Annotated in this window: 41 protein-coding genes, 1 rRNA gene, 1 pseudogene and 1 riboswitch; of the genes and pseudogenes, 25 read left to right on the forward strand and 18 right to left on the reverse strand. The window is 70.1% G+C overall.

Features of this window, described 5'->3' with window-relative positions:
• The 11 genes from rrf to AB0I10_RS27740 form a co-directional block, all read left to right on the forward strand.
• A 5S ribosomal RNA gene (gene rrf / locus AB0I10_RS27690) occupies positions 1 to 92 on the forward strand; the annotation flags it as partial.
• 158 nt (positions 93 to 250) lie between these two features.
• Entirely contained in the window at positions 251 to 859 is a 609-nt protein-coding gene (locus AB0I10_RS27695) for a CDP-alcohol phosphatidyltransferase family protein (protein ID WP_363155357.1), read from the forward strand.
• 116 nt (positions 860 to 975) lie between these two features.
• Positions 976 to 3,471, forward strand: a complete 2,496-nt coding sequence (locus AB0I10_RS27700) for a mannose-1-phosphate guanyltransferase (protein WP_363155358.1) — start codon at positions 976 to 978, stop codon at positions 3,469 to 3,471.
• 75 nt (positions 3,472 to 3,546) lie between these two features.
• Entirely contained in the window at positions 3,547 to 4,479 is a 933-nt protein-coding gene (locus AB0I10_RS27705; protein ID WP_363155359.1) for a DUF881 domain-containing protein, read from the forward strand.
• Entirely contained in the window at positions 4,476 to 4,808 is a 333-nt protein-coding gene (locus AB0I10_RS27710; RefSeq protein WP_003984969.1) for a small basic family protein, read from the forward strand. Before AB0I10_RS27705 ends, AB0I10_RS27710 begins: the two co-directional genes overlap by 4 nt.
• Before the next feature lie 5 nt (positions 4,809 to 4,813).
• Positions 4,814 to 5,758: a DUF881 domain-containing protein gene (locus AB0I10_RS27715; protein ID WP_363155360.1), complete on the forward strand. Its 945-nt coding sequence runs from the start codon at positions 4,814 to 4,816 to the stop codon at positions 5,756 to 5,758.
• Between the two features lie 118 nt (positions 5,759 to 5,876).
• A complete protein-coding gene (locus AB0I10_RS27720) occupies positions 5,877 to 6,722 on the forward strand; it encodes an FHA domain-containing protein (protein ID WP_363155393.1) in 846 nt (281 codons plus the stop codon).
• A gap of 17 nt (positions 6,723 to 6,739) precedes the next feature.
• Complete coding sequence (locus AB0I10_RS27725) at positions 6,740 to 7,492, forward strand: MerR family transcriptional regulator (RefSeq protein ID WP_363155361.1); 753 nt, start codon at positions 6,740 to 6,742, stop codon at positions 7,490 to 7,492.
• A 53-nt stretch (positions 7,493 to 7,545) separates the two neighbouring features.
• Positions 7,546 to 8,019: a bifunctional nuclease family protein gene (locus AB0I10_RS27730; RefSeq protein ID WP_006606439.1), complete on the forward strand. Its 474-nt coding sequence runs from the start codon at positions 7,546 to 7,548 to the stop codon at positions 8,017 to 8,019.
• Between the two features lie 183 nt (positions 8,020 to 8,202).
• Positions 8,203 to 8,808, forward strand: coding sequence for a MerR family transcriptional regulator (locus AB0I10_RS27735; RefSeq protein WP_363155362.1), 606 nt, complete (start codon positions 8,203 to 8,205; stop codon positions 8,806 to 8,808).
• Between the two features lie 135 nt (positions 8,809 to 8,943).
• Positions 8,944 to 10,401 (forward strand): DNA polymerase IV, encoded by a 1,458-nt coding sequence (locus AB0I10_RS27740; RefSeq protein ID WP_363155363.1) that lies wholly within the window; start codon positions 8,944 to 8,946, stop codon positions 10,399 to 10,401.
• On the opposite strand, the gene AB0I10_RS27745 is transcribed toward AB0I10_RS27740, so the two are convergent.
• On the reverse strand, positions 10,308 to 10,694 hold the full coding sequence (locus tag AB0I10_RS27745) for a PRC-barrel domain-containing protein (RefSeq protein ID WP_363155364.1): 387 nt from the start codon (positions 10,692 to 10,694) through the stop codon (positions 10,308 to 10,310). The genes AB0I10_RS27740 and AB0I10_RS27745 overlap by 94 nt on opposite strands.
• Positions 10,695 to 10,809: 115 nt before the next feature.
• A riboswitch (glycine riboswitch) is annotated at positions 10,810 to 10,907 on the forward strand.
• Between the two features lie 187 nt (positions 10,908 to 11,094).
• Between AB0I10_RS27745 and gcvP the strand changes: the two genes are divergently transcribed.
• A complete protein-coding gene (gcvP, locus tag AB0I10_RS27750; RefSeq protein ID WP_363155365.1) occupies positions 11,095 to 13,980 on the forward strand; it encodes an aminomethyl-transferring glycine dehydrogenase in 2,886 nt (961 codons plus the stop codon).
• Between the two features lie 71 nt (positions 13,981 to 14,051).
• Here the strand turns inward: gcvP and AB0I10_RS27755 are convergent, their stop codons facing one another.
• Both AB0I10_RS27755 and AB0I10_RS27760 read right to left on the reverse strand, forming a co-directional pair.
• Positions 14,052 to 14,258 carry a DUF5999 family protein gene (locus AB0I10_RS27755; protein ID WP_363155394.1) on the reverse strand — a complete coding sequence of 69 codons (207 nt, stop codon included), beginning with the start codon at positions 14,256 to 14,258 and terminating at the stop codon, positions 14,052 to 14,054.
• 345 nt (positions 14,259 to 14,603) lie between these two features.
• Positions 14,604 to 15,197: a hypothetical protein gene (locus AB0I10_RS27760; protein ID WP_363155366.1), complete on the reverse strand. Its 594-nt coding sequence runs from the start codon at positions 15,195 to 15,197 to the stop codon at positions 14,604 to 14,606.
• Positions 15,198 to 15,762: 565 nt separating this feature from the next.
• On the opposite strand from AB0I10_RS27760, the gene AB0I10_RS27765 reads away from it, so the two are divergent.
• Positions 15,763 to 17,307, forward strand: coding sequence for a glutamate--cysteine ligase (locus AB0I10_RS27765; RefSeq protein WP_363155367.1), 1,545 nt, complete (start codon positions 15,763 to 15,765; stop codon positions 17,305 to 17,307).
• Between the two features lie 148 nt (positions 17,308 to 17,455).
• Here the strand turns inward: AB0I10_RS27765 and AB0I10_RS27770 are convergent, their stop codons facing one another.
• On the reverse strand, positions 17,456 to 19,258 hold the full coding sequence (locus AB0I10_RS27770) for a substrate-binding and VWA domain-containing protein (RefSeq protein ID WP_363155368.1): 1,803 nt from the start codon (positions 19,256 to 19,258) through the stop codon (positions 17,456 to 17,458).
• A gap of 190 nt (positions 19,259 to 19,448) precedes the next feature.
• Here AB0I10_RS27770 and AB0I10_RS27775 point away from each other — a divergent pair, with 190 nt between their 5' ends.
• Positions 19,449 to 20,306 (forward strand): type II CAAX endopeptidase family protein, encoded by an 858-nt coding sequence (locus tag AB0I10_RS27775; protein WP_363155369.1) that lies wholly within the window; start codon positions 19,449 to 19,451, stop codon positions 20,304 to 20,306.
• A 48-nt stretch (positions 20,307 to 20,354) separates the two neighbouring features.
• Here AB0I10_RS27775 and AB0I10_RS27780 read toward each other — a convergent pair whose 3' ends face one another.
• The 3 genes from AB0I10_RS27780 to AB0I10_RS27790 all read right to left on the reverse strand — a co-directional run bounded on the left by AB0I10_RS27780 (position 20,355) and on the right by AB0I10_RS27790 (position 23,690).
• Entirely contained in the window at positions 20,355 to 21,176 is an 822-nt protein-coding gene (locus AB0I10_RS27780; protein ID WP_363155370.1) for a PhzF family phenazine biosynthesis protein, read from the reverse strand.
• 244 nt (positions 21,177 to 21,420) lie between these two features.
• Positions 21,421 to 22,875 carry an argininosuccinate synthase gene (gene argG, locus AB0I10_RS27785; protein WP_363155371.1) on the reverse strand — a complete coding sequence of 485 codons (1,455 nt, stop codon included), beginning with the start codon at positions 22,873 to 22,875 and terminating at the stop codon, positions 21,421 to 21,423.
• 332 nt (positions 22,876 to 23,207) lie between these two features.
• Positions 23,208 to 23,690, reverse strand: a complete 483-nt coding sequence (locus tag AB0I10_RS27790; protein ID WP_363155372.1) for a hypothetical protein — start codon at positions 23,688 to 23,690, stop codon at positions 23,208 to 23,210.
• 594 nt (positions 23,691 to 24,284) lie between these two features.
• Here AB0I10_RS27790 and AB0I10_RS27795 point away from each other — a divergent pair.
• Positions 24,285 to 24,911, forward strand: coding sequence for a PadR family transcriptional regulator (locus tag AB0I10_RS27795; protein WP_363155373.1), 627 nt, complete (start codon positions 24,285 to 24,287; stop codon positions 24,909 to 24,911).
• A 181-nt stretch (positions 24,912 to 25,092) separates the two neighbouring features.
• On the opposite strand, the gene AB0I10_RS27800 is transcribed toward AB0I10_RS27795, so the two are convergent.
• Entirely contained in the window at positions 25,093 to 25,521 is a 429-nt protein-coding gene (locus tag AB0I10_RS27800) for an SRPBCC family protein (RefSeq protein WP_363155374.1), read from the reverse strand.
• A 396-nt stretch (positions 25,522 to 25,917) separates the two neighbouring features.
• Here AB0I10_RS27800 and AB0I10_RS27805 point away from each other — a divergent pair, with 396 nt between their 5' ends.
• The 3 genes from AB0I10_RS27805 (at position 25,918) to AB0I10_RS27815 (ending at position 28,870) form a co-directional block, all read left to right on the forward strand.
• Complete coding sequence (locus AB0I10_RS27805; RefSeq protein ID WP_363155375.1) at positions 25,918 to 26,448, forward strand: Clp protease N-terminal domain-containing protein; 531 nt, start codon at positions 25,918 to 25,920, stop codon at positions 26,446 to 26,448.
• Positions 26,449 to 26,496: 48 nt separating this feature from the next.
• On the forward strand, positions 26,497 to 27,672 hold the full coding sequence (locus tag AB0I10_RS27810) for an EamA family transporter (RefSeq protein WP_363155376.1): 1,176 nt from the start codon (positions 26,497 to 26,499) through the stop codon (positions 27,670 to 27,672).
• Positions 27,673 to 27,850: 178 nt separating this feature from the next.
• Positions 27,851 to 28,870, forward strand: a complete 1,020-nt coding sequence (locus tag AB0I10_RS27815; protein ID WP_363155377.1) for an EamA family transporter — start codon at positions 27,851 to 27,853, stop codon at positions 28,868 to 28,870.
• A gap of 133 nt (positions 28,871 to 29,003) precedes the next feature.
• On the opposite strand, the gene AB0I10_RS27820 is transcribed toward AB0I10_RS27815, so the two are convergent.
• Together AB0I10_RS27820 and AB0I10_RS27825 are read right to left on the reverse strand one after the other, a co-directional pair.
• Complete coding sequence (locus AB0I10_RS27820; RefSeq protein WP_363155378.1) at positions 29,004 to 29,678, reverse strand: FMN-binding negative transcriptional regulator; 675 nt, start codon at positions 29,676 to 29,678, stop codon at positions 29,004 to 29,006.
• Between the two features lie 8 nt (positions 29,679 to 29,686).
• Positions 29,687 to 30,418 carry a pyridoxamine 5'-phosphate oxidase family protein gene (locus tag AB0I10_RS27825; RefSeq protein WP_363155395.1) on the reverse strand — a complete coding sequence of 244 codons (732 nt, stop codon included), beginning with the start codon at positions 30,416 to 30,418 and terminating at the stop codon, positions 29,687 to 29,689.
• 147 nt (positions 30,419 to 30,565) lie between these two features.
• On the opposite strand from AB0I10_RS27825, the gene AB0I10_RS27830 reads away from it, so the two are divergent.
• A complete protein-coding gene (locus AB0I10_RS27830) occupies positions 30,566 to 31,897 on the forward strand; it encodes an aminotransferase class I/II-fold pyridoxal phosphate-dependent enzyme (protein ID WP_363155379.1) in 1,332 nt (443 codons plus the stop codon).
• A gap of 81 nt (positions 31,898 to 31,978) precedes the next feature.
• On the opposite strand, the gene AB0I10_RS27835 is transcribed toward AB0I10_RS27830, so the two are convergent.
• Entirely contained in the window at positions 31,979 to 33,181 is a 1,203-nt protein-coding gene (locus AB0I10_RS27835; RefSeq protein ID WP_363155380.1) for a DMT family transporter, read from the reverse strand.
• A gap of 74 nt (positions 33,182 to 33,255) precedes the next feature.
• Between AB0I10_RS27835 and AB0I10_RS27840 the strand changes: the two genes are divergently transcribed.
• Positions 33,256 to 34,167 carry a LysR family transcriptional regulator gene (locus AB0I10_RS27840; RefSeq protein ID WP_363155381.1) on the forward strand — a complete coding sequence of 304 codons (912 nt, stop codon included), beginning with the start codon at positions 33,256 to 33,258 and terminating at the stop codon, positions 34,165 to 34,167.
• A gap of 57 nt (positions 34,168 to 34,224) precedes the next feature.
• Here the strand turns inward: AB0I10_RS27840 and AB0I10_RS27845 are convergent, their stop codons facing one another.
• From AB0I10_RS27845 to AB0I10_RS27855, 3 genes are all read right to left on the reverse strand, one after another.
• Positions 34,225 to 35,670 carry a carboxyl transferase domain-containing protein gene (locus tag AB0I10_RS27845; RefSeq protein WP_363155382.1) on the reverse strand — a complete coding sequence of 482 codons (1,446 nt, stop codon included), beginning with the start codon at positions 35,668 to 35,670 and terminating at the stop codon, positions 34,225 to 34,227.
• Complete coding sequence (locus AB0I10_RS27850; RefSeq protein ID WP_363155383.1) at positions 35,663 to 37,123, reverse strand: acyl-CoA synthetase; 1,461 nt, start codon at positions 37,121 to 37,123, stop codon at positions 35,663 to 35,665. Before AB0I10_RS27850 ends, AB0I10_RS27845 begins: the two co-directional genes overlap by 8 nt.
• Positions 37,124 to 37,370: 247 nt before the next feature.
• Positions 37,371 to 37,802: a pyridoxamine 5'-phosphate oxidase family protein gene (locus AB0I10_RS27855; protein WP_363155396.1), complete on the reverse strand. Its 432-nt coding sequence runs from the start codon at positions 37,800 to 37,802 to the stop codon at positions 37,371 to 37,373.
• A 465-nt stretch (positions 37,803 to 38,267) separates the two neighbouring features.
• Here AB0I10_RS27855 and AB0I10_RS27860 point away from each other — a divergent pair, with 465 nt between their 5' ends.
• Entirely contained in the window at positions 38,268 to 38,912 is a 645-nt protein-coding gene (locus tag AB0I10_RS27860; protein WP_363155384.1) for a cysteine hydrolase, read from the forward strand.
• Positions 38,913 to 39,441: 529 nt separating this feature from the next.
• On the opposite strand, the gene AB0I10_RS27865 is transcribed toward AB0I10_RS27860, so the two are convergent.
• Positions 39,442 to 40,356, reverse strand: a complete 915-nt coding sequence (locus tag AB0I10_RS27865) for a LysR family transcriptional regulator (RefSeq protein WP_363155385.1) — start codon at positions 40,354 to 40,356, stop codon at positions 39,442 to 39,444.
• A gap of 176 nt (positions 40,357 to 40,532) precedes the next feature.
• On the opposite strand from AB0I10_RS27865, the gene AB0I10_RS27870 reads away from it, so the two are divergent.
• The 3 genes from AB0I10_RS27870 to AB0I10_RS27880 all read left to right on the forward strand — a co-directional run bounded on the left by AB0I10_RS27870 (position 40,533) and on the right by AB0I10_RS27880 (position 44,771).
• The gene (locus tag AB0I10_RS27870) at positions 40,533 to 41,936 is read left to right on the forward strand and encodes a M20 family metallopeptidase (protein ID WP_363155386.1); all 1,404 of its coding nucleotides are present in this window, start codon (positions 40,533 to 40,535) and stop codon (positions 41,934 to 41,936) included.
• A 97-nt stretch (positions 41,937 to 42,033) separates the two neighbouring features.
• Positions 42,034 to 43,353, forward strand: coding sequence for an MFS transporter (locus AB0I10_RS27875; RefSeq protein WP_363155387.1), 1,320 nt, complete (start codon positions 42,034 to 42,036; stop codon positions 43,351 to 43,353).
• Between the two features lie 395 nt (positions 43,354 to 43,748).
• Complete coding sequence (locus tag AB0I10_RS27880; RefSeq protein WP_363155388.1) at positions 43,749 to 44,771, forward strand: hypothetical protein; 1,023 nt, start codon at positions 43,749 to 43,751, stop codon at positions 44,769 to 44,771.
• 440 nt (positions 44,772 to 45,211) lie between these two features.
• On the opposite strand, the gene AB0I10_RS27885 is transcribed toward AB0I10_RS27880, so the two are convergent.
• The 3 genes and pseudogenes from AB0I10_RS27885 to AB0I10_RS27895 form a co-directional block, all read right to left on the reverse strand.
• A complete protein-coding gene (locus tag AB0I10_RS27885; protein WP_363155390.1) occupies positions 45,212 to 46,063 on the reverse strand; it encodes an alpha/beta hydrolase in 852 nt (283 codons plus the stop codon).
• Entirely contained in the window at positions 46,060 to 46,653 is a 594-nt protein-coding gene (locus tag AB0I10_RS27890) for a TetR/AcrR family transcriptional regulator (protein WP_363155391.1), read from the reverse strand. The genes AB0I10_RS27885 and AB0I10_RS27890 overlap by 4 nt, the downstream gene beginning before the upstream one ends.
• Positions 46,654 to 46,854: 201 nt before the next feature.
• Positions 46,855 to 47,057: pseudogene (locus AB0I10_RS27895) on the reverse strand (DUF72 domain-containing protein); the annotation flags it as partial.
• 284 nt (positions 47,058 to 47,341) lie between these two features.
• On the opposite strand from AB0I10_RS27895, the gene AB0I10_RS27900 reads away from it, so the two are divergent.
• On the forward strand, positions 47,342 to 49,201 hold a 1,860-nt coding region (locus AB0I10_RS27900), incomplete at its 3' end, for a M4 family metallopeptidase (protein WP_363155392.1).

The following is a 49,201-nucleotide window of genomic DNA, read 5'->3' on the forward strand; positions in this document are numbered from 1 at the left end:
CGCCCGGTTACATTCCGAACCCGGAAGCTAAGCCTTTCAGCGCCGATGGTACTGCAGGGGGGACCCTGTGGGAGAGTAGGACGCCGCCGAACAATCATTGCGAAAGCCCCGTTGGGAACTTGGTTCCTGGCGGGGCTTTTCTGCGTTCCCGGACAGAAACGGATGATCTCGGACCCGGGGCACGGCACGGCCGGCGGGGCAGGTAAGGTCAGGGGGCATCATTGGCACATTTCCCACAGGAGGCCCCCGCGTGGAGGTCCAGGAGACGCGGGTCCAGACGGATCGCGTCCTCACCATCCCGAACATTCTGAGCATGGCGCGCCTGGTCGGCGTGCCGGTGTTCCTGTGGTTGGTCCTGTGGCCGGAATTCGGCGGCCCCAACGCTGATGGGTGGGCGCTGCTCGTGCTCGCCCTGAGCGGCGTCAGCGACTACCTGGACGGCAAGCTCGCCCGGCGCTGGAACCAGGTCAGCAGCCTGGGCCGGATCCTCGATCCTGCCGCCGATCGGCTGTACATTCTCTCCACCCTCGTCGGCCTGACGTGGCGTGAGGTTCTGCCGCTCTGGCTCACCGCGGCCCTGTTGGCGCGTGAACTGATGCTGCTCATCGCGGTCGGATTCCTCGCACGCCACGGTTACGGCCCTCCCCAGGTGAACTTCCTGGGCAAAGCGGCTACGTTCAACTTGATGTATGCCTTCCCGTTGCTCCTGCTGAGTGACGGCGAGGACTGGCTTCACATGCTCGCTGCTGTTTTCGGATGGGCGTTCGCCGGATGGGGTACCGCGCTCTACTGGTGGGCAGGGATCCTCTACGTGGTCCAGGTCCGCCGGCTCATCAGGGCGGACCCCACGGCCGACTGAACTCGCCGAACCGGCAGATTGTGCCAAGGCCCGGCGCCCGTACGCGCGAACAGGTGGGCGTTCTGGACAGGTGAAGTCGGCAAGACCGTCGTCTCTTCGAGGAGGACGCTTCCGACATGAAGGCCGTTGTGATGGCCGGTGGCGAAGGAACACGCCTTCGCCCCATGACGTCCAGTATGCCCAAGCCCCTGCTGCCAGTGGCCAATAGGCCGATCATGGAGCATGTGCTCAGGTTGCTGAAACGGCATGGTCTCAGTGAGACCGTCGTGACTGTGCAATTCCTTGCCTCGCTCGTCCGGAACTACTTCGGCGACGGGGAAGAGCTCGGAATGGAGCTCACATACGCCAACGAGGAAAAGCCGCTGGGCACCGCCGGCAGCGTGAAGAATGCTGAGGAAGCCCTCAAGGACGATGCCTTCCTCGTCATCTCCGGTGATGCTCTCACCGACTTCGATCTCACCGACCTGATCCGGTTCCACAAGGAAAAGCGTGCCCTCGTCACCGTCTGTCTCACGAGGGTGCCCAATCCGCTCGAATTCGGCATCACCATCGTCGATGAAGCCGGCAAGGTCGAACGGTTCCTGGAGAAGCCCACCTGGGGCCAGGTTTTCTCGGACACCGTCAACACCGGTATCTACGTCATGGAGCCGGAGGTCTTCGACTATTTCGAGCCCGACGTCTCGGTGGACTGGTCCGGGGATGTCTTTCCGCAGCTCATGAAGGAAGGCAAGCCGATCTACGGCTATGTCGCCGAGGGCTACTGGGAGGACGTCGGTACCCATGAGAGCTATGTGAAGGCCCAGGCCGATGTGCTGGAGGGCAAGGTCGATGTCGAAATCGACGGCTTCGAGATCTCTCCGGGCGTGTGGGTCGCCGAGGGCGCCGACGTACACCCGGACGCCGTACTGCGCGGTCCGCTGTACATCGGTGACTACGCCAAGATTGAAGCGGGTGCGGAGATCCGTGAGCACACCGTCGTCGGCTCCAACGTCGTCGTGAAGAGCGGTGCGTTCCTCCACAAGGCCGTGGTGCACGACAACGTCTACATCGGGCAGCACAGCAATCTGCGAGGCTGCGTGATCGGCAAGAACACCGACATCATGCGGGCCGCACGGATCGAGGACGGCGCAGTCATCGGCGATGAATGCCTCGTCGGCGAGGAATCGATCGTCCAGGGCAATGTACGGGTCTATCCGTTCAAGACCATCGAGGCCGGCGCTTTCGTCAATACCTCGGTGATCTGGGAATCCCGGGGCCAGGCGCACCTGTTCGGAGCACGCGGTGTGTCCGGGATCCTCAATGTCGAGATCACCCCGGAGCTCGCCGTACGGCTTGCAGGCGCCTACGCCACCACGCTCAAGAAGGGCTCCACGGTCACCACGGCCCGGGACCACTCCCGCGGCGCGCGGGCGCTCAAGCGGGCGGTGATCTCCGCGTTGCAGGCCAGCGCCATCGACGTACGCGACCTGGAGAACGTCCCGCTGCCCGTGGCCCGCCAGCAGACCGCCCGCGGCAGCGCCGGCGGGATCATGGTGCGTACGACACCGGGGGTGCCGGACTCCGTCGACATCATGTTCTTCGACGAGCGGGGCGCCGATCTCTCCCAGGGCGGGCAGCGCAAGCTCGACCGGGTCTATGCCCGCCAGGAGTATCGCCGCGCCTTCCCGGGCGAGATCGGCGATCTGCGTTTCCCGGCCAGTGTGTTCGACGCCTATACCGGGTCCCTTCTGCGGGCCGTGGACACCACGGGCATCAGCGAGTCCGGGCTGAAGGTCGTCGTGGATGCCTCGAACGGCAGCGCCGGCCTGGTCCTGCCCAGTCTCCTAGGGCGGCTCGGCGTCGACGCGCTGACCATCAACCCCGGCCTCGACGAATCCCGGCCGACCGAGTCCGCCGATACCCGGCGCGCTGGGCTCGTCCGGCTCGGCGAGATCGTGGCCTCCGCCCGGGCTGCCTTCGGTGTGCGTTTCGACCCCGTGGGGGAGCGGCTGTCCCTGGTGGACGAACGCGGCCGGATCATCGAGGACGACCGCGCTCTGCTCGTCCTGCTGGATCTGGTGGCGGCCGAACGCCGCAGTGGCCGGGTGGCGCTGCCGGTGACCACGACCCGGATCGCCGAGCAGGTCGCGGCGTATCACGGGACGCAGGTGGAGTGGACGACCACATCGCCGGACGATCTGACGCGGGTGGGCCGCGACGATGCCACGGTCTTCGGCGGGGACGGTCTGGGCGGCTTCATCATCCCGGAGTTCAGCAGTGTCTTCGACGGTGCCGCCGCATTTGTCCGGCTGATCGGTCTGGTGGCCCGTACGCAGCTCACGCTCAGCCAGATCGACGCACGGATTCCGCGGGCGCATGTGCTGCGCCGTGACCTGGCGACGCCCTGGGCCGTCAAGGGCCTGGTCATGCGGCATGTGGTCGAGGCGGCCGGGGACCGTGACGTGGACACCACCGACGGTGTGCGGGTCGTGGAGACCGACGGCCGCTGGGTGCTGGTGCTGCCGGACCCGGGCGAGGCGGTCACCCATCTGTGGGCGGAAGGGCCGGACGACGCGTCCGCTCAGCAACTGCTGGACGAGTGGTCAGCGGTGGTGGACAGCGCCGGACGGTGACCAGGGACCCCACCGGCGTGCGCGATTCGGCACGCCGGTGGGGCCATTGGGAGAGTCCGCGGGCGACGTGGGACGATGTGCGGCATGTCGCAGCAGCGCCCCGATCGGAGCACTCCCCAGAAGCCGGCCGTGCGCCCCGATGCGTCCATGTCGCTGCTGACCAATGTGATGGATCACAGCCTCGACGACGGATACGCCGAGGCCGCCGCGCGTAAGTCCGCGGCGGGCGTGGGCGGTCTGCCGCGTACTCTCCGGGCGAAGCTGGGCCTCGCGGCCGGGCTGGTGCTGGCGGCGGTCGTTGTGACGGTCGGCGCCGCCCAGGCGCGGATAGCCGCGCCGACGCTGGCCAAGGAACGCGAAGAGCTCATCAACCGTATCGAGAAGGGCACCGCCGAGGCGGACAAGCTGCAGGAGCGGGTCGACACGACGCGGGACGCCGTCAGCCGGATGCAGCGTGAGGCGCTGAAGAAGCACGGCGGCGACAAGACCGAACTGCTGGCGCTGCTGTCCGGTTCGACCCAGGTCACCGGTCCCGGTGTGCGGCTCGTCGTGGACGATGCCAAGGATGCCGAGTCCAACGGTGGCGGGCCGCGCGAAAGCAGTGGTTTTTCGGACACCGGCCGGGTACGTGACAGGGATATGCAGCGCGTCGTCAACGGCCTCTGGGAGTCCGGTGCGGAGGCCATCTCCGTCAATGGGCAGCGGCTTACGTCACTCTCGGCGATCAGAGCCGCGGGAGACGCCATACTGGTCGACAACAAGCCACTGGTGCCGCCCTATACGGTGCTGGCGGTGGGGGACGGGCAGCGGCTCAGCACCGCGTTCCAGGACAGCGCCGACGGTCAGTATCTGCATGTGCTGCAGGAGAACTACGGCGTACGCACCAGGATTTCCGCTGAGAACGAGGTCACGCTGCCGCCCGCGCCCAGCTTGATCGTACGTACAGCAAAGCCGCAGGCCGGTGCCGCGAAGGCGGACGGCGCCGACACAGGGAAGGGCACATCGTGATCGCCGTACTGGGCCTGATCGTGGGAGTCGTGGTCGGACTTGTCGTCCGACCCGTGGTGCCGACGGTGGTCGAGCCCTACTTGCCGATCGCTGTCGTCGCGGCACTGGACGCCGTGTTCGGTGGTCTGCGCGCGATGCTGGACGGCATCTTCGACGACAAGGTCTTCGTCGTCTCCTTCCTGTCCAACGTCGTCGTCGCCGCGCTGATCGTCTTCCTCGGTGACAAGTTGGGCGTCGGAGCCCAGCTCTCCACCGGCGTCGTCGTGGTACTGGGCATCCGGATCTTCTCCAACGCTGCCGCGATCCGCCGGCACGTCTTCAGGGCGTGAGGCGGATGGCTACGGACGAGACACCAGAGCCGGAGAAGAAGCCGGAACCGGAGCAGGGGCGCGGCCCGGCCGACCGGCGGCCGATGCCTCCCGAGAGTCGGCCCGCCCCTGGGCAGGCGGCAGATGGGGCACCGGACAAGGAATCGGACGGCGGGGCACAGAACGAGGGCGAAGCGGCGGACGCCGCCACCTCGGACACAACGCCGGAAGACGGGACTCCGGGACAACCGGAGACCGGCCGGCAGCGGCTCGCCGCGAGCCTGTGGCCGCCGCGGCTGACCCGTGCTCAACTGATCGTTGCTGTACTCCTGTTCATTCTCGGCCTCGGCCTGGCGATTCAGGTACGTTCCACGAGTGACAGCAGTGCGCTGCGGGGTGCGCGCCAGGAGGACCTGGTGCGCATCCTGGACGAGCTGGACAACCGCTCACAGCGGTTGACGGACGAGCAGCGGCGCCTGGAAGGGCAGAAAACCGAGCTGGAGAACAGCTCGGACCAGGCCGAGGAGGCCCGCAAACAGACCGTGGAGAAGGAGCAGCAGCTGGGTGTGCTGGCCGGGACCGTCGCGGCTCAAGGGCCCGGCATCAACCTGGCCATCGACGACCCCACGCACTCCGTCGAGGCGGACAAGCTGCTGGACACCATCCAGGAGCTGCGGGCGGCCGGAGCCGAGGCCATTCAGGTCAATGACGTACGGGTCGTCGCGAACACCTATCTCTCGGATGTTCGGGGCGGCGTGGAGATTGACGGCAAACGGGTTACACAGCCGTTCCGTTTCAAGGTCATCGGCAAGCCGGAGGACCTGGAACCGGCTTTGAACATCCCCGGCGGGGTCGTTCAGACGCTGGAAAAAGAGCAGGCCAAGGTGGCTGTGACCCGTGAGGAGAAGATCATTGTGAACGCCTTGCGAGTGGCGAAGCGGCCTGACTACGCTCGGTCGTCATCGCAGTGAGGCGTCCACGAATGGCGATGGCCCGGGGAGGGCATGTGGTAGCGGGGGGTCGACGCACCGTGCGTGTGGTGTGTGGTGGAAACTGTCTGAAGGCCACGGACGTTCACAGGATGTCCGGATCGGCCGGTGTGTGCATCGAGGGTTCGTCCTGCCCCACGGGCGGGTCTGTTTCGTTCAAGGGGAATCGCCCGTGAAGTTGTTTGGAAAGCTGTTCGGCAAGAGCGCACGCCAGGAGGCCGGCGGCTCCGCGCGGCACCGCGCTCCGCGCCAGCCCGATGAGAGCGGCGCAGGTGAGGACCGTCCGCTCTTCCGTGATGAGGTCGGCGGTCCGTCTGGGGGGCACGGGGCGGGTTCTGTTGACCCCTCCGGGGCCGCCCGCATAGGTTCCCAGGAACCATCAGCCTCTCGCACGGGTGGAGGGTCGGCCTTGCCGGTTTGTACGAGGTGTGGGCACCAGAACGCAGAGGCGAGCCGGTTCTGCTCCAACTGCGGTGCGCCGTTGCGTCCGGGAGCGCAGGCCGAGCGCGCGTCCGAGACGACGTCGACCATCTCCATTTCGGGGCTTGAGGCCTATGACGCGGAGGCGACCGGGCAGACCCTGACGCCGTCGCTGTCCCCCGAGGCCCAGGCGGCGGTCGATGCGCTTCCCGTGGGCTCGGCGCTGCTGATCGTCCGCCGGGGTCCGAACTCGGGCAGCCGCTTCCTTCTGGACGGCGAGCTGACGACGGCGGGCCGCCACCCGCAGAGCGACATCTTCCTCGACGATGTGACGGTCTCCCGCCGCCATGTGGATTTCCGTCGCGGCCAGGACGGCGCGTTCACGGTCTCCGACGTCGGCAGCCTGAACGGCACCTACGTCAACCGTGAGCGGATCGATTCTGTCGTGCTCTCCAATGGCGACGAGGTCCAGATCGGCAAGTACCGCCTGGTCTTCTACGCGAGCCAGCGCGGGGCCGGTATCTGACCGGCCAGGGAAGGCATATGCGCCATACACCGACAGGCGGTGCCGGTTCTGCCGGCACCGCCTCCTCGGACGGCAAGCCGGTGAGCATCGGCACGGTGCTCAATGTGCTGCGCGAGGAGTTCCCCGAGGTCACCATCTCCAAGATTCGCTTCCTGGAGGCCGAGGGGCTGGTCGAGCCGAAGCGCACGCCTTCCGGTTACCGCAAATTCACCGTGGAGGACGTCGCGCGGCTGGCGAGCGTCCTGCGGATGCAGCGGGACCACTATCTGCCGCTGAAGGTCATCCGGGAGCATCTGGACGCCCTGGAGCGCGGTGAGCGGGTGCAGCTGCCCGCCCAGGCCGCGCCGCCCTCCAGGGACCTGGTGGACGGCGTGCACGACCCCGACGAGGAGCGGCCGACGGCGGCCCGGATCGGCCGGGCCGAGCTGCTGGCCGCCGCAGAGGTGGACGAGGCCGCGCTCGCCGACTGGGAGTCGTACGGACTGATCGTTCCCGACGCGGGCGGGGGCTACGACATCGAGGCCGTCACGGTCGCCAAGCTGGTCGCGGATCTGGGCCGTTTCGGTCTCGAACCGCGGCATCTGCGTGCCGTGAAAGCGGCGGCCGAGCGCGAGGCCGGCCTGGTCGAGCAGGTCGTTGCACCCCTTCGGCGGCACCGCAATCCGCAGACCAGAGCCCATGCCGAGGCCACCGCCAGAGAGCTGGCGACGCTGTCCGTACGGCTGCATGCGGCGTTGGTCCAGACCGCTTTGCGGGTCCGGCTCCAGTGAGCAAAAGAGTGCCCGACTACCCAAACCGGCCGGGCACGTCCTAGGGTTACTGTGTGAACGAGCTCGACGTCGTGGGTGTCCGGGTGGAAATGCCTTCCAGCCAACCGATCGTGCTCCTGCGGGAGGTGGGAGGCGATCGCTACTTGCCCATTTGGATCGGGCCAGGGGAGGCGACCGCCATTGCTTTCGCCCAGCAGGGCATGGTCCCTGCCAGGCCGCTGACGCACGACCTTTTCAAGGACGTGCTGGAAGCGGTGGGCCAGGAGCTGACGCAGGTCCGCATCACGGATCTGCGCGAGGGAGTGTTCTACGCCGAATTGGTCTTCGCCAGCGGCGTCGAGGTCAGCGCGCGTCCGTCTGATGCCATAGCGCTGGCGTTGCGCACCGGAACGCCGATTTTCGGTACCGACGGTGTGCTGGACGACGCGGGGATCGCGATCCCGGACGAGCAGGAGGACGAGGTGGAGAAGTTCCGCGAGTTCCTCGACCAGATCTCGCCCGAGGACTTCGGCACCAACAGTCAGTGATCGGCCGCCGGACATCTGATTCCGGCCAATCTGCTAGGCCTTCCCCGTGCGAGGTCACGAGAAACCACTCGTAGGGTGATTATCACTCGGCGTGGCGAGCGCGGCGATCGTTGACGCACCCCGAGCGACTGCATACCGTCGATGTGGCAGGTCCCGTCCGGGACGTGGAGGACGGAGGGCGGCGTGGCAATCACCGGCGACGGTACGGCGGCGGAAGGGGCGTTGCCGCTCCACTCGGGTGCGACGGCAAACCGTGCCCCGGTTCAGGCCGCCGCGGTGTCGGGGGACCGCGAGGCGCAGAACATCGGCTACCGCGGCCCGACCGCGTGTGCGGCGGCGGGAATCACTTACCGGCAACTCGACTACTGGGCCCGTACGGGCTTGGTGGAGCCGAGCGTCCGGCCGGCGTACGGCTCCGGCACCCAGCGGCTCTACAGCTTCCGGGACGTCGTCGTCCTGAAGATCGTCAAGCGGCTGCTGGACACCGGGGTGTCGCTGCAGAACATCCGCACCGCCGTCCAGCATCTCCGCTCGCGCGGGCTCGCGGATCTGACGCGGATGACGCTGATGAGCGACGGTGCGACGGTCTACGAGTGCACCTCGCCCGACGAGGTCGTCGATCTGCTCCAGGGCGGCCAGGGCGTCTTCGGGATCGCGGTCGGCGTGGTGTGGCGGGACATGGAAAGCGCCCTGTCACAGCTGCACGGAGAGCGCGTGGACACCGGCGAGACGCTGATCGGGAAGAACCCGCACGACGAGCTGGCGCGGCGGCGCAACCGGGCGGGCTGAGGGCCCGTCTCCGGGCCCCGGCCGGGCTTGGGGAGTCTCACCCCGTCGCTCCGCCTCCTTGCGGTTCTGCACGCCGACCTGGTGCGCGGCCCTGCGTCGGGTCGATTGTCAGTGGTGTGCGGCAGCATCGGAGATGTGAGAAGTGCGCCGACGATCCTGCATCTGGACATGGATGCGTTCTACGCGGCCTGTGAGCAGGCGGCCAAGCCGAGCCTGCGCGGGAAGCCCGTGGTGGTCGGCGGGATCGGGCCGCGCGGTGTCGTAGCCACGGCCTCGTACGAGGCCCGGGTCTTCGGGATTCGCTCCGCGATGCCCACGGCCCAGGCGCGCCGGCTGTGCCCCAACGCCGCGTATCTCCATCCGCGTTTCACGCTCTACCGTCAGGTGAGTGATGCGGTGATGGAGCTGCTGCGGGCGCTGTCGCCGCTGGTGGAGCCGCTGAGTCTGGACGAGGCGTTCGTGGATCTGGAGGCCGGCGGTGTCGTGGCGGAGACGTCCGCCGTACGGGCCGTGGGGGAGAAGCTGCGGCGCGACATCCGGGCGGTCACGGGTCTGACCGGTTCGGTGGGCCTCGCGGGGGCCAAGTTGCTTGCGAAGATCGGTTCCGAGGCGGCGAAGCCGGACGGGCTGGTGGTGATCGAGCCCGGTACGGAGCGGGAGCTGCTGGGGCCGATGACGGTGCGGACGCTGCCCGGGGTGGGCCCCGCGACGGCCGAGGCGCTGCGGCGGGCAGGCATCACGACGGTCGCGGAGACCGCGGAGGCCGGTGAGGCGGAGCTGGTGCGGCTGCTCGGCAAATCCCACGGCGCCGGGCTCTATGCGATGGCGCTGGGCAAGGACGACCGGCCGGTGGTTGCCGATCGGGACGCGAAGTCCGTCTCGGTCGAGGACACCTTCGAAGTCGATCTGACCGACCGGACGCGGGTGCGGGCGGAGCTGGTGCGGCTGGCCGACCGCTGTGTGCAGCGGCTGCGGGCCGCCGGGCGCTCCGGGCGCACGGTGGTGATCAAGGTGCGGAACTACGACTTCTCGACGTTGACCCGTTCGGAGACGCTGCGCGGTCCCACCGACGATCCCGGCGTCGTACGCGAGGCCGCCGCGCGGCTGCTGGAGACGGTGGACACGACCGGCGGGGTGCGGCTGCTGGGCGTGGGGGTGAGCGGGCTCGCCGACTTCACCCAGGAGGACCTGTTCGCGCAGTTGGCGACGGAGCGGGAGGCCGAGGAGACGGCGCAGGCCGCACCGGAGTCGGCGGCGGACGACGCGAGCGAGCCGGAGCCCGAGCAGGAGCGACCGCGCCGCTGGCATCCGGGGCTGGACGTGGTGCACGACGAATTCGGCGCCGGCTGGGTGCAGGGGAGCGGAGTGGGGCGGGTGACCGTACGTTTCGAGACGCCGTGGTCCGCACCGGGGAGGGTGCGGACCTTCGCCGTCGACGACCCGGCGCTGCGGCCGGGAGAGCCATTGCCGCTGGTGGTGGGCGGGGTGCCGGAGGCGGGTCAGTCCTCGCCGGCGATCCGGCCGAAGTCCTTGTCGGCGGGCGGCGAGGACGGTACCGAGTCCGATGCGGGGGAGGAGATATCCAGCCGGTAGTGGTGGTAGAGCTGGAGTTCCTGCTCGGGGGAGAGATGCCGGCCTACGCCGAAGTCCGGGGCGTCCTTGATCAGCTTGCGGTCATAGGGGATGCGCAGCCCCTCTTCGATCATTTCGCTCGGCTCCAGGGGGACGAATGCGTCCCGGCTGAAGAGTCCGGTGCGTACGGCCGCCCATTCGGGTTCCCCCGTCGCATCGTCGAGATACACCTCGTCGATGGTGCCGATTTTGGTGCCGTGCCGGTCGAACGCCTTGCGGCCGATCAGGCTCCGGGGATCGATATCGGTTTGCACGGCCCCTCCAAACGCTCGCAATTGCCCTGTAGACAACTACCAAACGGCACATTTCATGCCCCGGCCACTCGAACGATCCCTCAGAGGGTGCGCTGGTAGGCTGACGAATGGCCGCTGACCCCATGCGGGAGAGTCCTTTGTCGTTCGCGACGGGGGCGCCGAAGGAGCAAATCCTCCCCGGAATCTCTCAGGCACACGTACCGCATGGACGAGGTCACTCTGGAAAGCAGGGCGGGCCACGGACAGGCACAGCGCCGGAGCCCATCCTCACCGACGGTGAAAGTCGGACCGCAGCGCGGGCCGGTGAAGCTCTCAGGTTGAGATGACAGAGGGGGAGGCCGTCCGGGCACCAGCGCCGTGGTGCCCCTCGTAGGTCGTATTGACCAGGAGGCCCCCGCAGATGACCACCAATCGCATCTCCTTGACCGAGCTGGAGCGCGGCATCCCGTTCGAGCACCGGCACATCGGTCCCGACCACGAGGCGCAGGCGAAGATGCTCGCGCACATCGGATTCGGATCGCTCGACGAGCTCACCGCGACGGCCGTACCCGACGTGATCAAGAGCGCCGAGGCGCTCGGCCTGCCGCAGGCCCGTTCCGAGGCCGAGGTCCTGGAGGAGCTGCGCGCCCTGGCGGACCGTAACCAGGTCCTGTCCTCCATGATCGGCCTCGGCTACTACGGCACGTTCACCCCGCCGGTGATCCTTCGCAATGTCATGGAGAACCCCTCCTGGTACACGGCGTACACGCCCTACCAGCCGGAGATCTCGCAGGGCCGCCTGGAGGCGCTGCTGAACTTCCAGACGGTGGTCGCCGACCTGACCGGACTGCCCACCTCCGGCGCCTCCCTGCTGGACGAGGGCACCGCCGCCGCCGAGGCGATGGCGCTGTCCCGCCGCATCGGCAAGGTCAAGCAGGGCGTCTTCCTGGTCGACGCCGACTGTCTGCCGCAGACCATCGCCGTGATCCAGACCCGCGCCGAACCGACCGGTGTCGAGGTCGTCGTCGCGGACCTCACCGACGGCATTCCCGTGGAGATCGCCGAGCGCGGCGTCTTCGGCGTGCTGCTGCAGTACCCCGGCGCCTCCGGCGCGGTGCGTGACCCGCGCGCCGTCATAGCGCAGGCCCAGGAGCTCGGCGCGGTCGTCACCGTCGCCGCCGACCTCCTCGCGCTGACGCTGCTGACGTCGCCCGGCGAGCTCGGCGCGGACATCGCCGTCGGCACCACCCAGCGCTTCGGCGTCCCGATGGGCTTCGGCGGACCGCACGCCGGGTTCATGGCCGTACGCGACAAGTTCGCCCGCAGCCTGCCGGGCCGCCTGGTGGGCGTCTCCGTCGACGCCGACGGCAACAAGGCCTACCGCCTCGCGCTGCAGACCCGTGAGCAGCACATCCGCCGCGAGAAGGCCACCAGCAACATCTGCACCGCGCAGGTGCTGCTCGCCGTCATGGCCGGGATGTACGCCGTGTACCACGGCCCCGGCGGCCTCCAGGCCATCGCGCGGCGCACCCACCGCTACGCCACCGTCCTCGCCGAGGGCCTGCGGGCCGGCGGCGTGGAGATCGTGCACGGCGCATACTTCGACACTCTGACCGCGCGGGTGCCCGGACGGGCCGCCGAGGTCGTCGCCGCCGCCCGTGAGGCCGGCGTCAACCTCCGCCAGGTCGACGCCGACCTGGTCGGCATCGCCTGCGACGAGACCACCGGGCGCGCGCAGCTGGCCGGCGTCTGGAGCGCCTTCGGCATCCAGGCCGACATCGAGCAGCTGGACGCGGCCGCCGCCGACACGCTGCCGCAGGCGCTGCTGCGCGCCGACGACTACCTGACCCACCCGGTCTTCCACCAGCACCGCTCCGAGACCGCGATGCTGCGCTACCTGCGCACCCTCGCCGACAAGGACTACGCGCTGGACCGCGGCATGATCCCGCTCGGCTCCTGCACCATGAAGCTGAACGCCACCACCGAGATGGAGCCGGTCACCTGGCCCGAGTTCGGGCAGCTGCACCCGTTCGCGCCGGCCGCCCAGGCACAGGGCTACCTCACGCTCATCCAGGAGCTGGAGGAGCGGCTGGCCACGGTCACCGGCTACGACAAGGTCTCCATCCAGCCGAACGCGGGCTCCCAGGGCGAGCTGGCCGGCCTGCTGGCCGTGCGTGCCTACCACCGGGCCAACGGCGACGAGCAGCGCACCGTCTGCCTGATCCCGTCCTCCGCGCACGGCACCAACGCCGCCAGCGCCGTGATGGCCGGGATGAAGGTCGTCGTCGTCAAGACCGGCGAGGACGGCGAGGTCGACGCCGACGATCTGCACGCCAAGATCGAGAAGTACCGTGACGAGCTCGCGGTCCTGATGGTCACCTACCCGTCCACGCACGGCGTGTTCGAGGAGCACATCACCCAGATCTGCGCCGCGGTGCACGACGCCGGCGGTCAGGTCTACGTCGACGGCGCCAACCTGAACGCGCTGGTCGGCCTCGCCGAGCCCGGCAAGTTCGGCGGCGATGTCTCGCACCTCAACCTGCACAAGACCTTCTGCATCCCGCACGGTGGCGGCGGTCCCGGTGTCGGCCCGGTCGGCGTACGCGCCCACCTGGCGCCCTACCTCCCCAACCACCCGCTGCAGCCCACCGCGGGCCCCGAGACGGGCGTCGGACCGATCTCCGCGGCCCCCTGGGGCTCTGCCGGGATCCTGCCGATCTCCTGGGCGTATGTCCGGCTGATGGGCGGGGAGGGCCTCAAGCGCGCCACCCAGGTCGCGGTGCTCAGCGCCAACTACATCGCCAAGCGCCTGGAGCCGCACTACCCGGTGCTCTACACGGGCCCCGGCGGCCTGGTCGCCCACGAGTGCATCATCGACGTCCGGCCGCTGACCAAGGCGACCGGCGTGAGCATCGACGATGTCGCCAAGCGGCTGATCGACTACGGCTTCCACGCGCCGACGATGTCCTTCCCGGTGGCCGGCACGCTGATGATCGAGCCGACCGAGAGCGAGGACCTCACCGAGCTGGATCGATTCTGCGATGCCATGATCGCGATCCGCGCGGAAATCGAGAAGGTCGGGTCGGGGGAGTGGGACGAGGACGACAACCCGCTGCGCAACGCCCCGCACACCGCGGACGCGCTGGCCGGTGACTGGGCGCACTCCTACACCCGCGAAGAGGCGGTCTTCCCGGCCGGAGTCGTGCCCGCGGAGAAGTACTGGCCGCCGGTGCGCCGGATCGACGGCGCCTTCGGTGACCGTAACCTCGTCTGCTCCTGCCCCCCGCTGGACGAGTACGACGGCTGATCCGTCCACGCACCATCAAGGGCCCTCGGCAGTTCGCCGGGGGCCCTGTTGTACGGCTGGCTGCGCGCGGGTCAGGCTGCGGTGACGACCCGTGCGCCGCCGAGCGGCCGGTGCGGGGCGATGACCTGCCCGTCCGGCAGGAGCTCACCGGTGTCCTCGAAGAGCAGGACGCCGTTGCACAGCAGGCTCCAGCCCTGCTCCGGGTGGTGCGCTACAGGGTGTGCGGCTTCCCGGTCGCTGGAGTCTGCTGACGGGCATGGCGGTTGGTGCTGACACATGGAAGTTGTCTTTCGCTGCGGTGTGGTGAACGTCGTCTCGCGGCTCGATGTGGTCGTCATGGCCGCTCCCCCGTTTCCTCGATCGGTCCCAGTGTTGCCCTACGGAGGTGATTCCGCAGGGATTTCGCAGCAGCGGTACTCACTCGATACGGACGCGTCACCCGTGCGGGCGGTTGCTCTCAAATGCACACCCCTTGCAGGCGGTTGGTAGTGGTAATCGGCGGCTAGCCCGCGCGGGTGAGAACAGCGGAGCGCCCCGCGGCCGGAAGGGGTCGCGGGGCACGCTCCTGCGAGACGGCGTACGCCGTGTGCGCCGGCCCGCGCGTCCCGGGGCGGCGCGTGGGGTCAGGCGGCCGGTGACCCCAGCAGCGGGGCGGGAGTGAGGCGGAGGGTCAGCCGGGGGAGCAGGTCGGCGACGCGCTGCGGGCGGTGTGCGGCGATGCCCGGCGGTGCGGGCGCGAGCGGCACGAGAAGGTCACCGGCGGCGGGAATTCCGTCGGAGCCGTCCGAGTCGATGTCGTGGTGCAGCCACAGGGTGAGCATGTACAGCTCCGGTACGGACAGCAGCCGCGGCTGGGACGGCTCGGTCAGCGACTCGGCCTGCTGCAGGGCCCGTTCGGTCGCGGCGACATAGGGGCCGCCGCAGAAGTGCGAGAACGTCCAGCCGTCGGCGGTGAGCCTCGCCTCGGCGGTCGCCACGGCACGGTCCCCGCCGCGGACCTGGAAGCGCCAGCCGGCCAGGCGGGTGCGCGGCGGGCCGCCCGCATGGCGCCGGACGTCGTCCCATACGTGCACGGGCAGCGGATGGTCCGGGCTCAGCGGACCCTGATGGGCGCGCAGGGCGGAGGCCGGGGCCTCGCGGACGGCGGTGGGCGAGCCGAGGGCGGCGAGAACGCTGCGCAGGGCGGGCGCAGGGGCGGGGGGAACATGCAGCGGCATGATGGGTCGCCTCTCACTTCGGAGACACGGTGGAGCTGGGCAGGTGCGGACGGCGCTGTCAGCGTGCGGGGTCAGAGCAGGGCCGGCCGGAGCTGCGGCCCGGCGGGGTCAGCCGCTGTGCCCCGGCACCGGTGAGAACACCGCAATCTGGGCGCCAAGTCTCTGCCTCGTGAGGGGGAGTTTATACGACGTATGTTCTCAATGTGTTTCGGCTACCTTCCGTGTGAATTTCCGGCAAGGCGGAATCCAGACTCCTGGCCGGGGTGTTATCCGCCTCTTTGCGCGGGGCTTTGAGGCGTCACCTCGTATTCCTTCACCGACGCGGTAGGCCGGATCTCGTCGGTGATTTTCACCAGGGAAATGCGGGCGGCTATTGCCACCCGGATATGCCCCTGGAGGCCGCTGCGAACTCTGCTGATTCGAGCCTATCGGCACCGGCCTGCCGGTGAGGCGTTATGGATCAGATCGCCGGGGCATCATCGACCGTAGCGTGTGCCCCGGCGGTACCGGGGAGGCCCCAAGCGGCCCGTGGCTGCGGGCCGTTCACTTGAGAAGGGACCCTTCGATGGGGGAGAAGTTCGCCGCGGACGGGATCGATCTGGCGGACCGGGAGCGTTGTCGAAGAAAGCTTCACGAGTGTCTTGAGGCATTGCGGAGGATGCTGGCGGAGAAGCGGTTCGACCGGCCCAGAAACCTCATGGGTCTGGAGATCGAGCTGAATCTTGCGGGCGCCGACGGGCTGCCCCGCATGATGAACTCCCAAGTGCTCGACCGTATCGCGAGCCGCGATTTCCAGACCGAACTCGCCCAGTGCAATCTGGAGGTCAACGTCATGCCGCACCGTTTGTGCGGCCGCGTCCTGGACCAGCTTGCCGAGGAACTCCGTACCGGCCTCGCCTACGCCGACCGGAAAGCCCGCGAGGTCGCCGCCCAGATCGTGATGATCGGCATTCTGCCGACCCTGACCGCCGCCGACCTCACGGTCGCCAGCATCTCCGAGAGCGACCGCTATGTGCTGCTCAACGACCAGATGCGGGCCGCCCGGGGTGAGGACTTCGCGATCGACATACAGGGCGTCGAGCATCTGCTCACCCGCTCGCCCTCGATAGCGCCGGAGGCCGCCTGCACCTCGGTCCAGCTGCACCTCCAGGTGACACCGAGTCGCTTCGCCGCCGTCTGGAACGCCGCGCAGGCCGTCGCCGCGGTACAGGTGGCGGTCGGCGCCAACGCGCCGTTCGTGTTCGGGCGTGAGGTGTGGCGCGAGTCCCGGCCGCCGGTCTTCCAGCAGTCCACGGACACCCGGGCGCCCGAGCTCAAGGCCCAGGGGGTGCGCCCGCGCACCTGGTTCGGCGAGCGCTGGATCGACTCCGTATACGACCTCTTCGAGGAGAATCTGCGCTACTTTCCGCCGCTGCTGCCGTTCTGCGGGTCGCAGGAGCCGCTACGGGTCCTCGATGAGGGCGGGGCGCCGGACCTGGCCGAACTGGCACTGCACAACGGAACGATCTACCGCTGGAACCGCCCCGTCTACGCGGTCGCCGACGGCGTCGCGCACCTGAGGGTGGAGAACCGCGTGCTGCCGGCCGGCCCCACCATCGCCGACGTCATCGCCAACACGGCCTTCTACTACGGCATGGTGCGGGCACTGGCCGAGGAACCGCGTCCCATCTGGACCCGGCTTCCGTTCGCCGCCGCGGCCGAGAACTTCGACGCCGCCTGCAAGAACGGCATCGACGCCGCCCTCCTCTGGCCGCGTTCCGGACGCGGCGGAGTCACCGAGATTCCGGCCGTACGGCTCGTACGCCAGGAGCTGCTGCCGCTGGCCGCTGCCGGACTGGACGCCTGGGGCGTCGAACCGGCCGACCGCGACCACTACCTGGGCATCATCGAAGCGCGCTGCGTACGCCGTGTGAACGGGGCGTCCTGGCAGGCCGCCGCCTATCACCACGCGGTGCACCAGGGTCTCGGACGGGATGCTGCGCTCGCCGCGATGACCCGGCGTTACAGCGAGCTGATGCAGACCGGGGAGCCGGTGCACACCTGGCCGGTCGCCTGGGCGGTCGGCCGGCCCGCGGTACCGGAGGAGCGCCGGGTGGCGGAGGGGGCGTAGGGCCGTCGGCCCGCTCCGCTGACGCCGGTTCCGCGGTCCGTGCGGAGGTCGGTGCCCGCCGCAGTGGGGTCGGCGGCGTCGTGACCGCGCCGCCGGTCTGGTGCTGCCCGCCGTCCACGGAGTGTCGGCGCGCTCGTGATCGATACATCTAGCGCGGACCGTTGCTGCCCGCCTCCATGATGGCTTTGAGGATCACCTGGTGGATCTGCGACGGGTCATTGACGCGATGTGCCGAGCCCCCAGTCGGGGTCACGATCCGGTCCAAGGCAGATTTGTCGGCATCCGGGCCGATCGCGATGGCGATCACCGGCACCGGCCGCGCCGCGTCGGAGAGCTTCTTGAGCTTGCCGACCAGCGCATCGAGGCCAATGCTGCTGGAGTCGTTGTTGGCGCCGTCGGTGACGATGACCAGGGAGTTGAACTTGCCGCTCGCGTAGGACTTACGGGCCTGTTCGTACGCGGCGAGCGTGGTGTCGTACAGGCCGGTGGAGCCGTTGGGCACCGGGGCCAGCGAGCTGAACGCGGCGGCGAGTTCATCGCGGTGGGTGCCGTCGTCCTTGCCGCGGTCGCCGAGCCGGCCGGTGGGGGACAGTTCCCGGTAGTCCTTGTCGCCGTCGAGGAAGGTGGCGAACTTCCACAGCCCGATCTCGTCCTCGGGTGTGAACGTCGCCAGCGCCTGGAGCAGGGAGTTCTTGGCGAGATCCATCCGTGACTGGCCGTTCCGGCCGGGCACCGGGTTGGCCATCGACGCGGAGGCGTCCACGACGGTGGCGATCCGGGCGCTTTGCACCGTGATGGTCCACATGCCCAGCAGCGCCTGGAGTTCCTTTGCCGAGGGCGGATCGGCGAGGTCGGCGGAGTACGGCTGCGGCACGCGCCCGCCGGCCGCGCGCGTCACCTTCCCGTCGGCCTCGCCATTGCCGGCCCGGAAGCCCCGCTCGCGCAGCGCGCGCTGCCCCTCGGCGTCGGCGAGCAGTGTCATGAAGCGGCTGGCGGCGCGTGTCTGGTCGGCGTTCAGACTGCGGTCGTCGACCAGCGTGTACGGGTAGTCGAGCTGGGCGGTGCCGTCCTGGGGGTAGAACAGGTCCAGATCGGGGCCGCCGTCCTCGCCGGTGTTGTGGGCATGGGCGGCCTGTTCGGAGAGCAGCAGCGCCTGGTTGCGGCGCGGGTTGCCCCGTTCCGCACCGGAGTCGTCGCGTGGCAGCGTGGCCAGCAGTTGCCCGTCGCCGTCCGCGGCCCGCTGGTAGAGCAGCTTTGCCGTGGCGGCGGTACGGGTGTCGGCGTCGGCGCCGTCCTTGGAGTTCCCGTCGTTCTTGGCTTCCTTGGAGTGGGAGGCGTTGATACGCGACAGTGCGAGCAGCCCGGTGGCGCTGCGGGCCGGGTCGGCCGCACCGAGGCGCAGTTCGTCGTCGGTGGTCGCGGTCCGGGTCAGCTCGGACCAGGTGTAGGTCTTTTCCGGCCAGCCCAGCGCTTTGGCGGTCTCGGGGACCGCGCCCAGCACGATCGGCGAGGAGGCGATGGTGTCGGTGGTGGTCAGCTGAGTGCCGCCCTCCTTGCCGACCCGGTCCACCCACAGGCTGGAATCCGGTATCCACACCTGGAACCCGGGTTCGACGGGGCGGCCCAAGGTGTCGGCGACCTCGTAGGCGGCCCGCGCGGTGACCTTGACGTCCAGGCACCTTCCGTCGCTGCGCGTCCGTTCCGCGCGGGCCTTGTCGGCCACCGCGCGGACCGCCGGGGCGATATCGGGGGACACGGCCACATCGAGCCGTACCGACATACCGTCGCACGGCCCGCCGAAGCGGATCAGATCGGTGCGCAGCGCCACGACGGAGCCCGCGGCGACGGCGAGGACGACGGCGGTGGAGATGAGGAGGGTGCGGGTGGGGGTACGGGGGCGGGCCCCCGTGTTCTCCGGTCCGGAGCCGTCGGGCAAGCTGTGTCGTCCCATTGCGGTAGCGCCTCTCCTGATTCTCGGAGTCCGATGTACCGGAGCTCGATCGGGATTCGATGGGGAGAGGAAGCGCGCCACGTGGATGGCGCCCGTCCCCGGCCTGTCGCGCGCGATCTTCGTACCTGCTTTCGAGACCCTAGCGGGGCGGTGGTGACAAGGCGGCGGTATTACGGAAGTGGAGGAAGCCGTGCAGTCGGATACAAGTCCCGTGGCCGATGCGGACGTTCCAGGTCAGGGGCCTGGATCGGGGGGCGCAGCGGGGGTGGCCGAGGAGCCTTCCCGAAGTGTGTTGCGGAGCGAGACGCTGATCGTCCTGGCCCTCTCGCTGGGCGCCAGCGGGGTGTCGGCGGTCATCAGCTTCATCGGATCCGTCACCAGGCCCGGTGGCCTCAAGGACCAGGCGGCGACGCTCAACGGATCGCATGCGCCCGGCCGGCCATGGCTGGATCTCGCCTGGCAGCTGTTCGGTATCGCGACCGCGCTGGTGCCCGTCGTGCTGGTGGCGCATCTGCTGCTGCGGGAAGCGCCACCAGGGCAGCGAGGGGCCGGGCTGCGCGCGATCGGCTTCGACCGGGGGCGCCCCGGCTTCGACCTGAGCCGGGGCGCCGGGCTGGCGGCCGTCATCGGCGGCAGCGGTCTGCTGCTCTATCTGGGCGCGCGGGCGGCCGGATTCAATCTGACGGTGGTCCCCGAAGCACTGCCCGACGTGTGGTGGAAGATCCCGGTGCTGATCGCCTCCGCGGTGCAGAACGCCGTGGTGGAGGAGGTCATCGTCGTCGGGTATCTGCTGCGCAGACTGGGCCAGTTGGGCTGGGCGCCGATGGCGGCACTGGCGGCAAGTTCGGTGCTGCGCGGCTCGTACCACCTCTATCAGGGCATCGGCGGCTTCTTCGGCAACATGGTGATGGGCGTGATCTTCGTGCTGCTCTACCGGCGGTGGGGGCGGGTCGGGCCGCTGGTCGCCGCGCATGCCCTGATCGACATCGTGGCGTTCCTCGGCTACGCACTGCTCGCGGGCCGGGTGGGGTGGTTGCCGACGCAGTGAGGTCGGGCGGGGGCGGCGCGCCCCCGCCTCCCACCGAACGGGCCGCGCTCACCCGCCGGCCAGCAGCTCCCCGTCGATGACGGTGACCGCCGAGCCGGTCAGCAGCGTACGGTCGCCGCGCAGTTCGACCCGTACGACGCCGGTGCGGGCGCCACCCTGCAGGCCGACGAGCGCGTCACGGCCGATGCGCGGAGCCCAGAACGGGGCGAGCGCAGTGTGCGCGCTTCCCGTCACGGGATCCTCGTCGATACCCACGTACGGGAAGAAGCCGCGCGAGGCGAAGTCGTAGCCGCCGTCGGGGTCTTCGGCGCGCGCGGTGGCGATCACGCCCCGGCCGCCGCGTCCGGCCAGCGCTTTGAAGTCCGGTGACAGCGCCCGTACGGATTTCTCGTCGGTCAGCTCGACGAGGAGGTCGCCGACGTTCGGGCCGGTGTCGTACGCGCAGCGGATCTCGGCACCCAGCGCTTCGGCGACGACCGGCGGCACCTCGATCGGCGTCAGCGGCGCGGTCGGGAAGTCCATGGAGATCGCCCCGTCGTCACCGGCCGTCGTGGTCAGTACCCCGCTGCGGGTACGGAAGCGGATCGTGCCGGTGGCCGTCTTGGTGGTGTGCAGGACGTGCGCGGTGGCCAGGGTGGCATGCCCGCACATGTTCACTTCGGCGGTCGGGGTGAGCCACCGCAACGCCCAGTCGGCGTCGCCGCCTTCAGGCAGCGGGTGCGCGAAGGCGGTCTCGGAGAGATTGACCTCGGTGGCGACCTGCTGGAGCCAGGCGTCATCGGGGAAGGTGTCGGAGTCGAGGAGTACGACTCCCGCGGGGTTGCCGGCGAACGGACGCTCAGTGAAGGCGTCGACGATGCGAATCCTCATGGGCGCGAGCGTAGGGGCGGCGCAAAGCCGCAGGCCAAGGCCAATCCCGGGAAATTGGACCTGGCGCGCCATCAACCCCCACAGCATGCCCGGGATGATTGCCGCGAGCGGCGCGATGCGTTTGCTCCCGATGACCGGAAGCCGGGTAACGGAGAAGGCCGGCTCGACGCCGTGGTGCCGAGCCGGCCTTTCCGGTGGTGCATTCGCCCTCGGGGGTGCTGAGCCTTCCGCTCGACGGGGCTGGTCAGTCCGTGCCGGACTCCATCGCGGCGCGGTCCAGCATTTCGTCGTCCTCCGAGACCTCGCCGCGGGAGGCGATGGCCTGGGCGCCGCCCTCCGGCATCTCGGGCATGGTGCCGATCAGGCCGGTCGCGGCCGCCTGGGCGGCACCGATGGCGGGGCTGCCGGTGCCGATCAGGCCGAGCCCGGCGTACTGCTCCAGCTTGGCGCGCGAGTCGGCGATGTCGAGGTTGCGCATGGTGAGCTGGCCGATCCGGTCCACCGGGCCGAACGCCGAGTCCTCGGTGCGCTCCATGGACAGCTTGTCCGGGTGGTAGCTGAACGCCGGGCCTGTGGTGTCGAGGATCGAGTAGTCCTCACCGCGCCGCAGCCGCAGCGTCACCTCGCCGGTGACGGCCGCGCCGACCCAGCGCTGCAGCGACTCGCGCACCATCAGTGCCTGCGGGTCCAGCCAGCGGCCCTCGTACATCAGCCGGCCCAGGCGCCGTCCCTCGTTGTGGTACTGGGCGAGGGTGTCCTCGTTGTGGATCGCGTTGACCAGGCGCTCGTACGCCGCGTGCAGCAGGGCCATGCCGGGCGCCTCGTAGATGCCGCGGCTCTTGGCCTCGATGATCCGGTTCTCGATCTGGTCCGACATGCCCATGCCGTGGCGGCCGCCGATGAGGTTGGCCTCCATCACCAGGTCGACGGGGGAGGCGAACTCCTTGCCGTTGATCGTCACCGGGCGGCCCTGGTCGAAGCCGATCGTCACGTCCTCGGTGGCGATCTCGACCGACGGGTCCCAGAACCGCGCGCCCATGATGGGCTCCACGGTCTCCACGCCCGTGTCGAGGTGCTCCAGGGTCTTGGCCTCGTGGGTGGCGCCCCAGATGTTGGCGTCGGTGGAGTATGCCTTCTCCGTGCTGTCGCGGTAGGGAAGGTCGTGGGCGAGAAGCCACTCCGACATTTCCTTGCGGCCGCCGAGCTCGGTCACGAAGTCCGCGTCCAGCCAGGGCTTGTAGATCCGCAGGTGCGGGTTGGCGAGCAGGCCGTACCGGTAGAACCGCTCGATGTCGTTGCCCTTGAAGGTCGAGCCGTCGCCCCAGATCTGTACGTCGTCCTCCAGCATTGCCCGGACCAGGAGGGTGCCCGTGACGGCGCGGCCGAGCGGCGTGGTGTTGAAGTAGGCACGCCCGCCCGAGCGGATGTGGAACGCCCCGCAGGTGAGCGCGGCCAGGCCCTCCTCGACCAGCGCCGCGCGGCAGTCGACCAGGCGCGCGATCTCGGCACCGTAGGCCTTCGCGCGGCCGGGCACCGAGGCGATGTCCGGCTCGTCGTACTGGCCGATGTCGGCGGTGTAGGTGCACGGGACGGCGCCCTTGTCGCGCATCCATGCGACCGCGACCGAGGTGTCGAGGCCGCCCGAGAAGGCGATGCCGACGCGCTCGCCGGCGGGCAGGGAGGTGAGGACCTTAGACATAGGAAGATTATGCATGGCTACGCATGATCATGCAACGTGCGGGGCGGTTCCTGTGCTGCCGGGGCGAAGAAGCTCGCCATGGCGCGGTACTCCCGATTGGGCGAGACGTAGGGACTCGTCTCCCTGGCCCGGTCCAGTGGCTCGACGTGCGGCCCTGCGAGATCCGCTGTCCTGTGCCATCGAGCCTTGAGCGTGTGACACCGAAGTTTGAGCGGTAGCCCGTTGGCGCTCTCAGAGGTCGACGCTGTCGGGGATCTTGACATCGCAGGAAGACCGTGTGATCTCCTGGCGGTTCCGGACACATCCCATCCCCACTCCGCCGACCTCGGCGGCTACCGGCGGGACCGGGCGCGCAGCTTGGACATCCAGCTCGGCAGCCAGGTCATGACGGCCACCGTCGCGGCCAAGCTGCCGAGTGTCACGAAGAAGGCCCCCGGATAGAGGTGGTTCACCCAGCATGGCTGCCACTCGTCGAGGCAGGGGTGCGAGGAGCTCCTTCCGGGGATCGCGCGAGAGGCGGCCAGCGCGCTCACCAGGGCCACAGCCGCGCACACGATGCTGGCCACGGCCCATCGGGTCGAGCGCTCGCTCCCGGCCGAGTTGACCCGGCGGAAGGAGCGCTTGGCGGCCGTGAACGTGATCGGGAGCAGCACCCCGACGGTGGCGCCGAATCCGATGCCGTTCGCCGGCCAGTACGCGGCCAGAGCCCACAGCTCGTCACCGAGCCACAGCGACACTGCAAAGAATCCGCCGAGGGCTACGATCGCGGCGATCTGCTTGGCGATCGTCTTCCCGCTCGCCTTAGAACGGTTCATCAGCGGATCCTCTCGGTGGTCTTGTGCATTCGGCCGGTGCATGGCTGTGGCCTCGGTGAGCCCTCGAGCGCCGGGTTGGTCATTCGTCATCGCTCAGCTCAGCTGGGTGCGGCCCGTAGATTCGGGGGACGCTGGTGACGGCGACCCAGCGGATCCCCCACCCGCGCTGCTCCGGCCCGCAACGGGCCCGGCTCGCGGAAGACTTCCAGGCGCCTGTCGGCCAGGCGGCGCAGACGCCGCCGTCTGCGGTAAGGCGAGAGCCGCCGCATGTTCCCCATCAGCACCGGATCCGGGACACCGGCGCACACGAACTCCCAAGCGCCAGGTCCGGATCTGCGTACGCTCCCGCGAGCTCCCCCACTGCCGCCCCTGATGACCCAGCACGTTGTGCCACTCAAACTTCGGTGGCACAAACCTAATGATCATCAAGGTTCGATGGCAATGCTCAAGGTTCGATGACACAGGACATCCACCCCAGGACCGCTGAAGGGATTGCTCGGCGAACAGTTCCGATATATCGTTGAGGTATCGCGATCGATCAACGATGGCGACCGAATGAGGCTGATCACGGCCGATCAAGCGGAGGAGGGCGTTATGCGTTCCCAAGGACACGACCACGGACATGAGCATCGGCATGAGCACTGCGGACCCGGGCGCCGCGGCGGGAGGGGCGACTTCACCGACGGCGTCGAGAGGCTGCGCGCCGCCTTCGGGCCGTTCGGGCCGCCCTTCGGGGGGCCGCCGTTCGGCGGTGGCCGGGGCCGCGGCGGACCGCGCGGCCGGGCGCGGCGCGGCGATGTGCGCGCCTCGATCCTGGCGCTGCTCAAGGACCGTCCGATGCACGGCTACGAAATGATCCAGGAAATCGCCGAGCGCAGCGGCGGGGCATGGAAGCCCAGCCCCGGCTCGGTCTACCCGACCCTCCAGCTCCTGGAGGACGAGGGCCTGATCATCAGCGCCAGTGAAGGCGGCAAGAAGCTCTTCTCGCTGACCGACACCGGACGCGCCGAGGCCGACAGCGGCTCGGACGCACCCTGGGAGGACGCCGGTCGCGGCGTCGACTGGGAGGCGATGAACGAGATCCGCAAGGCGGGCGGCGGTCTGGTGGAGGCATTCCGCCAGGTGTGGGCCACCGGCACTCCCGAGCAGCGGGAGAAGGCCATGGCGGTGGTCAACAAGGCACGCAAGGAGCTCTATCTGATCCTCGCGGAAGAGGACTGAACGCCGGCTGGGGGGTGAGCGGTGCGGGGGCCATGGTCGGATGTCCGACCACGGCCCCCGCGTACGAGACGGCCTCCGTGTGTGTGGCCGCACGGCGTGCGCGTAAGGCCTCCCGCCGTGCGCCGTGTGCCGTTGCGCCAGGGCGCCGCGTCAGGTCAGGTGTCAGGTGACGGGTCCGGTCTCAGGTGATCAGTCCCCCGAGCTTTTGCAGCGACTCGTTCAGGGCCGCGCTCGCCGAATCCTTCAGTTTCCCGGCCATCAGTGACACCGCCGCGCCCGTGAAGGCCCCGTCGATGCGGACCGTCGTCGCTCCGCCGTCCGGCGTGAGTTCGTACCGCATCCCCAGGCCGACGCCCATCGGGCCCTTGCCCTTGATGTCGAGCAGACGGCTCGGCTCCAGCTCCCGCACGGTCCAGGTCACCTCGGCCGGGAAGCCCATCAGCTTCATGTTCTCCTCGTAGCCCGCGCCCACTTCGAGCTTTTCCGGGCCTCCCTTGGGGAAGGCGGTGTGGGTGGTGTTCCACTGTCCGTACGAGTCGAAGTCGGTGAGCCGGTCCCAGACCTTTTCGGCCGGCGCCTCGATGCGGGCCTGAGCGGTGACTTCGGCCATACGACCACCCCTTCGGTGACTGTCCCTGGCTGGTGCCGCGGAACGTAGCCGCATGGGGATGAAGGTTCAATACCGGCGGGCATCAATCCTGATGGCTCGTCAGATCGGTCGTTGGGCTCATGCGGTGGCGCGCCTGGGGAGGATCGGCGAGTAGGCGGTCCACCTGGTGGCGGCGCGGCCCGCGCGCCGGATCGACCAGCAGCAGCCGGTCCGGCCGCCCAACGGCTGTACTAGCGGTCGAGTGGCCATCGGACTCCCTTGTCCCCTCCTGGTTGGGGGTGCCTCTTCTCCTCCCTGAGGATGAGATGCGGTGCAGGCGTCCCCAACCAGGGTGGGATGCGCAAATGCTCCCCTCCGGGGATGTTCCGCCTCCCAGGGGCTGGTGGGGTGGGGACTGTGCAAAACCGGACTGCGTACACCGGCGGCGACGGCGCCGCTCAGGACGACCTCGGAACCCAGCTCACCGTGGAGCTCGCGTCCGTCGTGTCCGCTGCCCGCAGGCGGGCCACCCGCGACGGCGACCGGCAGGTGGACACCGCGCATCTGCTGCACGGCCTCCTGGAATCGGACCCCGCGGTACGCGACACCTTCGACGGCGGCCGGCAGGTCGCCCGGCTGCTCGGCTACCTCGTCCAGCGCAGCATCGGCTACGGCCTCCAGTGGCACGGCACCGTCGAGGACTCCGGCGCCGTCCCCCTGGTCGCCGAGGGCGGCGTCCCCGGCTGGTCGCCCGCCGCGGCCGCCGCCCTGGACGGCGCCCTCGACCGCGCCCACGCCCGCTACGCCACCCGCGCGGGCTGCCTCGACCTGCTCGCCGCCCTGGTGGACGACCCCGAGTCCCGGGCCGTCGAAGTCCTGCGCCGCGCCTCCGTCGACACCGCCCTGATCGCCGCTCGCCTGGACGGGGACCGCCCCGGCCAGGACTGACAGGGGTCTCGGGGTGGCGCTGCTGACGGCGGCTGTCATGATGACCCGATGCACGCGTCTTCGGGGAGCCCGGCCGGTCCGGCGACCACCACGGGCCAGGGAACTCCAGGGTCCCGTGGGACCCAGCAGCCACAGCCGGCCCCCGGGGCAACCGGCGGCGGCGCGGCCCGGGGGAGGCGCGCCGCCCTCGCCATCGCGCTGCTCTCCGCTCTCGCCTTCGGCGGCTCGGGCGTGGCCGCCAAGCCCCTGATCGCGGCCGGACTCGAACCGCTGCACGTCACCTGGCTGCGGGTGGCCGGCGCCGCGCTGGTCATGCTGCCCGTCGCCTGGCGCCACCGCGACCTGCCGCGCCGCCGGCCCGCCCTGCTCGCGGGCTTCGGACTGCTCGCCGTCGCCGGCGTCCAGGCCTGCTACTTCGCCGCGCTTTCTCGCATCCCCGTCGGCGTCGCGCTGCTCATCGAATACCTGGCACCCGCCCTCGTACTGGGCTGGGTGCGCTTCGTCCAGAAACGGCCGGTCACCCGCGCCGCGGCGGTCGGCGTCGTACTGGCCGTCGGCGGCCTGGCCTGCGTCGTCGAGGTGTGGTCCGGGCTGAGCTTCGACGTCATCGGCCTGGCCCTCGCGCTCGGCGCGGCCTGCTGCCAGGTGGGCTACTTCGTACTCTCCGACCATGGCAGCGACGGCGACGACGCAGTGGACCCGCTCGGTGTGAGCGCGTACGGACTGCTCATCGGCACCGCTGTGCTCACGCTCATCGCCCGCCCCTGGGGCATGGACTGGTCGGTACTCGGCGGCAGCGCGGACATGGCCGGCACCACGGTGCCGGCCGCGCTGCTCCTCGCGTGGATCGTGCTGATCGCCACGGTGCTCGCCTACCTCACCGGAGTGGTGTCGATCCGCATGCTCTCCCCGCAGGTGGCCGGTGTGGTCGCCTGCCTGGAGGCGGTGATCGCGACGGTCCTGGCCTGGGTGCTGCTCGGCGAGCACCTGTCCGCACCGCAGATCGTGGGCGGGGCGGTGGTGCTGGTCGGTGCCTTCATAGCGCAGTCGGCCAAGCCGAAGGCGACGGAGACGGTGACGGTGGCCGGGTCGGCCGCGAGGGGCCCCCGGGAGCCGGCCGTCCCGGGGAGCGCCGCATCCTCGGCGCGTTCCGGGACCGAGACCCGTTCCGGGACCGAGGCGCGCTCCGGAAACGAGTTGTCCGCCGATTCGCCCGCCACATAGGGTCACGATCATGCATTCGACTGTGCTGCCCCCTCCCGCCGCGTAGCGCGGGCGGCGGCCTCCGAGGAAGTCCCGGCTCGGGCAGGTTCCCGAGCCGGTCGTCGCTGCCCGCACAGGGGACCACGCGACCATTCCACGGCGCACCGCGCCGTCCTGGATTTCCCGGAGCACCTCTCCCATGCATGCCACTCCTACCTCCGCCCTGCCCGTAGGCCGGGGGCTGTTGTACGTAACGTTCGCCGCGACCGCCTGGGGCACCGCGGGCGCGGCCGCCGCGCTGCTCTACCGCGGTAGCGGACTCGGTCCGGTCTCCCTCACCTTCTGGCGCACCTTCGGCGGCCTCGTCCTGCTGCTCGCCGTACGTGCGCTGCTGCGCCGCCGTACGGGCGCAGTCATCGCCCCGAACACACATGGACCGGCCCGACGGCACATCACGCGGATCGCCGTCATGAGGATCGCCGTCACACGCATCGCCATCACGCGCATCGCCGTCACCGGCATCGCCCTCGCCGTCTTCCAGGCCGCCTACTTCGCCTCCGTCGAAGCCACCGGACTGGCCGTCGGCACCGTCGTCACGATGGGGGCGGGTCCCGTCCTCATCGCGATCGGCGCGCGCGTGACGATGGGCGAACGGCTCGGTACGGGTGGCGTCCTGGCCGTCGCCGGCGCGCTGGTCGGGCTGATCGTTCTCGTCTTCGGCGGAGGCGGCGCTGACACGGTCCGTCCCGCCGGCATCGGCTACGCCCTGCTGTCCGCCGCCGGCTGCGCCATGATGACGCTCACCACCCGGAGGCTGGGGAAGGGCGGCGGCAGCGACCCTTACGCCTCGACGATCGGCGCGTTCGCGGTCGGCGCCCTGTGCCTGCTGCCGTTCGCGGCGGCGGAGGGGCTGTGGCCTCAGGCGCACAATCTCGCCCGCAGCCTCGTCCTGATGGGTTATATCGCGGCCGTGCCGACGGCGCTGGCGTACGGGCTGTACTTCGCGGGTCTGGCGGCCGTGCGTGCCGCGACCGCATCGGTGATCTCACTGATCGAGCCGGTGTCGGCCGCGGCGATCGCGGTGCTGTTCCTCGGTGAGCGGCTCACGATGGCGACCGCGGTCGGAACCGCCGTACTGCTGACGGCCGTTGCCGCGCTGGCGGTGACGGAGGCGCGCGGCGCGGTGACGGCGGCCCGGTCCGCGCCGCTGGTGGGCTGAGGTGATGCCCGGCCGGTCGCGTCCGCCGCACCGGCCGGGCGTTCGTGTCGGCCGGCTGCCGGGCGGCCGGGCTGCCGGGCTTCCCGCCCGTCCTTTCAGGAACGGGGCGCATCGTTGGACGCGGACATGGACGTCATTGAGCCGAGGCCGAGGCTGTGGCCGTGGAGGTGGATGCGGCGGCGGCCAGGCGGCGTTGCTGGTGGAGGCGGGCCGCCGCGTCGCCGGGCGCGTCCCGCTCGGCGAGGCGCTCCGAGATGCGCTGCTGGACCGCCTCGCTCCGCTTGCCCGCGTACTTGAACTTGGCGCGTACGTCTCGGACTTCCAGCCGCAGACCACGGATACCGGAGAGCAGCCGGCCGTATGGAGCCTCTCCCACGGCGACCGGAGCCGAGCCGCCGTCCGGCTGGAAGTGGCCCATCTGCCTCTGCAACAGGGCGGCCTTGGCCTCCGGATCGTCCACGACATGAGCGGTACAGGTCAGCTGGACCGCGGCATAGAAGCTGGTCGGGACGCCGTGCTCGGCCGGCTGGTCCTCGGCCGCTTGCCAGGGGCCCGGTATGAAGGCGTAGTCGTCCACCACACTCAACAGGACCGTCGGCCGGTCCTCCAGCGCGCTCCAGATGGGGTTGGGGCGGGCCAGGTGTGTGACGGCCTCGCGGTGGGCCGGGTCGTACGCGAAGTGCAGCGGCTGGAGCAGCGGTGCCTCGCCCGGCGCACCGTTGGCGGCCAGCTGCCCGAAGTCGTGTGTGGCGAGCCAGTGTTGCCACTCGGCGTCGTCGGTGGGGGCATCCCAGGGGTGGATCAGCATGGGGTTCCTCAGTCTTCCGTGGCGGGGGAGAGCGCGGAGAGGTACGCCGGCAGAGTGGTGCCGGGCGCGAGGTCGTCGGACGGTATGGGGGCGCCGTACACGGGGGCCACGGGCAGGACGCCGCTCCAGTAGGGCAGCGCGAGGTCTTCCGGCTCGTCGTTGGGGCCGCCGGTGCGGATCTTGGCCGAGACCTCGCGCAGGTCGAGACGGATCACGGCGGTGGCGGCCAGCTCCTTGGCGTTGCCCGGCCGGGAGTCCGCGGCGCGGCCCGGCAGGACCTGGTCGACGAGCGCGTCGAGGGCAGCCGTCTTCTCGGCCTGATCGGTGACCTGATGGGCGGTGCCATGGACCACGACGCTGCGGTAGTTGATGGAGTGGTGGAACGCGGACCTGGCCAGGACCAGGCCGTCGACGTGGGTGACCGTGACACAGACCGCGAGGCCGGGGTCCGGCGTCGCGCCGGCCATCCGCAGCGGACGGGAGCCCGTCGAACCGTGCAGGTAGAGGCGGTCGCCGACGCGGCCGTAGAGCGTGGGCAGGACGACCGGGGCGCCGTCGCGCACGAAGCCCAGGTGGCAGACGTATCCCGCGTCGAGAATCGCGTGCACCGTCTCGTGGTCGTAGGCGGCGCGGTCGCGGGAGCGGGTAGGAACCGTGCGCTCGGTTGCCGCGTATGCCCCGTCTTCTGCGTCCTCTGCCGCTTCCGCCGATGCCTGCGATGACCCCGTTGCCGATGTCATCGCCGATTCCTTCGCCGCGTCCGCCTTATCCGCCTGCGCTGCCTGCTCTGCCTGCTCTGCCTGTTCCACGTGTGCCGTCTGCTCCACGTGCACCTGCTCTGCTTGCGTCACTTGCCAACTCCATTGCACTAGTGCACAATCATGTTTGTGCTAGGAGAGTATCGGATCGAAGGGCGGCGCGCATCGGAGATTGCCGCCAGCGTCGAGCGAGCCGTCGGTGCGGGCGAGCTCCAACCGGGCGAAGTTCTGCCCCCGCTGAGGGAGTTGGCCGTCTATCTTGAGGTCAATCCGAATACCGTCGCGGCCGCGTACCGCACGCTGCGCGACCGAGGTGTGATCGAAACCGCCGGCCGGCGCGGCAGCCGGGTGCGCCCACGGCCTGCGAGCACCTCGCGGGAGGCGCTGCGGGTAGAGGCGCCGCCGGGCGTCCGGGACACCTCGGACGGCAACCCCGACCCGGCCCTGCTCCCCCCGCTGGAACGGGCTCTGGCCGAGGCCGCGGCGCGCAGTGCCCGGCGCCCCGTGCTCTACGGTGCGCCCGCCGTCGACGACGACCTCGCGGCGCTGGCCCGCTCGGCCTTCGCAGCCGACGGCGTGCCGGACGGCCCCGTCGTCGTCACCAGCGGCTCACTCGACGCCATAGAACGTGTGCTGGCCGCGCACCTCCGGCCCGGTGACACCGTTGCGGTGGAGGACCCCGGATGGGGCAGCCTGCTTGACCTCATCCCCGCGCTCGGACTGCGCGCCGCACCGGTCGGGCTGGACGACGAAGGGCCGCTGCCCGAGCAGTTGGCGCGCGCGCTCCAGGACGGCGCTCGGGCGGTGGTCGTCACCGACCGGGCGCAGAACCCCACCGGAGCGGCCGTCACCCGCGCCCGCGCCACCGAACTCCGCACACTGCTGGCCGAACACCCCGGCGTGCTCCTCATCGAGGACGACCACGGCCATGGCATCGTCGATCTCCCGCTGCATCCGCTCGCCGGCGTCACCGACCACTGGGTGCTGGTGCGCTCCACGGCCAAGGCGTACGGTCCGGACCTGCGCCTGGCGGTGCTCACCGGAGACACCGTGAGCGTGGACCGGGTGGGTGGACGCCAGCGCCTGGGGCCCGGCTGGGTCAGCCATCTGCTCCAGGACACCGTCGCGCACCTGTGGCGGACGTCCGCGATCGAGCCGACGGTGGTTGCCGGGGAGTACGACCGGCGGCGGGGCGCGCTGATACGGGCGCTGGCGGAGCGTGGCGTGACCGCGCGAGGGCGCAGCGGGATGAACGTCTGGGTACCGGTACCGGACGAGACGGGCGCGGTGGCCCGACTCCTGCACGCTGGCTGGGCGGTGGCCCCCGGCGCACGCTTCCGCATGCATTCCCCACCGGCCGTACGGATCACCGTGTCCCCCCTGTCCGACGACGACATAGAACCAGTGGCAGACGCGGTCGCGTCGGCGACGGGGGTGGGTGCGGCCCGGCGGTACGAGTGAGGGGAGCGGCGGGCGCGCGGTCAGGAATGGGCGAAGCCCGGGCCGGGCGCAGCGGGGCAGTTGGCCGCGCCCGTGCGCGGTCTACGAGCCGGCGCTGTGCTTGGCCGTGGTGGATGCGGCGGTGACTGCTGACTTGGCGGCGGACTTGGTGGCGGTCGTCGGGGTGGGGCGGGGCTTGCTCTGGGTGAGGGCGGCGCCGGCCAGGACGATGAGGGCCCCGACCGGTGTGTTCCAGCTCAGCGGCTCGTTCAGAAGGGCCACACCGGCAGTCGTGGCGATCACCGGGATGAAGTAGGTGACCATCTGGGCGTTGGTGGGGCCGATCTCGGCGACCAGGCCGTACTGCAGGAGGAAGGCGAGGCCGGTGCCCAGCGCGCCGAGCGCGAAGACGGCGAGCAGCGGGACGATCGGGTAGGCGGTCGGAAGGGACGTGAACAGGGGGGTCACGACGGCCAGTTGGAGGGTGGCCAGCATCAGCTGGGCGCTGGACATGGAGAGGTGGGAGTGCTTGGCGCCTGCCAGGGTGCGGCGGACGTAGATCCATCCGATCGGGTAGCAGAGCGAGGCGCCGAGAGCCATCGCGGTGCCCGCCAGATCCGTGCCGGCGAAGCCCTGCCAGGCGCCGAGCACAATGAGCACACCCAGGAAGCCGAACCCCAGCCCCGCGACCCGGCGCCGGGTGGGGCGGTCCTCGGAGAGAGCGACGACCGACAGCGCCATGCCCCACAGCGGGGAGGTGGCATTGCAGATCCCGGCCAGCGTGGAGGGGATCGTCAGCTCGGAGTAGGCGAAGAGGGAGAACGGGAGGGCATTGAGGAGGAGCGCGGCGACAGCCAGATGGCCCCAGGTGCGGGCGGAGCGCGGCAGCCGCTCGCGCTTGATCGCGAGCATCGCCACCAGGACCATCGCGCCGAATGTGACCCGGCCCAGCGTGACCTGCAACGGCGCAAACGCGTGGGTGCCCAGCTTGATGAACAGGAAGCTGAAGCCCCAGACGAGGCAGAGCGCGGCGAAGCGGACCGGCCAGGCGAGGGCCCGCCGGTGGACGGGGCCGTTCCCGGAGCCGGGGGAGGCCGGCGTGTCCGCAGCGGCGGGTGTGGCGGTAGGGGTGCGTGAAACGGTCCTCGGGGCGCTCGATGCCGTCGGGGTACGCGAAACGGTCGGACCGCTCCAACTGGTCGCGCTGGTCGCACTGGTCTCGCTCGTCGAGGCGGTTGTGGTGCGGACCGTCTGAGAGTTCGCGCTGTGCGCGGAGGGAGTGGCTGGGCCGGTGGTGGTGCTCATGACGTCTACGATGCGGGGCACAACTTCGTAGGACAAGCGAGAATTCGTGGCGTATATCGATTAGCATTGCTTACATGTTGAACCTTGATCGTCTACGGACGCTGAGTGCGGTCGCCCGCCATGGTTCGGTGAGTGCGGCCGCCGACGGACTGCATGTCACGACCTCGGCCGTATCCCAGCAGATCGCCAAGCTGGAGCGGGAGACCGGGCAGCAACTGCTGGCGAAGAACGGGCGCGGGGTGCGGCTGACCGACGCGGGACGACTGCTCGCCGACCACGCCGTGCGCATCCTCTCCCAGGTCGAGCTGGCGCAGGCCGAGCTGGAGGCGCATCGCGGCCAGGCGGTCGGCGAGCTGCGGCTGGGCGCGTTTCCCACCGCGGCGCGCGGGCTCTTCCCGGCCGCGCTCGCCGCCCTTCGCGCCGAACACCCCCAGCTCCGCGCGCGGCTGGCGGAGCTGGAACCGGAGGATTCCGTACGGGGCGTGGTGCGTGGGGACATCGATCTCGCGGTGGTCCTCGACTGGTACAACCGGCCGCTCTCGCTGCCCGACGGGCTGGCGAAGGCTCCGCTCCTCGACGACCCGGCCGATGTGGCGATGCCGTCGGACCACCCGCTGGCGCACCGGCGATCTGTGGAGCTGGAGGATTTCGCGGACGATGAGTGGATCTCCTGGCCGCAGGGGGAGTTCTGCCACGACTGGCTGATGTTCACGCTGCGGAGCAAGGGCATTGAGCCGCGCATCGCGCACATGGTGGAGGAGCACAACACCCAACTCGCGCTGATCGCTGCCGGGCTGGGCGTCGCGGTCGCCCCGCGTCTCGGTCGTGGGCCGGTGCCGGAGGGGGTGAGCGTGGTGCCCGTACGCGATCCGATGCGCCGTCATGTCTATGCCATCTGGCGCGCCGATGCCGACCGTCGGCCCTCGATCCGAGCCGCCGTCGGCGCACTCCGGGAAGCGGGGAAGAACATGGCGAGCAGCATCTGATCGCCCGCCCGCCCGCTTGCCCGCCTGCTCGGGCGTCGGTGAGGCCGGTCGGGGTGGTCAGGCCGGCGGGACGATGTCCCGGATCACGCCCAGTCGCAGCAAGTCCTGTGGGCGGACGCGGAGTTGATCGGCGGTGGCCTGCACCTGCTGGTCGTCTCGCTTGAGGATGGCGGCGGCCAGCTCTGGGGCGATCACGGAGAAGTAGCTGTCGGGTGTCGCCCAGAGCCGGCCCGGTGCGGCGAGGGCCAGCGCGCCGCCGGATCCGCCCTCGCCTATGAGCAGGGAGGTGACGGGTATGCGTGCCGAGGCGAGCGCGGCGAAGGCGTCGGCGATGGCCGCACCGGCCCCGGCGCGTTCGGCCGCCGCGTCATTGGCGGCGCCCGGGGTGTCCACGAGGGTGAGCACCGGTATGCCGAGCCGGTCCGCGAGGCGGACGAGGCGGGTGGCGGTACGGAACCCGGCCGGGCGCGTCGCCGTGCCGCACTGTGCCGCGAAGGCGATCGTCCGGCCGCCGCGATGCCCGAATCCGCAGCGCATCCCGGTGTCGACGCCGCCGCACCGGTCGCCGCTGATCTCCTCCCAGTCGTCGAAATACGCCCGCAGATACGCCTCGGCGCGCGGCCGCCGGGTGTCGCGGGCGCGGACCACCGCACCCCAGCCGCTTTCCGGCAGGTCGTGCACGCCGAGTGCGTACGGGGGAGGCACCGGTTCGGGAACTGCTCGGGAAGCCGCCCCGGCCTCCGACTCCCTTGTTCCGCCCAGCAGTTGAAGCCATCGCCGCAGCGTGGCGCGCAGACCGTCGGGCGGGACGATGGCGTCGATGTGGCCGCCCGCGAGCTGGCCCTCGGCCGAGTAGGCGTAAGGATCGGCGTCGCCGGGGCGCACCCGCGAGCCCGCGAAGCCGACCTGTGCACCGGGCAGGGCGAGGATCACATCGGCGCCCGCGCCGAGCGTCGCCCAGCCGCCACCGGTCGTCGGATCGCGCAGTACGGCGATCTGCGGCAGCCCCGCGGCGCGGTTCAGTGCCGACTGCCCCGCCACCCGCTGGAGCTGCGTCAGTGCCCGCATGCCCTCCTGCATCCGGCTGCCGCCCGTGGCGATCAACGACACGACCGGCAGGCCCCGCTCGCGGGCCCCGGCGTACGCGGCCTCCAGACGGTCGCCGGTGCGTTCGCCGAGGGAGCCGCCCAGATAGCCGAACTCGAAGGAGATGAGGACGGTTTCGGTGCCGCCTATGGTGGCGACGGCGGTGACCACCGACTCGTCCTCGCCGGTACGTGCGCGGGCGCGCGCCCTGGACGCGTCGTAGCCGTGCCAGCCGAGCGGTCCGTCCGGCTGGTCCCCGCCGGGCCGGTCGGCGGCGCGGGGCGCTCCGGCACCGACGGGCGCGGCCGGTTCGACGTACGCATCCGCCACCGCCGCGATGGCCTGACGGGCGGTCAGCCGCTGGCTGGGCATCGCGCCCTGTACGGCGTCATGCGCGGAGCTCCCGTTGTCAGGCATGGAGCTCTCGCTTGAGGATCTTGCCCATGTCGTTGCGTGGCAGTGCCTCCACGAAGTGGACGGTGCGTGGTCGTTTGTGTGGCGCGAGCTGGCGGGCGACATGGTCGGCGAGCTCCTGGCCGGAGGGCGGCGGGCCGGCGTCCGGGCCGGTCTCGGCCACGATCCAGGCGACGATCCGCTCGCCGAGGTCCTCGTCAGGCTCGCCGGTGACGGCCGCCTCGGCCACCCCGGGGTGTGCCAGCAGGGCGTTCTCGATCTCGCCCGCGCCGATTTTGTAGCCACCGCTCTTGATCAGGTCGGTGGCCTTGCGGCCGACGATGCGGTAGTTCCCTGAGGCATCGCGGAGCGCCATGTCACCGGTGCGGAACCAGCCGCCGTCGAAGGCCTCGGCGGTGGCATCGGGGCGGTTGAGGTACTCGACGAAGAGGTTCGGGCCGCGGACCTGGATTTCGCCCACCGCCTCGCCGTCGCTGGTCTCGATGGCCTGGCCCGCGTCGTCGACGAGCCGGACGTACACCCCCGGCAGCGGCACCCCGACCGTCCCCGCGGCATCCGGGCCGTCCGCCCGCACGCTGGTGTTCATCAGCGTTTCCGTCATGCCGTACCGCTCGATCACCCGCCGCCCGGAGGCCGCCGCGATCCGCTCATGATCGGTCAGTGGCAGCGCGGCCGACCCGGAGACCAGCAGCCGGGCTCGGGACAACGCCTTGGCGAGCACGGGGTCGCGGCCGGCCTCGGTGGCCAGCCGGTGGTACATCGTCGGTACGCCGAACAGCATCGTGCCGTCCGCGGACAGCTCCCGGGCGACGCCTTCGGCGCTGAAGCGCCCCAGGTGGTGGACGCTGCCGCCGCGGCGCAGAGGGCCGAGGATGCCGAGGATCAGGCCATGGACGTGGAAGAGCGGCAGGGCGTGGACGAGGACGTCATCGGCGGTCCACTGCCAGGCGTCCTCCAGTGCGTCGAGGGTGTGGGCGATGGCGCGCCGGGGGAGGACCACGCCCTTGGGCGGCCCGGTGGTGCCGGAGGTGTAGACGATCAGTGCCGGTGCCTCGTCGCCCGGCTCGTAGGGGAGCGCGACCGGCTCGGACTCCTCGGGTGGCTCGGCCGCGTCGACGTCGACCCGGGGGAGCGCGGCGAGCGCGGCCGGAAGAGCGGCTCCCGGCTCGGCGAGGACGAGCGACGGCGCGCTGTCCGCCACGATGTGCGCCAGCTCGCTCTCGCCGATCTTCGGATTCACCGGCACCGCCGGCACCCCCGCGAGCAGCGCGGCGACGACGCCGACCGAGGTCTCCAGCGTCGGGGTCGCCCAGACCGCGACCCGGCTCTCGCCGCCGATCCGGTCGGCGAGCGGGCCCGCCACCGCGGCCAGTTGGCGATAACTGAGCGCGCGGTCGCCGAAGCGCAGTGCGGGTGAGGGCGAAGCGTCGCACAGCGCGGGGAAGAGCACGTTCACCGGATCTCCTTCGTCTTCGCCGACGCCCGGTCGGCACGGCCGGAGCTGCCCCGCTGCCGCAGTCGTTGCGGCGGGGAACGAGCTGACGCATACCACTCTCGCAGAGACCACTGACAACGCGATCTCTTCGAGCCGAGCCGACGAGGCAGGTGACCGCCTGATCACGCCTGATCGCGCTCGATCACCGCCTATGCCCGCCCGGTGACGACGCGATCTCTGCCGGCGTTGCACCGTGCCCGCCCCGCCCTCACCCCGGGATCTTGCGGAAGTCCCACGAGGCGACGGAATCCGGCGTCAGCCGCAGCCACGCGTGCCGGCCGTCATGCGGCATCGCGTCCATCCCGAAGTACTTCGCCGCGAACAGCCCCTCCGGGGCGTGCAGTTCGGGGCAGGGCTCGCCCGTACGGGGCGCCTCGCCGACGAAGTCCGCCCGCCCCGCCAGCTCGGCCCCGCGCAGCTCCCCGTACTCGTGCCCGTCGTCGACGACCACCGCGATCCGCGGGTCCTTGAGCAGTTGCGCCCACCGCTTGCTGCGGGTGATCGAGTACAGCCATAGCGCCGTCCCGTCCCAGACGAACCACAGTGCCCCTATGTGTGGCGCGCCGTCGCCGCCGACCGTGGCGACCCGGCAGGTCCGCTGCTCCGCCAGGAACGCGTCGAGCTCGCCCGGCGTCATCATGATCCGGCGCCCGCGCCGCTGTGTGCCGGATGTCTGTGTGCCGGTCCTTTGCGTGCCGGTACCTTTCGTGCCGGTCCGTTGCGTGTCGGTCCGCTGCGCGTCAGTCCGCTGCGTGTCGGTCATCCGATATCGCCCTCCGCTGTACGGGGCAGGTGTCGGCCGAGGGGAGCGCCCCCGCGTCGACCCCGAGATCCGGCCGTCGCCCCACCATCATCTGACTGCCTGTCAGAAACCTTGGGGGAATCATGAGTGCTCTTCCTAACGGACGCAATGCCGGATAGCCTCGCGCGCCTCGAACAGGTCCACCGGAACGGAAACCCCGGAACGGAAACCCCGGAAGGGAAACCCCGGAACGGACACCCGGATGGAAGTCCCGGAACGGAAACCTGGTCGGAAGTCCCGGGCGGAAAGCCTGGAAGCAAGCTTTGGAAACAAGCCCCGGAAGGGCAGCCTGGAAGGAATGCGATGCCTTCGGACGCACGGCTCATCGAGCAGCTGGACCCCGCCTCGACGGTGCTGCTCACCGTCGAGTGCCAGCGCGGTGTCGTCGGCCCGGACAGTGCGCTGCCCGAACTCGCCGACGCGGCCCGTAAATCGGGGGCGCTGGCGAACGTCGCCCGGCTGGTCGCGGCCGCCCACGACGCCGGTGTCCAGGTGCTGCACGCGGTGGCCGAACGCCGCCCCGACGGCCGCGGCGCCAACCACAACGCCCGCCTCTTCAGGGCGGCCGAGCGGCTGCCCGTCCAGCAGATGATCGGGTCCACCGCCGTACGCATCGCCGAACCGATCCCGGTCACGGAGGACGACCTGGTGGTGCGCAGGCTGCACGGGCTCTCGCCGATCGCCGGTACCGAGGTGGACGCCCTGCTGCGCAACTTCGGGTGCCGGACGCTCATCGTCACCGGGGTGTCGGCGAATGTGGCAATACCCAACGCGGTGTTCGACGCGGTCAACCTCGGCTATACGGCCGTGGTGCCCGCGGACGCCATCGCGGGGGTGCCCGCCGACTACACCCCCGCGATGGTTCGCAACACCCTCGCGCTGGTGGCCACCATCACGAAGACCGATGACGTCCTGACCTGCTGGAAACGGCCGCGCCGCGCCCGCTGACCCGGGGGGCGCGGGCGGAGCCACGCGGAGCCGGGGAAGGGTCGCGGGCCGGCCGGTCCGCAACTGCCCTGTGCCGTCTCAGCCCAGCGCGACCGAGCCGCCCTAGACGTTCACCTTGGCCATCGGCAGCCCCTGGGCGGCGGGACCGTGCCGCACGTTGCCGTCCGCGATGTCTCCGCCGAGACCATGGCCGCCGGCGCCGGCGCCGGCGCCCGCGCCCCCGGATCCGCGTCATCGGCGACGACGAACTCACCGACCTCGGCCGTACGTTCAACACCATGGCCGCCACACTCCAGGCCGACGCCGCCACACTGCGTGCCATGGAGAGCAGAGCGCGCCGCTTTCGCTCGCCCTGCGGCCACGGAGGCGAGTAACCAGTGGAGCGTGCTGCCTCCGATGTCGTCGCGCAGGTGGAGGAGGTGTTCGCCCTGGCTGTTGGTGATGAGCGCGGATACTCCGGTGCCTGGTGTCGTGCGTTGCGGTGGGAGCTCGCCACGGTGGCCAGCGGCGGGACGAGACCCTGGACCCGTCATGACATCGGTCCTGCCGGGCGCAGCAGTGAGACCAGCAACCCGGTGAACTGTGTTGCCGCCCAGGGGAGTCGACGGCCGAGCATCGTCTGCACCTGGGCTTCGCGGCGGCGGAAGACCGGGTGGTCGAGCGGTACGTAGACGACGCCTTCGGCGACCGGGTCCGGGTGCAGGTTGCCCAGGTTGCCGACGAGTGCGATACCGCCGCCGGAGCGGACGAACTCGTATTTCGGGGCCAGGGCGTCGCAGACCAGGGCCGGCTGGGCGGTCAGGTCCTCCAATTGCACGCCGGTGTCGAAGAGGTCGCGGTGGGTGGTTCCGGTTGGCGGCAGGGCGAGGGGGTACGCGCACAGTTCGGCCAGGCCGACCCGTTCCCGGCCGGCGAGTGGGTGTCCGGGCGGGACGATGGCTGCCATCGGTACCACGACGGAGCACTCCACCCGTACGTCGTGCTGCGGGCCCATCGCGTAGGTGACGGAGATGTCGGCGATTCCCTCGGCCACCCTGCGGGTCGCCTCCTGGTGGGGTACGCCGTCGAGCTGGAACGTCACGTCCGGGTGGTCGTGCCGGAAGGCCGCCATCGCGTGCGGGACGAGGCGGCGTGCGAATCCCTCCGAGCAGGCCACGGTGACGTTGCGGGCGTCCGCGCCGCTGCCCGTGCGCAGTTCGGTGAGGAGCGCGGAGGACTCGGCCTCGCTGCGGCGGGCATGGGCGACCAGGCGTGATCCGGCGTCGGTCAGGGTCATTCCGCGCGGATGCCGGATGAACAGCGGGACGCCGACCCCGGATTCGAGCTTGGCGATCTGCCGGCTGATCGCCGAGGGGGCGACCCGCAGGTTCTGGGCGGCCTCACTCACGGCCCCCGTGCGGGCGACTTCGAGAAAGTACGCCAGGCTCACCGGCATCAGCTGCATCGGACCTCCATGGGGCTGGGCGGCGTGCCGTCTGACGCGTACACCGGTTTGCCGAAATTAGAACGCCAGGCAGCGCAAACGGCAATAGTCAGGGCGGGGAGGCGCCCTTACGCTGCTGAGCCAACACGGCACGTGCCGTGCACCCGTACCTGCGCCACGCTCAGGAGTAATCACCAGTGATCACCGAAAATCTGGTCCAGCGAGCCGAGGAGTACGTCGACTCCGGCGCCTTCTTCGCCGATCTGAGCGCCATGGTCGCGTATCCGACGGAGAGCACCCGCCCGCAAAGTCACCTTGCCGTTAAGGCATACCTGGATGAGATGCTCGTCCCCGCGCTGACCGGCCTCGGGTGCTCCGTAGCCCAGTACGCCAACCCGGACTCCTCCGGTGGCCCGTTCCTCGTCGGCACGCGCGTCGAATCCCCGGAGCTCCCGACGCTGCTCTGTTACGGCCACGCCGACGTGGTGGACGGTCACGCAGGCAAGTGGAGCAACGGTCGCGACCCATGGACCCTGACCGCCGATGGCGACCGGTGGTACGGCCGCGGGGCGGCCGACAACAAGGGGCAGCACCTGGTCAACCTCGCGGCGCTGCGGCTGCTGCTGGCCGAGCAGGGGTCGCTCGGCTTCAACCTGACCTTCCTGTTCGAGACCGGTGAGGAGATCGGCTCGCCGGGCCTTGCCGCCTTCGCCGCCGCGCACCGCGAGGAGCTCCGAGCCGACATCCTGATCGCCTCGGACGGGCCGCGTCTGGACGCAACGACGCCGACGCTCTTCCTCGGGGCGCGCGGGGGCGTCAGGCTCCTGCTCGACGTCGACCTGCGGCCGGATGCGTACCACTCCGGCAACTGGGGCGGCGTCCTGCGCAACCCCGCCACCACCCTGGCCGGTGCCATCGCGAGCCTGGTCGACGGGCACGGCCGTATCCAGGTCCCCGCACTGCTGCCACCCGGCCTCCCGGATCAGGTGCGGGACGCGCTCACCGGCGTTGCGGTCGGGGGCAGTCCCGGCGACCCGGCCCCCGACGAGGGGTGGGGCGAGCCCGGCCTGACCCTCGCCGAGCGGCTCTACGGCTGGAACACCCTTGAGGTCCTGTCGCTCGGCTCAGCCGACATCGACCACCCGGTCAACGCGATCCCCGGCCGGGCACGCGCCGCCCTGCAGTTGCGCTATGTGGCCGGCACCGAGGTGAGCCGGGTGCGGGAGGCCATTACCGAGCACCTCGCCGCCCGCGGCTACCCGATGGTCGACGTGACCGTCCACAACAGCTTTCCCGCCAGCCGTACGCCGCTCGACGACCCGTGGGTGCGCTGGGCCAAGACGACGCTGGAGCAGGCCACCGGCAACGCTGTCGCCGTCCTGCCCAACATCGGCGGCTCACTGCCCAACCACGTCTTCACCGACATCCTCGGCCTGCCCACCCTGTGGCTGCCGCACTCCTACCCCGGCTGCCTCCAGCACGCACCCGACGAGCACCTGCTCGGCACCATCGCCCGCGAGGGCATCGTGCTGGCGGCCACGCTCTTCCACGCCCTCGGCCACCCCTCGGCCGGCCTCCCGCTCCCCACACGCATCGGCTAACCCTCCACTCCCCGCACGCGCCCCGGCCCACCTCCCGCTCCCCGTCCCCCGCTCGGACTGACGACCGTCAGCCCGGCGCTTGCCGGAAGGACCCGCGATGACCGAAACCTCCCCTCAACCGACCCAGCCGGGCACGTCCCCGGCCACGCCCCCGAGACGAGCGTCCACCAAGCGCGCGATAGTGGCGGCGACCATCGGCAACGCCCTTGAGTTCTTCGACCTCGCCCTGTACGCCCTGATGGCGACGTACATCGGCAAAACCTTCTTCCCCGACGACGACCCCGGCATCCAACTCGTCCAGACCTTCGCCGTGTTCGGCATCACCTATCTGGTCCGCCCGATCGGTGGCCTGCTGCTCGGCTCGTACGCCGACCGGCAGGGGCGCAAGAAGGCGCTGATGCTGTCGATCCGGCTGATGGTGCTCGGGACTGTGCTGATGGCGTTCATGCCCGGCTACGCCACGCTCGGGTTCTTCGCACCGCTGGGCATAGTGCTCGCGCGACTGGTTCAGGGCTTCGCGGCCGGTGGCGAATTCGGCGCCGCCACCTCCTTCCTGGTCGAGCAGGACAGCCGGCGCAAGAGCTTCTTCGGCAGCTTCCAGTTCGCCAGCCAGGGGCTCGCCACCGTAATGGCCTCCCTGTTCGCCACGGGCCTGACCGCGACGCTGTCCGACGCCCAGATGACGGCCTGGGGCTGGCGGGTACCGTTCGTCTTCGGCCTCCTGGTCGGCCCGGTCGGCTATTTCGTACGCCGCTACGTCGAGGAGTCGCCCGAGATGGCGCAGCTACCGGCGGCGCGGGAGCGCGGGGAGACGCCTTCGCCGATCCGCTCGGTGTTCCGCCGCCACTGGGGCGGCCTCCTGATCGCCGGCGGGGCGCTGATGGTCTCCACCGCACTCAATTACACCCTGCAGTACCTGCCCACCTTCGCGATCAAGGAACTCGGCCTGGACGACTCGCTGTCGTTCACCGCCCTGCTCATCACCGGCGTCATCCTCACCTTCGGTACTCCGGTCGTGGGCCTGCTCGCCGACCGCTTCGGGCGGCTGCGGATCATGGTCCCTGCCGCAGTCCTCATCGGCCTGAGCGCCGTTCCGCTGTTCATCTGGCTCACCAAGGCACCGTCCTTCCTGGTACTCGCGTTGTGCATGACGGTCCTGGGCCTCCTGAAAGCGGCGTACTTCGGCGCGCTGCCATCGGTGATGTCCGACGTCTTCCCGGTGGAAGCCCGCGCGACCGGGCTCGCGTTCAGCTACAACACCACGGTCGCCCTCTTCGGCGGCTTCACCCCCACGATCGCCGCGGCGCTGGTCACGGCGACCGGCTCCCAGGTCTCACCGGGCTACTACCTGATGGCCGTCTCAACCCTGAGCATCGCCGCGCTGGTGGGCGGGTACCGGATCCGCGGTATCCGCTGAGAGGGCGTTCGCAGGTGCCCGAAGGAAGCCACCGAGCTCCTATGGCTCATCGCGGATGGGTCACCCGGGCCGGGTGACGCCGGGTCAACGCACGTACTACCGGCGGCTGAACGCACCCCATTTCCCAGCCGGCGTGATCGATCCACGGTGCGACTGAGTTACATCCGTTACAAACGTTACGGATGAACGCAATAGTAACTTTCTAGGTTCTTTGTTGCGGCCACCCCCATTCGAACGCCAACTCCGGTATTTCGTCGCACACATCGGCAGACCCTGACGTTCCCGCTCTGGGGATCACGGCCTGGCAAGGTGCGTTCAAACCCGGTGCGCCGCACTCCCCCCCCCACGAATCGGCGCGGCCCCCAGCGGCCGATGCCCGACTGATAGGAGACCGTGTGTCAACGCGACTGCAGACCGAGCTCATTCCGGGCCGGCGCAAGAGCAGTGTGGTGGCCGGGGCACTCGCCACCGCGTTCCTCACCGGCATATCCCTGATCGGTTCCCAGACCCCCGCTTTCGCCGACGATGGTCAGACCGCGAAGGTCGCCGACGGCACCTATGAGTCCGATCAGGATGTCCTCGCCGCGATGGAGAAGACGGATCCGGTCAACTCCTCGGAATCCTCCATGGGTTACCCGGCCGGGGTGGACAAGGACAAGGACGGCAACGTCAAGGCATTCACCCTGGCGGACGTGCAGAGCAAGTACGACCCCGAACAGGCCGTCAAGGACGCCCAGACGGCGGCGACGCAGTACGCCGCCGACGAGAAGCACTCCGCGCCGCTGCGGGAGAGCGCCAAGCACCTGTCCGACGGATGGGCCGATGCGACCAAGCCCAGCGGCACCGAAATCCGCCAGAACACCAAGGACGACAAGCTGTCCGGCGGCCAGACCGCCGAGCAGTACTGCCACATGACCAACAGCGACTCACAGAGCCCGTCTTACGGTCAGTCGGCGCCCTGCATGTTCGTCGGCAAGCTCGACGAGAAGTACCCGCAGCGGGGCGCCAGCGACGGCCTCACGGGCGAGGGCAAGCTCACCTACAAGGTCACGGCGTCCGTCGCCGACGAGCAGAGCACGACCGAAGGCTGGCAGGTGGGCGGCAAGATCACGCCCACGATCAGCGGCGACGGCGGATCGGTCGGCGGCGAGGCCAGCTTCACCTACAGCTACAGCTCCACCTCCACCACCAAGGTGCAGAACACCCGGGAGTCGGACGTCGAGATCAACGTGCCGCAGGGCAAGAAGGGCTATCTGGAGGGCCGGGCCAACGGCGCCACCTACACCGGCTACATCGTCGTCCGCGACCTCGACGGCAGCAACCAGGAGCACGTCGTAGCCATTCCCGCTCGGGTCTTCATCCAGGCCCCTGGCAGCAGCAGCTCGGTCACCTGGGTCAAGCGGCTCACCGCCGCGTAACAGACCGGCCCAGCTCGGTGCGGGGTGCAGCGAGCGGGCCCAGCTGATCTACCAGCGCACTAAGAAGCGGCGTCAGCGCAAAATCGCCACCGCCATGGACGCCGACGTACGCCGTCTCCTGCCCGCGGGCAGGAGACGGCACTTCTGTCCGCCCACCTGCCCAGTGGGCCACCCCTCTTGCCCATCTTCAGGAGGTCTTCTTGTCTCTGCCTTTGATCCGGCTCGCCGTCGGCCCCACGAACGGCACCGCCCACTACGGCGTCCGGCTCGATGCGGCGCCGTTGACCACCGGCGCCACTGGAAACGAGCAATTGTCAAACCCTGTTGATCAGTTGAGGTTGCTCAGGTGACTGCGGCCACGAGTTCCCCCCAGGGACGGGCAGTTGCGGATGTGAGGTTCAGTGACCATCGTCGGCGAAGTCGGCCAGGGCGAGTGGAATTCAGATCGAGGCGCGGAGGGCTTTCCGCAGGAGTTCGCCGAACTCGGCGGGGTGCGTGGTCAGGCCGGTGTGCCCGCCGGGGAAGTGCTGGAGTTCCGTGCCGAGGCGCTCGGCCAGGAGAGCGGCCGGACGGTAGGGCAGCTCGCCGCGTGAGTCCTGGCCGCAGGCGAGTACAAGCCGGTCCGACAGTGCCTCCAGCCGGTGGGTGTCCGGGGTGTAGGACATGAAGCTGGGCACGATGCGTCCGACGAAGTACGGCAGGTTGGCCATCGTCCGCTCGGCCCGCGCCGCTGCTTGCGGCGGAAGCTTGAGCTCGACCTTCGGTTCAGTGGTGTCGCCGTCCTTCTTCAGACCCGCTGCGAACACGGCCATCGCCGGCATGAGCCCCTGGGTGCGGAGCGTCTCCTGCACATGTGCGATGAGCGTGCGATGGTCGGCGGCGTCCGGCAGGACCTCCACTATCGGCGGCTCGTGCGCCACGACGCGTTCGACGCGTTCGGGATGTGCGGTGAGCAGGTGCAGGGCGGCGATCGCGCCCGAGCTGGCGCCGAACACCCGGGCGGGCTCACCGGGCGACAGTAGTTCCAGCATGCGGAACGCGTCGTCGGCGTGTTCGGCCACGCGCTGCTCGGCCTCGGGGTCGTCCAGCGTGCTTCGGGACATGCCGCGCGGGTCGTAGGTCGCGACTGTGTATTCAGTGGCCAGGTCGTCGGCGATGCCGTCGAAGGAGGCCGCGTCGCCCGCCCCTCCGGGGATCAGCAGCAGGAGCGGGCCCTGGCCGCGCACTTCGTAGTGCAGGGTCGCGCCGTTCACGGGCAGGCTGCCGGTGGTCGGGGTGGTCGGGGTGGTCATGGGGAGTCTCCTTCTCGGGACGGGGGCCAGTTCTCCAGGAGGGTGTGCAGGGCGTCGAGGGCGCGGACCCAGGAGTGCTGCGAGGACCGCTTGTGCGCGAAGCCGCCCGCGGCCTCCAGGGCGACGAACCCGTGGAACGTGCTGCGCAGCAGCCGGACCGCGTCGGTCAGGTCGGGCTCGGCCAGCCCGTAGCCGCGCAGCATGCCGTAGGTCAGCTCGACGGCACGCCGCGGTCCGGGGGCTTTTGCGGCGAGCTCAGGGTCGATCTGGATCGGGGTCTGCGTCGCCGTGTAGCGGCCGGGATGCGTGTGGGCGTACTCCCGCCAGGCGTTGGCAAACGCGACCAGTGCGTCCTTGCCCGCCCGCCCGGCGGTCGCCTCGGCGATGCGGATGGTCTTCTCGTCCGCTGCCAGCAGCGCGATCCGTCCGCGCAGATCCTCCAGGTTGCGAACGTGCGTGTAGAGGCTCGCGTCCTTCACGCCGAGCCGCCGCGCCACCTGCGACATGGTCACCCGGTCGAGCCCGACCTCGTCCGCCAGCTCGGCGCCCGCGATCGTCACCCGCTCCGCCGTCAGCCCGGCCCGCGCCATTCGCCCTCCTCGGTTCCTAGAGATCCAAGGTATAACCTAGAGCCCCTAGGAAGGCAAACGGAAGACAGGTTCACGGAGGTGCCGCTGGTCACGCCGTGACGAGGTGGGGTGCGAGGTCGGAGTGACCGAAGGATTTTCTCGAATGCCTCAGCCCTGAGTGCCTTTTGCTTGAGTTCCCCGGCTCCGGCCGTCGAGTGCGCCGTCGGGGGTCCGGTCCCGCCAGTCGGGAAGGTCTTCTCCTCGGGCAGCCGGTAGAAGGCGGCGTTGCTCTCGACGGTGGCGAACTGCCGCGCGTACTCCTCCAGCCGCAGCCGCTGCGGCCGGTCCCGCGGGTAGAGGGCATCGCGCCAGTTTTTGTACTGCCAGCCGGAGGTTCCGAACTCTCGCGGCGACGGAGCAACCAACTCGCCTCCGTTCGCCTCTCCCTCACCAGGAACACACCTTTCCCACCGAAGAACACGGTTGGTCACCTTGCGGCTACCCAAGGCTGATCAATTGTCAAATTTCGATTTAACAAGGTCGGAAACCGACCTTCTGGCTTTACATGCCCATGCCATAGTGCCCAGGGTTTGCACGGGGTCGCCCGACCCCCGCAGTGCGCAACAGCACTGCGCGTACGGGCGGTTGGTTGGCCGGCCGCCCACGTGCTAAAGGACCCGAAACAGTGCGTAGACCCCACATACGCAGCTTGGCTATCGCCGTCGCGGTGACGACGGCCGCGACCGTCACAGCAGGGGTGGCAGGCACCGCCACCGCGGCCCCCTCGGTCGTTCAAGCCTCAGCTCCCACTTCCTCCCCCACACACGCGTCGATCGTGGACGCGGCCCGCGCCGCCGCGTATGCCCACGCTTCCGCCACCGGCGTCGGCAAGAAGGACGGCCTCAAGGCCACGGATCTCCTGGTCGACCCGGACGGCACGCAGCACGTCCGCTTCATACGGACCCACCGCGGCCTGCCGGTGCTCGGCGGTGACCTCGTTGTCCACCTGGACGCCAAGTCCGCCTACCAGGACGTCACCCGGGCTTCCGGGCGACAGATCGAGGTGCGGTCCACCAGCCCGAAGCTGTCGGCCGGGGAGGCTGCGGCGAAGGCTGCCACCGCCGCGCAGGGCCAGGCCGGCGCAGCCGAACTGGTCGTGGACGCCCGCGTCGGCCGGACGGCGCTGGCCTACCAGGTGCGGGTGACCGGCAGCCGCACCGACGAGGCCGGCGGCGTCCGTACGGTCGTCGTCGACGCCGCCACAGGATCCGTACTCAGCAACATCCCGGTCAACGACTCGTTCCTGTCGCCCTCCGTACAGGACAAGCTGCGCGAGCGGGGCGAGAAGCTCAGGCCCGCGACCGGGCTGACCGGCGCCGCCCCGACCGCTGCGGGCAAGGCCGGCAAGTCCGCCGGCTTCCCGGCCGCGGCCACCGGCACCGGCTCTTCCTTCTTCGTCGGTAAGGTGCCGCTTTCCACCACGCAGACCGCGAAGAACTCCTTCGTCCTCAAGGACTCCACCCGCGGGAAGACCGAGACGCGGGACGCGGGCGGCAAGGCACTGGAGAAGTTCGCCGACGGCAAGGCGTTCACCAGCACCAACAACCGCTGGGGCAACGGCAAGACGAGCGATCGCGGCACGGCTGCGGTGGACGCGCAGTACGGCATCACCAGCACCCTCGACTTCTACAAGAAGACGTTCGGCCGCAAGGGCATCAAGAACGACGGCACCGGGGCACGCGCCCTGGTGCACTTCGGCAAGAACGTCGGCAACGCCTTCTGGTCGTCCGACTGCGGCTGCATGCTCTACGGCGACGGTGACGGCAAGACCTTCACCAAGCCGCTGGTCGTCCTGGACGTCACCGGCCATGAACTCACCCACGGCGTCGTCGACGCGACCGCCGGCCTCCAGCCCACCCGTGTCGACAGCGAGGGCAACCAGTTCGGCGAGCCCGGCTCCCTCAACGAGTCGCTGGCGGACATCTTCGGAAGCGCGGTCGAGTTCGCGGCCAACAACCCGAAGAATCCGCCGAACTACCTGATGGGCGAGAAGCTCGGCCTTGAGCAGAAGTTCCTGCGCCGTCTGGACAAGCCCTCCCTCGACAAGCTTGAGGGCACCGTCGACTACTGGTCGAAGGAGTCGTACGACACCGAGGTGCACGCCGGCTCCGGCGTCTCCTCGCACGCCTACTACCTCCTTGCCGAGGGCAGCGGGCAGAAGGAGATCGGCGGCGTCGCGTACGACTCTCCCACGTACGACGGCTCCACGGTGACCGGCATCGGCAGGGACAAGGCGACGGCGATCTACTACCGTGCGCTGACCCGGTACATGGTCTCCACGACCGACTTCCACGACGCCCGGACCGCGACCCTGAAGGCCGCCAAGGACCTCTACGGGGCCAACAGCGCCGAGTACAAGACGGTGGACAAGTCCTGGGCTGCCGTGAACGTCACGGCAGCCAACGCGCCAGCCGGCAAGCATCGCCGCGGTGGCGTCCGGCCTTGCGGCGGCTCTTGGCAGCTGCGGGCTGATCTGGGAGCGCACCGGCGCGAGCTGCTTGCGGTTCGC

This window comes from Streptomyces sp. NPDC050636 (assembly GCF_040654775.1).
GTDB lineage: Bacteria > Actinomycetota > Actinomycetes > Streptomycetales > Streptomycetaceae > Streptomyces.

What these genes read in the sequence shown, in the direction of transcription:
- AB0I10_RS27715 (WP_363155360.1), top strand. Translation starts at nt 4,814, where the DNA reads ATGGCTACGGACGAGACACCAGAGCCGGAGAAGAAGCCGGAACCGGAG.
- AB0I10_RS27890 (WP_363155391.1), bottom strand. Translation starts at nt 46,653, where the DNA reads ATGGCGCGGGCCGGGCTGACGGCGGAGCGGGTGACGATCGCGGGCGCC.
- AB0I10_RS27845 (WP_363155382.1), bottom strand. Translation starts at nt 35,670, where the DNA reads ATGCCTGACAACGGGAGCTCCGCGCATGACGCCGTACAGGGCGCGATG.
- AB0I10_RS27700 (WP_363155358.1), top strand. Translation starts at nt 976, where the DNA reads ATGAAGGCCGTTGTGATGGCCGGTGGCGAAGGAACACGCCTTCGCCCC.
- AB0I10_RS27765 (WP_363155367.1), top strand. Translation starts at nt 15,763, where the DNA reads ATGGGGGAGAAGTTCGCCGCGGACGGGATCGATCTGGCGGACCGGGAG.
- AB0I10_RS27855 (WP_363155396.1), bottom strand. Translation starts at nt 37,802, where the DNA reads ATGATGACGCCGGGCGAGCTCGACGCGTTCCTGGCGGAGCAGCGGACC.
- AB0I10_RS27705 (WP_363155359.1), top strand. Translation starts at nt 3,547, where the DNA reads ATGTGCGGCATGTCGCAGCAGCGCCCCGATCGGAGCACTCCCCAGAAG.
- AB0I10_RS27840 (WP_363155381.1), top strand. Translation starts at nt 33,256, where the DNA reads ATGTTGAACCTTGATCGTCTACGGACGCTGAGTGCGGTCGCCCGCCAT.
- AB0I10_RS27860 (WP_363155384.1), top strand. Translation starts at nt 38,268, where the DNA reads ATGCCTTCGGACGCACGGCTCATCGAGCAGCTGGACCCCGCCTCGACG.
- AB0I10_RS27875 (WP_363155387.1), top strand. Translation starts at nt 42,034, where the DNA reads ATGACCGAAACCTCCCCTCAACCGACCCAGCCGGGCACGTCCCCGGCC.
- AB0I10_RS27865 (WP_363155385.1), bottom strand. Translation starts at nt 40,356, where the DNA reads ATGCAGCTGATGCCGGTGAGCCTGGCGTACTTTCTCGAAGTCGCCCGC.
- AB0I10_RS27725 (WP_363155361.1), top strand. Translation starts at nt 6,740, where the DNA reads ATGCGCCATACACCGACAGGCGGTGCCGGTTCTGCCGGCACCGCCTCC.
- AB0I10_RS27815 (WP_363155377.1), top strand. Translation starts at nt 27,851, where the DNA reads ATGCATGCCACTCCTACCTCCGCCCTGCCCGTAGGCCGGGGGCTGTTG.
- gcvP (WP_363155365.1), top strand. Translation starts at nt 11,095, where the DNA reads ATGACCACCAATCGCATCTCCTTGACCGAGCTGGAGCGCGGCATCCCG.
- AB0I10_RS27770 (WP_363155368.1), bottom strand. Translation starts at nt 19,258, where the DNA reads ATGGGACGACACAGCTTGCCCGACGGCTCCGGACCGGAGAACACGGGG.
- AB0I10_RS27885 (WP_363155390.1), bottom strand. Translation starts at nt 46,063, where the DNA reads ATGACCACCCCGACCACCCCGACCACCGGCAGCCTGCCCGTGAACGGC.
- AB0I10_RS27760 (WP_363155366.1), bottom strand. Translation starts at nt 15,197, where the DNA reads ATGCCGCTGCATGTTCCCCCCGCCCCTGCGCCCGCCCTGCGCAGCGTT.
- AB0I10_RS27825 (WP_363155395.1), bottom strand. Translation starts at nt 30,418, where the DNA reads ATGACATCGGCAACGGGGTCATCGCAGGCATCGGCGGAAGCGGCAGAG.
- AB0I10_RS27795 (WP_363155373.1), top strand. Translation starts at nt 24,285, where the DNA reads ATGCGTTCCCAAGGACACGACCACGGACATGAGCATCGGCATGAGCAC.
- AB0I10_RS27800 (WP_363155374.1), bottom strand. Translation starts at nt 25,521, where the DNA reads ATGGCCGAAGTCACCGCTCAGGCCCGCATCGAGGCGCCGGCCGAAAAG.
- AB0I10_RS27755 (WP_363155394.1), bottom strand. Translation starts at nt 14,258, where the DNA reads ATGTGTCAGCACCAACCGCCATGCCCGTCAGCAGACTCCAGCGACCGG.
- AB0I10_RS27790 (WP_363155372.1), bottom strand. Translation starts at nt 23,690, where the DNA reads ATGAACCGTTCTAAGGCGAGCGGGAAGACGATCGCCAAGCAGATCGCC.
- argG (WP_363155371.1), bottom strand. Translation starts at nt 22,875, where the DNA reads ATGTCTAAGGTCCTCACCTCCCTGCCCGCCGGCGAGCGCGTCGGCATC.
- AB0I10_RS27835 (WP_363155380.1), bottom strand. Translation starts at nt 33,181, where the DNA reads ATGAGCACCACCACCGGCCCAGCCACTCCCTCCGCGCACAGCGCGAAC.
- AB0I10_RS27810 (WP_363155376.1), top strand. Translation starts at nt 26,497, where the DNA reads ATGCACGCGTCTTCGGGGAGCCCGGCCGGTCCGGCGACCACCACGGGC.
- AB0I10_RS27780 (WP_363155370.1), bottom strand. Translation starts at nt 21,176, where the DNA reads ATGAGGATTCGCATCGTCGACGCCTTCACTGAGCGTCCGTTCGCCGGC.
- AB0I10_RS27820 (WP_363155378.1), bottom strand. Translation starts at nt 29,678, where the DNA reads ATGCTGATCCACCCCTGGGATGCCCCCACCGACGACGCCGAGTGGCAA.